The organism is Streptomyces sp. NPDC037290, from assembly GCF_055603245.1.
The window spans coordinates 183,661-238,039 of sequence record NZ_JBVJVZ010000009.1; the positions used below are offsets into that span (position 1 = coordinate 183,661).

The 54,379-nt window shown below is 72.3% G+C and carries 54 protein-coding genes (1 of these 54 cut by a window edge); 32 read left to right on the forward strand and 22 right to left on the reverse strand.

Annotated features, from left to right (window positions below):
* Window positions 1–181 precede the first annotated feature (181 nt).
* From ACZ7HQ_RS28805 to polX, 5 genes are all read left to right on the forward strand, one after another.
* Window positions 182–856 (forward strand): SGNH/GDSL hydrolase family protein, encoded by a 675-nt coding sequence (locus ACZ7HQ_RS28805; protein ID WP_470995780.1) that lies wholly within the window; start codon window positions 182–184, stop codon window positions 854–856.
* A gap of 47 nt (window positions 857–903) precedes the next feature.
* A complete protein-coding gene (locus ACZ7HQ_RS28810) occupies window positions 904–1,545 on the forward strand; it encodes a TetR/AcrR family transcriptional regulator (protein WP_470995783.1) in 642 nt (213 codons plus the stop codon).
* A gap of 206 nt (window positions 1,546–1,751) precedes the next feature.
* On the forward strand, window positions 1,752–5,612 hold the full coding sequence (locus ACZ7HQ_RS28815; protein ID WP_470995786.1) for a Pls/PosA family non-ribosomal peptide synthetase: 3,861 nt from the start codon (window positions 1,752–1,754) through the stop codon (window positions 5,610–5,612).
* A gap of 74 nt (window positions 5,613–5,686) precedes the next feature.
* The gene (locus ACZ7HQ_RS28820) at window positions 5,687–7,024 is read left to right on the forward strand and encodes a M1 family metallopeptidase (protein ID WP_470995789.1); all 1,338 of its coding nucleotides are present in this window, start codon (window positions 5,687–5,689) and stop codon (window positions 7,022–7,024) included.
* 9 nt (window positions 7,025–7,033) lie between these two features.
* Window positions 7,034–8,755 (forward strand): DNA polymerase/3'-5' exonuclease PolX, encoded by a 1,722-nt coding sequence (gene polX, locus ACZ7HQ_RS28825; RefSeq protein ID WP_470995792.1) that lies wholly within the window; start codon window positions 7,034–7,036, stop codon window positions 8,753–8,755.
* 6 nt (window positions 8,756–8,761) lie between these two features.
* Here polX and ACZ7HQ_RS28830 read toward each other — a convergent pair whose 3' ends face one another.
* Window positions 8,762–9,073: a dsRBD fold-containing protein gene (locus ACZ7HQ_RS28830; protein WP_470996173.1), complete on the reverse strand. Its 312-nt coding sequence runs from the start codon at window positions 9,071–9,073 to the stop codon at window positions 8,762–8,764.
* An 86-nt stretch (window positions 9,074–9,159) separates the two neighbouring features.
* Here ACZ7HQ_RS28830 and ACZ7HQ_RS28835 point away from each other — a divergent pair, with 86 nt between their 5' ends.
* A complete protein-coding gene (locus tag ACZ7HQ_RS28835) occupies window positions 9,160–9,534 on the forward strand; it encodes a YchJ family protein (protein WP_470995795.1) in 375 nt (124 codons plus the stop codon).
* 10 nt (window positions 9,535–9,544) lie between these two features.
* On the opposite strand, the gene ACZ7HQ_RS28840 is transcribed toward ACZ7HQ_RS28835, so the two are convergent.
* On the reverse strand, window positions 9,545–10,246 hold the full coding sequence (locus tag ACZ7HQ_RS28840; RefSeq protein WP_470995798.1) for a FadR/GntR family transcriptional regulator: 702 nt from the start codon (window positions 10,244–10,246) through the stop codon (window positions 9,545–9,547).
* A gap of 141 nt (window positions 10,247–10,387) precedes the next feature.
* Here ACZ7HQ_RS28840 and ACZ7HQ_RS28845 point away from each other — a divergent pair, with 141 nt between their 5' ends.
* The 4 genes from ACZ7HQ_RS28845 to ACZ7HQ_RS28860 are packed head-to-tail and all read left to right on the forward strand — an operon-like array spanning window position 10,388 to window position 14,146.
* Window positions 10,388–10,906, forward strand: a complete 519-nt coding sequence (locus tag ACZ7HQ_RS28845; protein WP_470995801.1) for a gluconokinase — start codon at window positions 10,388–10,390, stop codon at window positions 10,904–10,906.
* Between the two features lie 39 nt (window positions 10,907–10,945).
* Window positions 10,946–12,343 carry a GntP family permease gene (locus ACZ7HQ_RS28850; protein ID WP_470995804.1) on the forward strand — a complete coding sequence of 466 codons (1,398 nt, stop codon included), beginning with the start codon at window positions 10,946–10,948 and terminating at the stop codon, window positions 12,341–12,343.
* 10 nt (window positions 12,344–12,353) lie between these two features.
* Window positions 12,354–13,112 (forward strand): SDR family oxidoreductase, encoded by a 759-nt coding sequence (locus ACZ7HQ_RS28855; RefSeq protein WP_470995807.1) that lies wholly within the window; start codon window positions 12,354–12,356, stop codon window positions 13,110–13,112.
* Window positions 13,113–13,126: 14 nt separating this feature from the next.
* Complete coding sequence (locus ACZ7HQ_RS28860) at window positions 13,127–14,146, forward strand: L-idonate 5-dehydrogenase (protein WP_470995810.1); 1,020 nt, start codon at window positions 13,127–13,129, stop codon at window positions 14,144–14,146.
* Between the two features lie 4 nt (window positions 14,147–14,150).
* Here the strand turns inward: ACZ7HQ_RS28860 and ACZ7HQ_RS28865 are convergent, their stop codons facing one another.
* The 3 genes from ACZ7HQ_RS28865 to ACZ7HQ_RS28875 all read right to left on the reverse strand — a co-directional run bounded on the left by ACZ7HQ_RS28865 (window position 14,151) and on the right by ACZ7HQ_RS28875 (window position 16,566).
* Window positions 14,151–14,777, reverse strand: coding sequence for a cytochrome b/b6 domain-containing protein (locus ACZ7HQ_RS28865; RefSeq protein WP_470995813.1), 627 nt, complete (start codon window positions 14,775–14,777; stop codon window positions 14,151–14,153).
* Window positions 14,761–15,489 carry a molybdopterin-dependent oxidoreductase gene (locus ACZ7HQ_RS28870; RefSeq protein WP_470995816.1) on the reverse strand — a complete coding sequence of 243 codons (729 nt, stop codon included), beginning with the start codon at window positions 15,487–15,489 and terminating at the stop codon, window positions 14,761–14,763. The genes ACZ7HQ_RS28865 and ACZ7HQ_RS28870 overlap by 17 nt, the downstream gene beginning before the upstream one ends.
* Window positions 15,490–15,597: 108 nt before the next feature.
* Window positions 15,598–16,566 carry a hypothetical protein gene (locus ACZ7HQ_RS28875; protein ID WP_470995819.1) on the reverse strand — a complete coding sequence of 323 codons (969 nt, stop codon included), beginning with the start codon at window positions 16,564–16,566 and terminating at the stop codon, window positions 15,598–15,600.
* A gap of 325 nt (window positions 16,567–16,891) precedes the next feature.
* Between ACZ7HQ_RS28875 and ACZ7HQ_RS28880 the strand changes: the two genes are divergently transcribed.
* Genes ACZ7HQ_RS28880 through ACZ7HQ_RS28895 form a run of 4 tightly spaced genes read left to right on the forward strand, consistent with a single transcriptional unit; the run spans window position 16,892 to window position 19,065 of the window.
* Entirely contained in the window at window positions 16,892–17,788 is an 897-nt protein-coding gene (locus ACZ7HQ_RS28880) for a DMT family transporter (RefSeq protein WP_470995822.1), read from the forward strand.
* 24 nt (window positions 17,789–17,812) lie between these two features.
* A complete protein-coding gene (locus ACZ7HQ_RS28885; RefSeq protein WP_470995825.1) occupies window positions 17,813–18,328 on the forward strand; it encodes an NUDIX hydrolase in 516 nt (171 codons plus the stop codon).
* A gap of 21 nt (window positions 18,329–18,349) precedes the next feature.
* Window positions 18,350–18,742, forward strand: coding sequence for a YidH family protein (locus ACZ7HQ_RS28890; RefSeq protein ID WP_470995828.1), 393 nt, complete (start codon window positions 18,350–18,352; stop codon window positions 18,740–18,742).
* Window positions 18,730–19,065 carry a DUF202 domain-containing protein gene (locus tag ACZ7HQ_RS28895; protein WP_470995832.1) on the forward strand — a complete coding sequence of 112 codons (336 nt, stop codon included), beginning with the start codon at window positions 18,730–18,732 and terminating at the stop codon, window positions 19,063–19,065. Before ACZ7HQ_RS28890 ends, ACZ7HQ_RS28895 begins: the two co-directional genes overlap by 13 nt.
* 187 nt (window positions 19,066–19,252) lie before the next feature.
* Here ACZ7HQ_RS28895 and ACZ7HQ_RS28900 read toward each other — a convergent pair whose 3' ends face one another.
* Window positions 19,253–20,206, reverse strand: coding sequence for an NADP-dependent oxidoreductase (locus ACZ7HQ_RS28900; RefSeq protein WP_470995835.1), 954 nt, complete (start codon window positions 20,204–20,206; stop codon window positions 19,253–19,255).
* A gap of 114 nt (window positions 20,207–20,320) precedes the next feature.
* Between ACZ7HQ_RS28900 and ACZ7HQ_RS28905 the strand changes: the two genes are divergently transcribed.
* The 3 genes from ACZ7HQ_RS28905 to ACZ7HQ_RS28915 all read left to right on the forward strand — a co-directional run bounded on the left by ACZ7HQ_RS28905 (window position 20,321) and on the right by ACZ7HQ_RS28915 (window position 23,032).
* Window positions 20,321–20,620, forward strand: coding sequence for a hypothetical protein (locus ACZ7HQ_RS28905; RefSeq protein ID WP_470995838.1), 300 nt, complete (start codon window positions 20,321–20,323; stop codon window positions 20,618–20,620).
* A 168-nt stretch (window positions 20,621–20,788) separates the two neighbouring features.
* Window positions 20,789–21,811 carry a phosphotransferase family protein gene (locus tag ACZ7HQ_RS28910; protein WP_470995841.1) on the forward strand — a complete coding sequence of 341 codons (1,023 nt, stop codon included), beginning with the start codon at window positions 20,789–20,791 and terminating at the stop codon, window positions 21,809–21,811.
* A 6-nt stretch (window positions 21,812–21,817) separates the two neighbouring features.
* Window positions 21,818–23,032: an acyl-CoA dehydrogenase family protein gene (locus ACZ7HQ_RS28915; RefSeq protein WP_470995844.1), complete on the forward strand. Its 1,215-nt coding sequence runs from the start codon at window positions 21,818–21,820 to the stop codon at window positions 23,030–23,032.
* A 55-nt stretch (window positions 23,033–23,087) separates the two neighbouring features.
* On the opposite strand, the gene ACZ7HQ_RS28920 is transcribed toward ACZ7HQ_RS28915, so the two are convergent.
* Genes ACZ7HQ_RS28920 through ACZ7HQ_RS28930 form a run of 3 tightly spaced genes read right to left on the reverse strand, consistent with a single transcriptional unit; the run spans window position 23,088 to window position 26,157 of the window.
* Window positions 23,088–23,681: a TetR/AcrR family transcriptional regulator gene (locus ACZ7HQ_RS28920; RefSeq protein ID WP_470995847.1), complete on the reverse strand. Its 594-nt coding sequence runs from the start codon at window positions 23,679–23,681 to the stop codon at window positions 23,088–23,090.
* A 26-nt stretch (window positions 23,682–23,707) separates the two neighbouring features.
* Window positions 23,708–25,387: a class I adenylate-forming enzyme family protein gene (locus tag ACZ7HQ_RS28925; protein ID WP_470995850.1), complete on the reverse strand. Its 1,680-nt coding sequence runs from the start codon at window positions 25,385–25,387 to the stop codon at window positions 23,708–23,710.
* A complete protein-coding gene (locus tag ACZ7HQ_RS28930) occupies window positions 25,384–26,157 on the reverse strand; it encodes an SDR family oxidoreductase (RefSeq protein ID WP_470995853.1) in 774 nt (257 codons plus the stop codon). Before ACZ7HQ_RS28930 ends, ACZ7HQ_RS28925 begins: the two co-directional genes overlap by 4 nt.
* A gap of 105 nt (window positions 26,158–26,262) precedes the next feature.
* Here ACZ7HQ_RS28930 and ACZ7HQ_RS28935 point away from each other — a divergent pair, with 105 nt between their 5' ends.
* Entirely contained in the window at window positions 26,263–27,483 is a 1,221-nt protein-coding gene (locus ACZ7HQ_RS28935) for an exo-beta-N-acetylmuramidase NamZ family protein (RefSeq protein WP_470995856.1), read from the forward strand.
* Between the two features lie 83 nt (window positions 27,484–27,566).
* Entirely contained in the window at window positions 27,567–28,865 is a 1,299-nt protein-coding gene (locus ACZ7HQ_RS28940; protein ID WP_470995859.1) for an alpha/beta hydrolase family protein, read from the forward strand.
* A gap of 37 nt (window positions 28,866–28,902) precedes the next feature.
* Here ACZ7HQ_RS28940 and ACZ7HQ_RS28945 read toward each other — a convergent pair whose 3' ends face one another.
* Window positions 28,903–31,689 (reverse strand): penicillin acylase family protein, encoded by a 2,787-nt coding sequence (locus ACZ7HQ_RS28945; protein WP_470995863.1) that lies wholly within the window; start codon window positions 31,687–31,689, stop codon window positions 28,903–28,905.
* A gap of 240 nt (window positions 31,690–31,929) precedes the next feature.
* On the opposite strand from ACZ7HQ_RS28945, the gene ACZ7HQ_RS28950 reads away from it, so the two are divergent.
* From ACZ7HQ_RS28950 to ACZ7HQ_RS28960, 3 genes are all read left to right on the forward strand, one after another.
* A complete protein-coding gene (locus tag ACZ7HQ_RS28950) occupies window positions 31,930–32,532 on the forward strand; it encodes a hypothetical protein (protein WP_470995866.1) in 603 nt (200 codons plus the stop codon).
* 110 nt (window positions 32,533–32,642) lie between these two features.
* The gene (locus ACZ7HQ_RS28955; protein ID WP_470995869.1) at window positions 32,643–33,371 is read left to right on the forward strand and encodes a 3-keto-5-aminohexanoate cleavage protein; all 729 of its coding nucleotides are present in this window, start codon (window positions 32,643–32,645) and stop codon (window positions 33,369–33,371) included.
* A 111-nt stretch (window positions 33,372–33,482) separates the two neighbouring features.
* The gene (locus ACZ7HQ_RS28960) at window positions 33,483–34,550 is read left to right on the forward strand and encodes an RNA ligase (ATP) (protein WP_470995872.1); all 1,068 of its coding nucleotides are present in this window, start codon (window positions 33,483–33,485) and stop codon (window positions 34,548–34,550) included.
* Window positions 34,551–34,570: 20 nt separating this feature from the next.
* Here ACZ7HQ_RS28960 and soxR read toward each other — a convergent pair whose 3' ends face one another.
* Window positions 34,571–35,029 carry a redox-sensitive transcriptional activator SoxR gene (soxR, locus tag ACZ7HQ_RS28965; protein ID WP_470995875.1) on the reverse strand — a complete coding sequence of 153 codons (459 nt, stop codon included), beginning with the start codon at window positions 35,027–35,029 and terminating at the stop codon, window positions 34,571–34,573.
* 95 nt (window positions 35,030–35,124) lie between these two features.
* On the opposite strand from soxR, the gene ACZ7HQ_RS28970 reads away from it, so the two are divergent.
* Window positions 35,125–35,586, forward strand: coding sequence for a MaoC family dehydratase (locus tag ACZ7HQ_RS28970; protein WP_470995879.1), 462 nt, complete (start codon window positions 35,125–35,127; stop codon window positions 35,584–35,586).
* Window positions 35,587–35,598: 12 nt separating this feature from the next.
* Here the strand turns inward: ACZ7HQ_RS28970 and ACZ7HQ_RS28975 are convergent, their stop codons facing one another.
* From ACZ7HQ_RS28975 to ACZ7HQ_RS28985, 3 genes are all read right to left on the reverse strand, one after another.
* Window positions 35,599–36,222: a TetR/AcrR family transcriptional regulator gene (locus tag ACZ7HQ_RS28975; RefSeq protein ID WP_470995882.1), complete on the reverse strand. Its 624-nt coding sequence runs from the start codon at window positions 36,220–36,222 to the stop codon at window positions 35,599–35,601.
* A 73-nt stretch (window positions 36,223–36,295) separates the two neighbouring features.
* The gene (locus ACZ7HQ_RS28980; RefSeq protein ID WP_470995885.1) at window positions 36,296–36,583 is read right to left on the reverse strand and encodes a YiaA/YiaB family inner membrane protein; all 288 of its coding nucleotides are present in this window, start codon (window positions 36,581–36,583) and stop codon (window positions 36,296–36,298) included.
* A 60-nt stretch (window positions 36,584–36,643) separates the two neighbouring features.
* Complete coding sequence (locus tag ACZ7HQ_RS28985; RefSeq protein WP_470996176.1) at window positions 36,644–37,795, reverse strand: acyl-CoA dehydrogenase family protein; 1,152 nt, start codon at window positions 37,793–37,795, stop codon at window positions 36,644–36,646.
* A gap of 102 nt (window positions 37,796–37,897) precedes the next feature.
* On the opposite strand from ACZ7HQ_RS28985, the gene ACZ7HQ_RS28990 reads away from it, so the two are divergent.
* Genes ACZ7HQ_RS28990 through ACZ7HQ_RS29000 form a run of 3 tightly spaced genes read left to right on the forward strand, consistent with a single transcriptional unit; the run spans window position 37,898 to window position 40,263 of the window.
* The gene (locus ACZ7HQ_RS28990) at window positions 37,898–38,539 is read left to right on the forward strand and encodes a TetR/AcrR family transcriptional regulator (RefSeq protein WP_470995888.1); all 642 of its coding nucleotides are present in this window, start codon (window positions 37,898–37,900) and stop codon (window positions 38,537–38,539) included.
* Between the two features lie 46 nt (window positions 38,540–38,585).
* Window positions 38,586–39,302 carry an ArsR/SmtB family transcription factor gene (locus tag ACZ7HQ_RS28995; RefSeq protein ID WP_470995891.1) on the forward strand — a complete coding sequence of 239 codons (717 nt, stop codon included), beginning with the start codon at window positions 38,586–38,588 and terminating at the stop codon, window positions 39,300–39,302.
* Window positions 39,303–39,324: 22 nt separating this feature from the next.
* Complete coding sequence (locus tag ACZ7HQ_RS29000; RefSeq protein WP_470995894.1) at window positions 39,325–40,263, forward strand: DMT family transporter; 939 nt, start codon at window positions 39,325–39,327, stop codon at window positions 40,261–40,263.
* Between the two features lie 24 nt (window positions 40,264–40,287).
* Here ACZ7HQ_RS29000 and ACZ7HQ_RS29005 read toward each other — a convergent pair whose 3' ends face one another.
* From ACZ7HQ_RS29005 to ACZ7HQ_RS29035, 7 genes are all read right to left on the reverse strand, one after another.
* On the reverse strand, window positions 40,288–41,370 hold the full coding sequence (locus tag ACZ7HQ_RS29005) for a Zn-dependent alcohol dehydrogenase (protein ID WP_470995897.1): 1,083 nt from the start codon (window positions 41,368–41,370) through the stop codon (window positions 40,288–40,290).
* A gap of 15 nt (window positions 41,371–41,385) precedes the next feature.
* Window positions 41,386–42,774, reverse strand: a complete 1,389-nt coding sequence (locus ACZ7HQ_RS29010; RefSeq protein ID WP_470995901.1) for an aldehyde dehydrogenase family protein — start codon at window positions 42,772–42,774, stop codon at window positions 41,386–41,388.
* A gap of 179 nt (window positions 42,775–42,953) precedes the next feature.
* Window positions 42,954–43,640, reverse strand: coding sequence for a class F sortase (locus tag ACZ7HQ_RS29015; protein WP_470995904.1), 687 nt, complete (start codon window positions 43,638–43,640; stop codon window positions 42,954–42,956).
* Window positions 43,627–44,334 carry a hypothetical protein gene (locus ACZ7HQ_RS29020; protein ID WP_470995907.1) on the reverse strand — a complete coding sequence of 236 codons (708 nt, stop codon included), beginning with the start codon at window positions 44,332–44,334 and terminating at the stop codon, window positions 43,627–43,629. The genes ACZ7HQ_RS29015 and ACZ7HQ_RS29020 overlap by 14 nt, the downstream gene beginning before the upstream one ends.
* Window positions 44,335–44,559: 225 nt before the next feature.
* Window positions 44,560–46,791: a molybdopterin oxidoreductase family protein gene (locus tag ACZ7HQ_RS29025; protein ID WP_470995910.1), complete on the reverse strand. Its 2,232-nt coding sequence runs from the start codon at window positions 46,789–46,791 to the stop codon at window positions 44,560–44,562.
* Between the two features lie 136 nt (window positions 46,792–46,927).
* Entirely contained in the window at window positions 46,928–47,545 is a 618-nt protein-coding gene (locus ACZ7HQ_RS29030; RefSeq protein WP_470995913.1) for a TetR/AcrR family transcriptional regulator, read from the reverse strand.
* 64 nt (window positions 47,546–47,609) lie between these two features.
* Entirely contained in the window at window positions 47,610–48,149 is a 540-nt protein-coding gene (locus ACZ7HQ_RS29035; RefSeq protein ID WP_470995916.1) for a hypothetical protein, read from the reverse strand.
* Between the two features lie 163 nt (window positions 48,150–48,312).
* On the opposite strand from ACZ7HQ_RS29035, the gene hmgA reads away from it, so the two are divergent.
* Genes hmgA through ACZ7HQ_RS29050 form a run of 3 tightly spaced genes read left to right on the forward strand, consistent with a single transcriptional unit; the run spans window position 48,313 to window position 51,604 of the window.
* A complete protein-coding gene (hmgA, locus tag ACZ7HQ_RS29040; RefSeq protein ID WP_470995920.1) occupies window positions 48,313–49,623 on the forward strand; it encodes a homogentisate 1,2-dioxygenase in 1,311 nt (436 codons plus the stop codon).
* 45 nt (window positions 49,624–49,668) lie between these two features.
* Window positions 49,669–50,418, forward strand: a complete 750-nt coding sequence (locus ACZ7HQ_RS29045) for a GntR family transcriptional regulator (RefSeq protein ID WP_470995923.1) — start codon at window positions 49,669–49,671, stop codon at window positions 50,416–50,418.
* Between the two features lie 25 nt (window positions 50,419–50,443).
* Window positions 50,444–51,604, forward strand: a complete 1,161-nt coding sequence (locus ACZ7HQ_RS29050; protein ID WP_470995926.1) for a type ISP restriction/modification enzyme — start codon at window positions 50,444–50,446, stop codon at window positions 51,602–51,604.
* Here ACZ7HQ_RS29050 and ACZ7HQ_RS29055 read toward each other — a convergent pair.
* Window positions 51,601–52,305, reverse strand: a complete 705-nt coding sequence (locus tag ACZ7HQ_RS29055; RefSeq protein ID WP_470995927.1) for a TetR/AcrR family transcriptional regulator — start codon at window positions 52,303–52,305, stop codon at window positions 51,601–51,603. The genes ACZ7HQ_RS29050 and ACZ7HQ_RS29055 overlap by 4 nt on opposite strands.
* A gap of 63 nt (window positions 52,306–52,368) precedes the next feature.
* Between ACZ7HQ_RS29055 and ACZ7HQ_RS29060 the strand changes: the two genes are divergently transcribed.
* The 3 genes in view from ACZ7HQ_RS29060 to ACZ7HQ_RS29070 are tightly spaced (at most 54 nt apart) and all read left to right on the forward strand, a layout consistent with a single transcriptional unit that may run on beyond the window.
* Window positions 52,369–53,409, forward strand: a complete 1,041-nt coding sequence (locus ACZ7HQ_RS29060; RefSeq protein ID WP_470995929.1) for an ATP-binding cassette domain-containing protein — start codon at window positions 52,369–52,371, stop codon at window positions 53,407–53,409.
* Window positions 53,406–54,188, forward strand: a complete 783-nt coding sequence (locus tag ACZ7HQ_RS29065) for an ABC transporter permease (protein ID WP_470995931.1) — start codon at window positions 53,406–53,408, stop codon at window positions 54,186–54,188. The genes ACZ7HQ_RS29060 and ACZ7HQ_RS29065 overlap by 4 nt, the downstream gene beginning before the upstream one ends.
* 54 nt (window positions 54,189–54,242) lie before the next feature.
* Window positions 54,243–54,379, forward strand: partial view of a CaiB/BaiF CoA transferase family protein gene (locus tag ACZ7HQ_RS29070; RefSeq protein ID WP_470995934.1) — the 5' portion only. Its footprint extends 1,096 nt past the window's final position; only the first 137 of its 1,233 coding nucleotides appear in the window; it begins with the start codon at window positions 54,243–54,245; its stop codon lies off the right edge, out of view.

Here is a 54,379-nt window from a genome sequence, read left to right on the forward strand (position 1 = left end):
GAAGCAGTCGCGCAGGTGGTCTGGGTCTTCTTTTTTTGTTTCGGCCCCCCCCCCCCCCCCCCCCCCCCCCCCCCCCCCCCCCCCCCCCCCCCCCCCCCCCCCCCCCCCCCCCCCCCGCTGCGTTGTCGCGCGCCCAGGCGGCACCTTGACACTACATACGACCGACCGCATTCTTTGTTCCATGCCTTCGACACCCCTCACCGAGGAGACCGACCCGTTCTGCCTGGCCACGGTCGACGCCGCGGCGATGCTCTTCGACGCCCCCTGGCGGCGCTACGGCGTGATCGGAGACAGCCTTTCCGCGGGCACGGGAGACAGGACCGCCGGCTACGGCGACCAGGGCTGGGCCGATCGGTTCGCGCACATCCTGCGGCAGGTGAGGCCCGATCTGGCCTACCTGAACGCGGCGGTGATCGGCGCCACCACGGCCGACACCCTCCACCACCAGCTCGACGGCATGCGGGACTTCGCCCCGGACCTGCTGCACATCCCCTGCGGCGCCAACGACCTCGTGCGCCGCGCACCGGACTTCGGCGAGATCGAGCAGAACATGCGCAGGATGTACGACCTGGCGGCCCGGACGGGCGCCCGGCTCACGACGTTCACCCTCGGCCGCTCCTACGTCGTGCCGGTCTTCCCCGACTGGACCGAGCGCGTCCTCAGGCTGAACGACATCACGCGCGCCCTCGCGGGCGAGTACGGCGCCGTCGTCGTCGACATGTGGGACCACCCGGTCAACGCGCGGGAGAACCTGCTGAGCGGGGACCGCATCCACTTCTCCACGTCGGGCCAGGCCGTCATGGCGAGCGAGATGGTCAAGGCACTGGCCGCCACCCTCGCGCACCGCACCCCCTGAGCGCCGGGCCGGCGGGGCGGAACACACAAAAAGGTACGCTCGGCCGTATGGGCACTGAGGAGCGGGCCTTCGCCACGCGTGCGGACAGGGCCTCGATCACCGACAAGCGCCTGCTCAGAGGTGCGCGGGCGCGCGAGATCGTACTGCGGCGCGCCGTCGACATCGCCTCACTCGACGGGCTGGACGACGTGAGTTTCGGCCGTCTCGCGACCGACACGGGCATGAGCAAGGCGGGCATCCAGACGCTCTTCAGGTCCAAGGAAGTGCTCCAGCTCGGGACCATCGACTACGCACGCGACCTGTTCATCGACACGGTCGTCCGTCCGGCGAGGTCAGCGGCTCCCGGGGCCGAACGGCTGCGTTCCCTGGTCGAGCACTGGATCGACTACGCCACAGCCCCGCTGTTCGAAGGCGGTTGCTTCCGCGTCGCCAACATCGCCCGTTTCGACAGCAGGCCGGGAGCGGTCCGCGACGCCCTGCTCCGCCATCAGCGGGAATGGCTCGACACCATCGAGAGGGAGCTGCGCAGCGCCGTCGAGGCCCGTGAAGTCGCGGACGTCGACATCGACCTCGCGGTCTTCCAGATCGACTCCGTCCTCTGCGCGGCCAACACGGCGCTGCGCCTCGGGGACGAGGACGTCGTCTCCAAGGTGCGCCGCACCGTCGCAGCTCTCCTGAAGGCACCCTGAACAGCTTGTGTCCGGCCCCTGACGGTGTGTGTGGGGCATGTCTCGTGCGCTCAGAAGATCCGCAGGTCAGCGGGCAGGGGTCGGCGCGCTTCCGTCACCCGGACGGTCCTCCCGGGCGGCTGGAGGAAGGAGCGGCCCCTAACGTCGTACTAATATTTCCGGCTTGTTACTCATTGTTACCCAGCCGGACCCACCGTGAGGACCCGATGGCAGCCATAGACGAGAGCAGTGCTCTCGGCCTGCTCGACGAAGAGATCCGCACGCAGTTCGGCGACAGCGCACGCTTCTCCGCCGGGCCCGCGGCCTCGCCGCGCACGCTGGTCGATGTCTTCGACGCGACCGTGCGGTCCCATCCGGACGAGCCCGCCCTGGACGACGGTACGACGAGTCTCAGCTACCGTGCGCTGGCCGGCGAGGTGGAGCGGCTGCGGCGGCGGCTCGCGGCCGCCGGTGTGGGGCTCGGGGACCGCGTCGGGGTGCGGGTGCCCTCCGGGACCAATGAGCTGTACGTCGCGATCCTCGCCGTGCTCGCCGTCGGCGCCGCCTACGTCCCGGTGGACGCCGAGGACCCGGACGAGCGGGCCGAGCTGGTGTTCGGGGAGGCGGAGGTGCGGGCCGTCATCGGGGCCGGGCACTCGCTCACCGTCCAGGGCACTCCCGGCGCCCCCGCCGCCCGTCCCGGCACCGGGCACGACGCCTGGATCATCTTCACCTCCGGGTCCACCGGGAAGCCCAAGGGTGTCGCCGTCACGCACCGCAGCGCCGCCGCGTTCGTGGACGCCGAGGCGGCCCTGTTCCTCACGGAGGAGCCGATCGGGCCCGGCGACCGGGTCATGGCGGGTCTGTCCGTGGCCTTCGACGCGTCCTGCGAGGAGATGTGGCTGGCCTGGCGGTACGGCGCCTGTCTGGTGCCCGTGCCCCGCTCGCAGGTCAGGAGCGGTGCCGATCTCGGGCCCTGGCTGGTCGAGCAGGAGATCACCGTCGTCTCGACCGTGCCCACGCTGGCCGCGCTCTGGGAGCCCGAGACGCTCAACGACGTACGGCTGCTGATCTTCGGTGGCGAGGCGTGTCCGCCCGAGCTGGCGCAGCGGCTGGTCACCGAGGGGCGCGAGGTGTGGAACACCTACGGGCCGACCGAGGCGACCGTCGTGGCCTGTGCCGCGCTGATGACCGGTGAGGAGCCCGTCAGGATCGGGCTGCCGCTGAACGGCTGGGAGCTGGCCGTGGTCGACGAGGCCGGGGAGCCGGTGCCGATGGGTGGCAGCGGGCAGCTGGTGATCGGCGGGGTCGGGCTCGCGCGGTATCTCGACGCCGGGAAGGACGCGGAGAAGTACGCGCCGCTCGAGTCGCTGGGCTGGGAGCGGGCCTATCGCAGCGGTGACCTCGTCAGGGCGGATCCGGAGGGGCTGGTCTTCCTCGGGCGGGCCGACGAGCAGATCAAACTGGGCGGGCGGCGGATCGAGCTGGGTGAGGTGGATGCCGCGCTGCAGGCCCTGCCCGGGGTCGCCGGAGCCGCGGCCGCCGTGCGCACCGCCCGCAGCGGCAATCAGCTCCTCGTCGGTTACGTCGTCACCCAGGACGGCTGGGACCGGGCGGCCGCCGTCGAGAAGCTGCGCGCCGCGCTGCCCGCCGCGCTGGTGCCGCTGCTCGCGCCCGTCGCCGAGCTGCCGACCCGTACGTCGGGGAAGGTGGACCGGAACGCGCTGCCCTGGCCCCTGGAGGGCGTCGAGGCCCCGAGGGCCGAGCTGTACGGCACCGAGGCCTGGCTCGCCGAGCAGTGGGCGGAGGTGCTGGGCGTGGCGGTGACCGGTGCCGGCGACGACTTCTTCGCGATCGGCGGCAGCAGCCTTGCCGCCGCCCAGCTGACCACGCGGCTGCGCACCCGCTACCCGAGCGCCGCCGTCCTCGACATCTACCAGCACCCCACGCTGCGCAAGCTGGCCCGGCGGCTGGAGGCCTCGGCGCAGGACGACGGCGCGCGGCGGACGGTCGCGCGGGTGCCGCTGCGCGCCCAGGTCCTGCAGCTCTTCCTGCTCGTCCCGCTGACCACGCTGCTCGGGCTGCGCTGGACGCTGGTCCTGGCCGCCCTCGGCAACCTGCTGCCCGCCCACGCCTGGCTGCCGACCGCGCCCTGGTGGCTGGTGGCGGCCGGTGCGCTGCTGTTCTTCACCCCGCCCGGCCGGATCGCGCTCGCGGCGGGCGGGGCACGGCTGTTGCTGCGGGGCCTGGCACCCGGACGGTATCCGCGCGGCGGGAGCGTGCATCTGCGGCTGTGGACCGCCGAACGGCTGGCCGAGGTCAGCGGGGCCACCGCCCTCACCGGATCCTGGCTGGAGCGGTATGCGCGGGCGCTGGGCGCCAAGGTCGGCCAGGACGTGGACCTGCACTCGCTGCCGCCGGTCACTGGCATGCTCAGACTGGGCCGGGGCGCGGCCGTCGAGTCCGAGGTGGACCTGTGCGGGTACTGGCTGGACGGCGACCGGCTGGAGATCGGCCCGGTGAAGGTCGGCGCGCACGCCACCGTCGGCACCCGCAGCGTGCTCTTCCCGGGCGCCCGCGTCGGCAAGCGCGCCGAGGTGGCACCCGGCTCGGCGGTCGGCGGGCAGGTGCCGACCGGTCAGCGCTGGGTGGGCGCGCCCGCGGTCAAGCTCGGCAAGGCGAAGCGCAACTGGCCCAAGGAGCGACCGCGGCGGGGCACGTACTGGCGGGTGATGTACGGCGTGGCGGGCCTCGGGCTCGGCGCCCTGCCGCTGCTCGCGGGGGTCGCCGCGCTGCTGGTCGCCGGGGTCTTCGTGGCGCCCGGCAGCTCACTGGTCCAGGCCCTGCGCGGGGCGGCGCTGGGGCTGGTCCCGGCCACGCTCGCCTACGGGCTGGCGTACGCCCTGCTGATCCTCGTCGGCGTACGGCTGTTCAGCCTGGGGCTGCGGGAGGGCACGCATCCGACGCACAGCCGGGTCGGCTGGCAGGCGTGGACCGTGACGCAGCTGATGGACCGGTCCCGCGAGACGCTGTTCCCGCTGTACGCGGGGCTGGTCACGCCGGTGTGGCTGCGGCTGCTGGGCATGCGGATCGGGCGGGGCGCCGAGGTGTCCACCGTGCTCGCGCTGCCGAGCCTGACCACCGTCGGCGACGGGGCGTTCCTCGCCGACGACACCCTGACGGCGCCGTACGAGCTGGGCGGCGGCTGGGTGCGGATCGGGCGTGCTCAGATCGGGCGGCGGGCCTTCCTCGGGAACTCCGGGATGACCGCGCCGGGCCGGAGCGTGCCGGACGGCGGCCTGGTCGGTGTGCTGTCGGCGACGCCGAAGAAGGCGAAGAAGGGCACCTCGTACCTGGGGCTGCCGCCGGTGAAGCTGCCGCGCAGTGCCGCGGGCGGGGATCAGAGCCGTACCTATGAGCCGCCCGCCCGGCTGCTGTGGGCGCGCGGACTGGTGGAGCTGTGCCGGATCGTGCCGGTGCTGTGCAGTGCGGCGCTGGCCGCGGCGACGGTGGCGGCGCTGTGCGCGCTGGGCCCGTGGGCGTGGGCGCTGTCGGGTGGGGTGCTGCTCGGGGCGGGGTGCGTCGCGGCGGTCGTCTCCGTCGTCGCGAAGTGGCTGCTGGTGGGCCGGCACCGGGCCGGGGAGCATCCGCTGTGGAGTTCGTTCGTGTGGCGGGACGAGCTGGCGGACACGTTCGTCGAGGTGCTGGCGGTGCCGTGGCTGGCCGGGGCCGTGCCGGGGACGCCGGTGATGACGGCGTGGCTGCGCGGGCTCGGCGCGCGCATCGGCAGAGGCGTGTGGGTGGAGAGCTACTGGCTGCCCGAGGCGGATCTGGTGACCCTGGAGGACGCCGCCACCGTCAACCGGGGCTGCGTGCTGCAGACACACCTCTTCCACGACCGGATCTTGCGGACGGATACTGTGGTCCTCCGTGCGGGCGCCACGCTGGGGCCCGGCGGGATCGTGCTGCCCGGCAGCACGGTCGGGGCCCGTACGACCCTGGGTCCCGCGTCGCTGGTGATGGCCGCGGAGTCCGTCCCGGACGACACCCGCTGGCTCGGCAACCCGATCGAGGCATGGCGTTCCTGAGCGCGGGCCGCGAGGGGCCGGTGCGCGGGGCACCGGCACGCAGTGGTGGCACAGCGCAGGGAGCAGACACAGCAGTGGCAGTTCAGCAGTCGGCCGGTCCGGACCCGTACTTCCCGGACAACGGTGACGCCCGGTACCGGGTGCACCGCTACGAACTCGCGCTGGACTACCGCCCGGGCCCGAACCGGCTGTCCGGCACGGCCCGGATCAACGCCATCGCCGGCCCGGCGCCGCTCGCCGAGTTCCAGCTCAACCTGGCGGACTTCAGGATCGGCCGGATACGGGTGGACGGCCGGCAGCCGCACTACACGCACCGGGGCGGCAGGCTGCGGGTGAAACCGGTCAAGCCGCTGCGGGCCGGGGCCGCCTTCACCGTGGAGGTGCACTGGTCCGGCAATCCCCGGCCGGTGCCCAGCCCCTGGGGCGGGCTCGGCTTCGAGGAGCTGGCGGACGGGGCGCTGGTGGCGAGCCAGCCGGTGGGGGCGCCGTCCTGGTACCCGTGCAACGACCGGCCCGCCGACAAGGCGTCGTACCTGATCTCGGTCACCACACCGTCCGCGTACGCGGTGGTCTCGGGCGGGCGTCTGCTGACCCGTACGACGAAGGCCTCGACGACCACGTGGGTGTACGAGCAGTCCGCGCCCACGTCCAGCTATCTCGTCGGCCTGGCGATCGGCAGGTTCCAGACGGTCCTGCTGGGCGACCCGGGGCCGGGCGGTGTGCCGCAGCACGGGCACATCCCGGCCCATCTGCTGCCGCGGTTCTCCCGGGACTTCGCACGGCAGCCCGCGATGATGGAGCTGTTCCAGGAGCTGTTCGGGCCGTACCCGTTCGACGAGTACGCGGTCGCGGTGACCGAGGAGGAACTCGATGTGCCGGTCGAGGCACAGGGGTTGTCGCTGTTCGGCTCCAACCACGTGGACGGGGCGCGGGGTTCGGAGCGGCTGGTGGCGCACGAGCTGGCGCACCAGTGGTTCGGCAACAGCGTGTCCATCGCCGACTGGCGGCACATCTGGCTGAACGAGGGCTTCGCCAAGTACGCGGAGTGGCTGTGGTCCGAGCGCTCGGGCGGCCGCGGCGCTCAGCAGCTGGCCGCCGCCGCGCACCGGCTGCTGTCCACGCTGCCGCAGGACCTCAGGCTGTCCGATCCGGGCCGCAGGGCGATGTTCGACGACCGGCTCTACGAGCGGGGTGGTCTGGCCCTGCACGCGGTGCGCTGCGCGCTGGGCGACGACGCGTTCTTCCGCATGCTGCGCGCCTGGGTGCGGCTGCACCGGAACGGGTCGGTGACGACGGCGGCGTTCACCGAGCACGTGGCCCGGTTCGCGGACGAGCCGGTGGACGGGCTGTTCGAGACGTGGGTGCACGGGACGCAGCTGCCGCCGCTGCCGGTGCTCCGCGAGGTTCCCTAGACTTGAGGGGTGGCCCGGCCCAATGAGGAGGTCGAGGCGCTCCTCCAGGAGTACGCGGACCTCATCGCGATCACGGGAGGCGACGCCTTCAAGGCGCGCGCCTACGAGAAGGCGGCCCGTGCCATCGGCGGGTATCCGGCCGACATCGCGCAACTGGACGCGGACGGGCTGAAGGAGATCCCGAACGTTGGCCGGTCGATCGCCGACAAGGTGATCGAGTACCTGCGCACCGGGAAGATGGCGGTGGTCGAGGAGCGCCGGGCGAGGATCCCCGCGGGGGTCCGGGAGCTGATCACGATTCCCACGCTGGGCCCGAAGAAGGCGCTGCGGCTCTACGAGGACCTGCACATCTCGTCGGTGAGCGAGCTGGCCGCGGCGATCGAGGCGGACGCGCTGGCCGATCTGAAGGGCTTCGGCGAGAAGACGCAGGACAACATCCGGCACGGCATCGAACTGCTCCAGCGGGCGGGCGCCCGGGTGCCGCTGTCGCTAGCCCTGGACACCGCCGAGGCGATCGTCGCCGAGCTGTCCGGGGTGACCGGCTGCAGGCGCTGTGACCACGCCGGTTCGCTGCGCCGCATGCGGGAGACCGTGGGCGACCTGGACGTGCTGGTCGCGGCGAAGCGGTCGGAGCCGTTCATGGCGGCGCTGTGCGAGCTGCCGGCCACCGCGGAGGTCATCGCGCGGGGCTCGAAGAAGACCTCGATCCGCACCGCGAAGGGGCTCCAGGTGGACCTGAGGGTGGTTCCGCCGGAGTCGTGGGGTGCCGCGATGCAGTACTTCACCGGCTCCAAGGCGCACAACATCCGTACCCGCACCATCGCCGTGCACCAGGGACTGAAGCTCTCCGAGTACGGCCTGTTCGACGCCGAGAGCGGTGACTCGCTGGCCTCCCGCACCGAGGAGGAGGTGTACGCCCGGCTCGGGCTGCCGTGGATCCCGCCTGCGCTGAGGGAGGACCGCGGGGAGATCGAGGCGGCCCTGCACGGCGAGCTGCCCGAGGTGCTGACCGAGAAGGACATCCGCGGTGACCTGCACACCCACACCGACCTCACGGACGGGCTCGCCCCGCTGGAGGAGATGGTCGCGGCCGCCGCCGAACGCGGTTACGCGTACTACGCGGTCACCGACCACGCTCCCCGCCTGTACATGCAGCGCATGACCGACGAGAAGATCCTCGCCCAGCGCGAGCGGCTGCGGGAGCTGGACGGCTCCCACCACCGGATGCGGCTGCTGCACGGCACGGAGCTCAACATCGATCCGGACGGCGAGGTGGACTGGCCCGCGGAGTTCCTGGCCGGCTTCGACCTGTGTGTGGCCTCGCTGCACTCGCACTTCGACCTGGACCGCACGGCCATGACCCGGCGGCTGGTGCGGGCCTGCGAGAACCCGTACGTCAACGTCATCGGGCATCCGACGACCCGGCTGCTCGGCAAGCGGCCGGGCGTCGACGCCGACTGGGACGAGGTGTTCGCCGCGTGCGCGCGCACCGGCACCGCGCTGGAGGTCAACGCCCAGCCGGACCGTCTGGACCTGCGCGACGAGGACATCCTGCGCGCGAAGGAGCACGGGGCGAAGTTCGCCGTGAACACCGACGCGCACTCCGTCCCGCACCTCGCGCAGCTGCGCTACGGCGTGGGCACCGCGCAGCGCGGCTGGCTCACCCGGGACGACGTCGTCAACACCTGGCCGCTGACCCGGCTGCGCCGGTTCCTGCGCAAGGGCCGGTGAGGGTGGTCATTCCCGGGTCAGCCACAGCGGCGTGGCGTTCTCGGTGTCGGCCGCTCCCACCGCCTTGATGTCCCCGTTCGCGGCCCGCAGCAGGATCCGGCCCATCGCGATGAGCGCCCGTCCGGCTGCGAGTTCGTCGCCGATCTCCGGTACGTCCGGGTCGTACGGGTTGCGTCGGGCCTCCGCATGGCTCTCCAGGACGTTGTCGCCGGTGTCCAGGACGATCCGGGCGGTGGTGTCCGGGTCGTGCTCGGAGAGATACAGGTTCAGCCGCCATTCCTTGATGGCCGGGGGATGGCTGGACATGGGTCGGGTCATCATGCACCTCCCTGGGCTGGGCTGCCCTTCCACTGTGCACCTGGCCCCCCGCGGACGCCTCCCCTGGTACGGGCACAATGTCAGGCATGACCTCGCGCACCTGCCCCTGTGGGCTGTCCCAGCCCTACGACGCCTGCTGCGGCCGTTTCCACGCGGGATCCGCGAGCGCGCCGACCGCCGAACTGCTCATGCGGTCGCGGTACAGCGCGTTCGTGACGGGGAACGCGGGGTATCTGCTGCGCACCTGGCATCCGCGGACCCGGCCCGAGCGGCTGGAGCTCGACCCCCGGATGAAGTGGACGGGCCTGGAGATCCTGGACACCGCCGACGGGTCCGCCTTCCACAGCGCGGGCTCGGTGACCTTCCGTGCCTCCTACCGGGGTGGTTCGCTGCACGAGCGGAGCCGGTTCGAGCGGGTGGACGGGGCGTGGGTGTACGTGGACGGGGAGTTCCTGGACTGACGGGCGCCGACTAGGGCGCCAGGATGTCCAGTTCCTGGAGGGCGCCCGCGGTGATCTCCCTGGTCAGCTGTTCGGCGCGGGCCGCGTCGCCCGCGCGGACCGCCTCGGCGACCTGCACGTGCAGGGTGACCGCCGCCGGGTCGGGGTCCTCGAACATGACCTCGTGATGGGTGCGGCCGGCCAGGACCTCCGCGACGACGTCGCCGAGCCGGGCGAACATCTCGTTGCCGGAGGCGTTCAGGATGGCCCGGTGGAAGGCGATGTCGTGGACCAGGTACTGCTCCAGCTTGTGGCCCCGTGAGTTGGCCACCATGCCGAGTGCGCACTCGGTGAGTGAGGCGCACTGCTCCGCCGTGGCATGCCTGGCGGCGAGGCCGGCCGCGACGGGTTCGACGGCCGAGCGCAGCACGGTCAGCGAGCGCAGCTGGTGCGGGCGGTCGGCGCCCGCGAGGCGCCAGCGGATGACCTGCGGGTCGTAGACGTTCCACTCCGACTTGGGGCGGACGGTCACGCCGACCCGGCGGCGGGACTCGACCAGGTGCATGGACTCGAGCACGCGGACCGCCTCGCGCATCACGGAGCGTGACACCTCGAAGTGCTGTGCGAGTTCGTCCGTGCGCAGAACGCTGCCCGGCGGGTACTCGCCCGCGGTGATCGCGGGGCCGAGGGTGTCCAGTACATGGCCGTGCAGCCCCCGGCCCGGTGTGGTCATGCACTCAGCGTACGGCGTGGATCACAGAGTCAAAAAGTCAGACTTAAACGTCACAGAGTCTTGAATTCGTCGTACCTAATGGGTTTCAGTGTGGCGACGCCGCCGTGGCGTCGGATGTCGAGGAAGACAGCGAGGCAGTACATGCGAACCCCCCAGGTCGTCGTCGTGATGGGCGTCGCGGGGACGGGCAAGACCACGATCGGTCCCCTGCTCGCCGCGCGGCTGGGCGTCCCGTACGCCGAGGGCGACGACTTCCACCCGCAGGCCAACATCGACAAGATGTCGGCCGGCTCCCCGCTCGACGACGCCGACCGGTGGCCCTGGCTGGACGCCATCGGTCACTGGGCGCACGGACGGGCCGGGCTGGGCGGGGTGGTCAGCAGCTCGGCCCTGAAGCGGTCGTACCGCGACCGGCTCAGGGCCGCCGCTCCCGGAGTCGTGTTCGTGCACCTCACGGGCGACCGGAAGCTGATCCAGGAGCGAATGACGCAGCGCCAGGGGCACTTCATGCCGACCGCGCTGCTGGACTCCCAGTTCGCCGCGCTGCAGCCCCTGCAGCCGGACGAGGCGGGAGTGGCCGTGGACGTCAGCGGCAGCCCGCAGGAGATCACCGAACGTGCCGTGCGGGCACTGGACGCGCTTCCCCTCGCATCCGAGTAACACCTCACCCCCGTCCCCCGTAACCGCAAGGGAACCCCCGTGACCAGACTCAGCGTCGAGGTGCTGGCAGCGGACGCACCTCCGCCGATCACCTCCGCCGGACACGCCCAGCTGGGCATAGCCGTCCTGGTGGGCATCGCCGTGATCGTCCTGCTCATCACCAAGTTCAAACTGCACGCCTTCCTGGCCCTGACCATCGGGTCACTGGTGCTCGGGGCGGTCGCCGGAGCACCGCTCGACAAGACCATCACCAGCTTCACCACCGGGCTCGGCTCCACCGTCGCCGGCGTGGGTGTCCTGATCGCGCTCGGGGCGATCCTGGGCAAGCTGCTCGCCGACTCCGGTGGTGCCGACCAGATCGTCGACACGATCCTCGCCAAGGCCGGGGGCCGTGCGATGCCGTGGGCGATGGTCCTGATCGCCTCCGTGATCGGCCTGCCGCTGTTCTTCGAGGTCGGCATCGTGCTGCTGATCCCGGTCGTTTTGATGGTCGCCAAGCGCGGCAACTACTCCCTGATGCGCATCGGCGTCCCGGCCCTCGCCGGCCTGTCCGTGATGCACGGTCTGATCCCGCCGCACCCCGGGCCGCTGGTCGCGATCGACGCGGTCAAGGCCAACCTGGGCGTGACCCTGGCGCTCGGCATCCTGGTCGCCGTTCCGACGGTGATCGTCGCCGGTCCGCTGTTCTCGAAGGTCGCGGCCCGCTGGGTGGACGTCCCGGCGCCCGACCGGATGCTGCCGCAGCGCGCCTCGGACGAGCTGGAGCGCCGCCCCGGCTTCGGCGCGACCCTGGCGACCGTCCTGCTGCCGGTGGTGCTGATGCTGGCGAAGGCCCTGGTGGACATCGTCGTCGACGACCCCGCGAACCGGACCCAGCGGGTCTTCGACGTCATCGGCTCCCCGCTGATCGCGCTGCTCGCCGCCGTGATCGTCGGCTTCTTCACGCTGGGCCGGCCCGCCGGGTTCAGCAAGGAGCGGCTGCAGCAGACCGTCGAGAAGGGCCTGGTGCCCATCGCCGGCATCCTGCTGATCGTCGGCGCGGGCGGCGGCTTCAAGCAGACGCTGATCGACTCCGGCGTGGGCCAGATGATTCTGGACGTCTCCAAGGACTGGTCGATCCCGGCGCTGCTGCTGGCCTGGCTGATCGCGGTGGCGATCCGGCTGGCGACCGGCTCGGCGACGGTGGCGACGGTCTCGGCCGCGGGCCTGGTCGCACCGCTCGCGGCGGACATGTCGACCACGCACGCCGCCCTGCTGGTCCTCGCGATCGGCGCCGGCTCGCTCTTCTTCAGCCATGTCAACGACGCCGGATTCTGGCTGGTGAAGGAGTACTTCGGGCTGAGTGTCGGGCAGACGATCAAGACCTGGTCGGTCATGGAGACGATCATCTCGGTGGTCGCCGGCGGCCTGGTCCTGCTCCTCTCACTGATCATCTAGGGGTACCGGGATGAGCCACCCGCTCTTCGACATCGGCGGCCGTACGGCCCTGGTCACCGGATCCAGCCGGGGCATCGGCCACGCGCTGGCCCGGGGCCTGGCCGAGGCCGGCTGCACGGTGGTCCTCAACGGGCGCGACCCGGGCCGGCTGGCCGAGGCCGCGGCAAAGCTGCCCGGCGTCACGCACACGGCGGTGTTCGACGTGACCGACGGCGCCTCGGTGGCCGCCGGGATCGCGGACGTCGAGGAGCGGGTGGGCCCGCTCGACATCCTGGTGAACAACGCGGGCATGCAACTGCGCGCCCCGCTGCTCCGGTTCACGGACTCCGACTGGCACCGGATCCTGGACACCAACCTCACCAGCGCGTTCCTGGTCGGCCGGGAGGCGGCCGGGCGCATGACCGAGCGCGGCCACGGCAAGATCGTCAACATCTGCTCGCTGCAGAGCGAGGTCGTACGGCCCGGCATCGCGCCGTACGCGGCGGCCAAGGGCGCGCTGAAGATGCTCACCAAGGGCATGTGCGCGGACTGGGCGCCGTACGGCGTCCAGGTCAACGGCCTCGGCCCCGGCTACGTCGAGACCGAGCTGACCCGGCCGCTGGTGGCGGACGAGGAGTTCAGCGCGTGGGTGCGCCGGCGCACCCCGGCCGGCCGCTGGGGCCGTACCGAGGACCTGGTGGGCGGCCTGCTCTTCCTCGTCTCGCCGGCCTCGGACTTCGTGAACGGCCAGATCCTGTACGTCGACGGCGGCATGACGAGCGTGCTCTGAAAGGGGCTGCGGCGATGCTGGGTTGTGTGATCCACGGCGCGGGCGAGCTGCGCGTGACGGAGCTGCCGGTGCCCCGGCCCGGGCCCGGTGAGACCCTGGTGGCCGTCCGCTACGGCGGAATCTGCGGGTCCGACCTGCACTACTGGCGGGACGGCGGGGTCGGTGACTTCCGGCTTGGGGAACCGATGGTGCTCGGGCACGAGGTGGTGGGCACGGTGGTGGCCCACGGCGCCGGGCCCACGGGTCCCGCGCCGGGTACGGCGGTCGCCGTGCACCCCGCCACCCCGTGCGGAGGCTGCCCGGAGTGCGCCGACGGGCGGGCGAACGTGTGCCGGGACACCCGGTATCTGGGCAGTGCGGCCCGCTTTCCGCATGTCCAGGGTGCCTTCGCGGCGCGGATCGCCGTACCGGCCGGGCAGGTGAGGGCGCTGCCGGACGGGCTCGGCCTGCGGCGGGCGGCGCTCGCCGAGCCGCTGTCGGTGGCGCTGCACGCGGTGCGGCGGGCCGGGGACGTGTCCGGCAGACACGTGCTGGTGACCGGGGCGGGGCCGATCGGGTGCCTGGTGACCGCGGCGGCGAAGGCGGCCGGCGCGGCACGGGTGACGGTGACGGACCTGGTGCCCGAGGCGCTCGCCTACGCGGCCGTGGCGGGTGCCGACGCGCTCGTACGGGCCGGCGAGCCGGGCGACGCCGGGTGGCCCGAGGAGGTGGACGTGGCCGTCGAGGCGTCCGGGGCAGCGGCTGGACTCGGCACGTGTCTGCGGCTCGTGCGGCGCGGCGGTGTGGTCGTACAGCTCGGGATGCTGCCGCCGGGGCACAGTCCGTTCGCCGGGAACCTGCTGGTGAGCCGGGAGATCGAGCTGCGCGGCGCGTTCCGCTTCGACGCCGAGTTCGACGACGCGCTGGAACTGCTGGCCGCGAGGGACGAGTTCGACGGTCTGATCAGTGCCGTGGTCCCCGTGGAGGACGCGGAGTCCGCCTTCGCGCTGGCCGCGGACCGGGGGCGGTCCTGCAAGGTGGTGCTGGAGTTCTGAGGAATCACCCACGCCACAAGGGGTGTTCCCGCTCCGCCCACTGTCTGCTCACCGTCCCCGTCCGCAGGCCGCGCCTTGCCTCCGGATCGCCGAGGGCCATGCCGATGTGGCCGGCCAGGACCACGGCGATGGTCAGGGCGAGCCAGTCGTGGACGAAGGTCGCCGAGGTGCGCCACACCAGCGGGGCGAGGTGGGTGAACCACATCATCAGGCCGGTGCCGAGCATGACCAGCGTGGCGCCGGAGATCCACGCGGCGTAGATCTTCTGGCCGGCGTTGAACTTGCCCGCCGGGCGGGAGGAGCGGCGCTTGTCCCGGCTCAGCGCCGCCCACAGCCACGTGCGGTCGTGGGGGCCGAAGCGGTTGAGGAAGCGCAGGTCGGCGCGGAAGGCCCGGGAAGCGAGGCCCAGCAGGACCGGGACGGGCAGGGCGAGCCCGGCGCACTCGTGGATGCGGACGACCAGTTCGCGGCGGCCGACCATGACCGCCAGCTGGGGGATGTAGAGGGCGGCCGCGGTGACCACACAGACGCCCATCAGCGCGGCCGTCGTGCGGTGCACCCAGCGTTCGGTCCGGCTGAAGCGGCGGATGCGGGCGCTGGGCGGGGCCGGGGTGTCAGCTCGTAGGGACATCGGTGCGTCCGTTCGACCGGCCGACCCAGGCGTCGACGTCGTAGCCGAGGTTCTCCCAGTAGCCGGGTTCGACCCGGTCGGTGACCGTGATGCCGGAGAGCCACTTGGCCGACTTGTAGAAGTACATGGGGGCGACGTAGAGGCGGACCGGGCCGCCGTGGTCGTGGGAGATGTCCTTGTCCTGCATGCGCAGGGCGACCAGGATGTCGGGCCGGCGGGCCTGGGCCAGGGTGAGGCTCTCGGTGTAGGTGCCGTCGAAGCAGGTGAAGCGGATCGCCTTCGCGGTGGGGCGGACCCCGGCCGCGTCCAGGAGGTGGGAGAGGCGTACGCCCTGGAAGGGGGTGCCGGGGACCCGCCAGCCCGTGACGCACTGGACGTCCTTGACCAGCCGGGTCTGCGGCAGGGCACGCAGGTCGGCGAGGGAGTAGGCGCGCGGCCGGTCGACGAGTCCGCCGATCTTCAGCTGGTAGTCGGTGGCGTCCAGGTCCGGCACCGACGCGGCGACGGAGTAGTAGCGGAAGCCGCCGCCGTTGGGCAGCAGGCCGGTCAGCCCCGTGGGGTCGTTCCCGGCGACGGCGCCGAGGAAGCCCTCCAGGCCGCGCTGCAGCGTGGGCGCGGCGACGACACCGAGCGCGCCGAGTCCGAGGGTGCCGAGGAAGACACGGCGGCCGACGGGTTTGCCGTGCTGTTCCTCGGGTTGTTCAGCGTTCACGTGTTCATTCGAGCACTCGGGGCCTTTCGGGGCCAGGGAGCCGGGTCACTGGTCAGACTTCCGTAATCTGTCTTACGTACGTCCCTCAAGGCCGGGTGTCTCAGTTCCTCAGTGCCCCAGCGCGCGGGCGCGGGCCGTCCGGAAGGCCGCCAGGGGGTCGGGGTGCGTGTAGGACCAGGGGTCCGGGGTGGCGTGCCGGCCGATGCGCTGGAACAGGGCTGCCGCCTCGGCCGGGCGGCCGGCGCAGGACAGGGCGAAGGCGAGGTGGTTGAGGTCGATGTGCCGGCGGGGGTGTTCGTCGTGCTCCCACTCCAGCCACCAGTCGAAGGCGGCCCGCAGGATCCGGCGGGCCCGCGGCCCTGACCAGTGTCCGCGGTCGGCGGGGGCCAGGCCGGTGGCGGCGAGGACCCGGTGGCGTTCGGCGTGGGCGACGACCGGCAGGACGGCGAGCGGGGAGTCGGCCGGGGCCTCGGCGGCGGCCAGCTCGGCCAGGTCGTACGCCTCGTGGTCCTCGGCCACCCGGCCGCCGGAGGGCCGCTCGGCCAGCCGGGCGAGGAGCAGATGGTGGGCGTGGTGGTGTTCGGGGTGGCGGCGGCGCAGCTCGGCGAAGACGCCGAGCACCTCGCGCTCGGGGCCCAGGGTGCGGGCCAGCTGGAGTAAGCCCAGCCAGGGGGTGGGGTCGGCGGGGGCCCGCGCGGCGGCTTCGGCGCAGGCCTCGCGGGCCCGGTCGGGGTCCTCCTCGCCGCGCAGGGCGCGCTGGACCTGGGCCAGGGCGTACAGGGTGGCGGCGTCGGCGGAGCCGGGTTCGGCCTGCCGCCAGTCGCCGGCCCAGGCCGCGGCGTACGGTTCCCGGGCGAGCACGGTGATGCGGTGACCGCGGCGGTCCCAGTCGTCGCCGGTGTGCCGCAGCAGGGCGCGGGCGGCCTGGCGTCGGCCCTGGGCCAACGCGGCACGCGCGGTGCGCAGTTCGGCGTCGTCGAGGGCGTCGTCGAAGGCTCCGGAGTCGTCCGGGGCGGTGTCGCCGGACGGGTCCGTGGGGGCCCGGGGAGCGCCGAGCACGGGTGGGAGAGGGGGCACCGCGGGACTTCCTGTTCGGGCTGCCATCGACCGATCACGCACAGCAAACCCTCAGCCATGGGTTGCGTCAAGCGGAACAAGGCTGTTGGTGGGTTCAACCAACGCTGTCCACAAGGAACTTGGGGAACTTCACGCAGGTGGGCGAGTGCCTCGCGGGGGTTCTCGGCGCATCGCTGTGGCGTACGCCATGGCGCCGGGCCGCCCGGCCACGGACCATGGCGAGTCAACCGCCCGGTTCCGGGTACTTCCGGGTACATGCAGTCCCGGGAGCGCTACAGTCGGCCACTACACACCCGTGGTTCGGCCGGATGATCGAGGTACGCGCGTGTCCGTTCTGGTTCTCCTTCTCGCCGTGAGTGCTGCCTGCTGCCTGGGGTTCGGATTCGTCCTCCAGCAGAACGCCGCCGAGAAGGCACCACTGAGCGACTTCCTGTCCTTCCGGCTCCTGCTCGACCTGATGCGGGTGCCGCGCTGGCTGGGGGGTCTCGGCCTGATGGTGGCCGGCATGGTGCTCGGTGCCGTCGCCCTCGGCAAGGGCGAGATCTCGCTGGTCGAACCGCTGCTCGCGACCAACCTGCTGTTCGCCCTCGCCCTCTCCCGGCACCAGACCAAGCAGCCCCTGGGCCGCCAGGGGTGGACGGGACTGCTGCTGCTCGCGGGCGGGGTGAGCGCGTTCATCATGGCGGGCCAGCCGCGCGGCGGCAGCGCGATCGCCGATCCGCTGCGGCACTGGCTGATCATCGGCGCGATGGTGGGCGCGGCACTGGTGCTCACGACGTACGGCAAGCGCTCCCGGCTGAGCTGGGGCCCGGTGCTGCTGGCCACCGCCGCCGGGCTGCTGTACGGCGTGCAGGACGCGCTGACCCGGGTGAGCGGCATCCGCTTCTCCGAGGGCGGCTTCACCGAGCTGTTCACCGGCTGGCAGCCCTACGGCGTGCTGGCGTGCGGGGTCACCGGGCTGGTCCTGGTGCAGAGCGCGTTCGAGACGGCCCCGCTGCGCATGTCCCTGCCCGCGCTGACGGCCGCCGAGCCGCTCGCCGGGATCCTGTGCGGGGTCGGCTTCCTCGGCGACCGGCTGCGCACCGACACCGGGGCGCTGGCCTGGGAGGCGGCGGGGCTCGCGGCGGTGGTCGCGGGCATCATGCTGCTCGGGCTGCACCCGGCGATGCCGTGCGGCACGGCGGAGACGGAACCGTCGGCCCGGGACCTGGAGCGGCGCTGAGCGGTGCCCTGCTTGGATGGGGCCATGAACCCCGCAGACGAAATCCTCGACGTCGTCGACGAGAACGACCAGGTCATCGGGCAGTACCCGCGCGGCGAGGTGTACGCGCGCGGCCTGCGCCACCGCTGTGTGTTCATCCAGGCCCGGGACGCGGCGGGCCGGCTCTTCGTGCACCGGCGCACGGCCACCAAGCTGGTCTTCCCGGCCCTCTACGACATGTTCGTCGGCGGGGTCGTCGGGGCGGGCGAGTCGTACGACGAGGCGGCACTGCGGGAGGCCGAGGAGGAGCTGGGGGTGAGCGGGCTGCCGCAGCCGGCCTTCCTCTTCAAGTTCCTGTACGACGACGGGGCCGGAAACGGCTGGTGGTCGGCGGTGTACGAGGTGCGGTGCGAGCTTCCCGTGGATCCCCAGGCGGAGGAGGTCGACTGGCATGACTTCCTGCCCGAGGAGGAGGTCGAGCGACGGCTCGGCGCATGGGAGTGGGTGCCGGACGGGCTCGCGGCGTACGAGCGGCTGAGGGCGTTCCGGAACGGCGGGTGAGGCGCCGGTAGGGTCGGCGGCGTGAGCGAATTCGTACGGAACATCCGGCTGTGGTTCGCGCCCGAGCAGGTGCGCGCCGAGGGCGGCACGCCCGACTACCGGTTCTCGCTGGCCAACGAGCGCACGTTCCTGGCCTGGCTGCGCACGGCGCTCGCGCTGATCGGCGGCGGATTCGCGGTGGACCAGTTCCTGCCGGACCTGCGCTGGGCGTGGCGGGTCGGTCTCGCGCTCGCACTGCTCGGCGCCGGTGTGCTCTGCTCACTGCGCGCCGTGAACCACTGGGTGCGCTGTGAGCGGGCCATCCGGCGTGGCGAGGACCTGCCCGCGTCCCGGTTCCCGGTGCTGCTGAGCCTGGTCGTCGCGGTGGTGGCGGTGGCGATGGTCGTGGTGGTGCTGGTCGGATGGGAGGGGTGAGCCGCACGGTGAGCCCCGGGGACCGGGATCCCGGGCTGCAGCCCGAGCGGACCCGGCTGGCCTGGCGGCGTACGACCCTGTCCGCCGCCGTGGCCGCCGTACTCGCCGTGAAGACCGCGCTGCACGGGCCGGTCTCGGCCGGCCGGGCCGTGGTGTGCGCGGTGTGCTGTGCGCTGTGGCTGGGGTTCCTGTGGGTGGCCCACCGCCGGATCCGCACTCTGGCCTCCGGGGCACGGCCCCCAGCGCTCGCTCCCCGGCACGCGACGGCGGCGGCGCTGTGCGCGGTGGCGCTGGCGGCGTGCGCCGCCGTGCTGGTCGTCTAGCCAGGGCCTGCCCTGGGGCCTGTCGTCAAATTCCCGTCTGCCCCACGACGCCTGGCACGCACTCTCGCCGCACCGGGCGAAAGCCCGAGTACGTCCAGTACGAGGACTTCCGCCCGGCACGCCGAGAGCACGCACCAGACGCCGCGAGGCTGCCCTTCGGGCGACGACGGGAATTTGACGACAGGCCCTAGCCTGCCGCGCCTTCCTCGGTTTCCCAGTCGACGGTGACCACGATCTTCCCCCGGGTACGGCCCTCCTGGTTCAGCCGGTGTGCGTCCGCCGTGCGCTCCAGCGGGAAGGTTTCCTGGACGTGCACGGAGACGGCCCCGGCCTCGGCCAGCCGGGCCAGCTCGGTGAGGTCCTGGGCGTCCGGGCGGACGAAGCAGTAGCGGCCGCCGTAGGCCACCACCTCCGGGTCGGCGATCGACGCCAGCCGGCCCTCCGGGGCGAGCAGGTTGGCCGAGGTCTTCAGCGTGTCGCCGCCGACGGTGTCGAAGACCGCGTCCACGCCCTCCGGGGCGAGCCCGCGCACCCGTTCGGCCAGGCCCTCGCCGTAGCTGACCGGCTCGCCGCCGAGGCCGCGTACGAAGTCGTGGTTGTGCTCGCTCGCCGTGCCGATGACGCGGGCGCCGAGGTGGGCGGCGATCTGGACGGCGAGGGAGCCGACGCCGCCGGCCGCCGCGTGCACCAGCACGGTCTCCCCGCGCCCGGCGTCGAGCGCCTTGACGAGGACCTGGTAGGCGGTGAGCCCGGCGAGCGGGAGTCCGGCGGCCTGCTCGTAGGACAGGTTGCGCGGTTTGCGGGCCAGTGTGCGCACGGGCGCGGCGACGTACTCGGCGAAGGTGCCCCGCGAGAGGAAGTCCTCGCGGCAGTAGCCGATGACCTCGTCACCGACGGCGAACTCCGTGACCGCGGCGCCGGGCCGGACGACGACCCCGCTGACGTCCCAGCCGGGGATCACCGGGAAGACGGCGTCGAGGGCCGCGTCGAGGTACCCCTCGCGGCACTTCCAGTCGACCGGGTTGACGGCCGCCGCACGGACCTTGACCAGCACCTGGTCGGGGCCGACCTTCGGGTCGCGCAGCTCGCCGTACTCCAGTACCTCGGGTCCGCCGTAGCGGCTGTAGCTGATGCCCTTCATGCCCTAGACCCTCCGGGGTACTCGTGCGCCACGCAACCGGTATGTACGGATATATGCCGTTTGCGCGCGTAGCCTGGCCGTCGCCAGAAACCCGTACCCCCGAAGGTGAGCACCATGACCACCCTTCACCAGGAACACACCCGACACGACACGCACAGGCACGGTCCGGGCTGCGGGCACGACGCGGTGCCGCACGGCGACCACCTGGACTACGCGCACGACGGACATCTGCACCGCGAGCACGAGGGCCACTGGGACGAGTGCGAGCCGGCCGGGCACACGGTCCACGAGGGCCACGAGCACGTGCACTACGACGAGTGCGGGCACGCCCAGGTGCCGCACGGTGACCACGTCGACTACCTGCACGACGGGCACCGGCACGCCGAGCACGACGGCCACTGGGACGATCACTGAGCGGTTGCACAGCAGGGCCGACGGCTCCCCGGGCAGCAGACCGGGGAGCCGTCGATCCATCGTGGCACCGGTCACGTTCGGCCTGATGTCGGTCCCATCCACTGGACTACATACCGACCGGTCGGCATCATGAGTCGGGTCCTGTTCACCCGTTCGTAGGAGTGATGTATGAGCGCCGACCACCCGCCCGGACTCGACCTGGACCGGCTGCGCGCCCTGTTCGACCGCGAGCGCCCCGGTCTGGTGACCGGCCCCCTGACCGGCCGGCTGATCGAGGGCGGACGGTCGAACCTCACCTACGCGGTCTCCGACGGCACCTCGAAGTGGGTCGTCCGCCGGCCCCCGCTCGGCCATGTCCTCGCCACCGCGCACGACATGAAGCGCGAGCACCGGGTGATCAGCGCCCTGCACCCGACCTCCGTACCGGTCCCGCGTCCGGTGCTGCTGTGCGAGGACGAGGAGGTGCTCGGGGCGCCCTTCTACGTCATGGAGTTCGTCGGGGGCACCCCGTACCGCACCGCCGGGCAGCTCGCCCCGCTGGGTGCCGAGCGCACCCGGAACGCGGTGCTGTCCCTGGTGGACACGCTGGTCGAACTGCACGCGGTGGACCCCGCCGAGGTGGGCCTCGCGGACTTCGGCCGGCCCGAGGGCTTCCTGGACCGGCAGCTGCGCCGCTGGGGCAAGCAGCTGGACGCGTCCCGCAACCGCGAGCTGGCCGGCATCGACGAACTGCACGCGGCGCTCGGCCGGTCCCTGCCCGCCTCCCCCGCCCCCGCCGTCGTCCATGGCGACTACCGCCTCGACAACGTCCTGATCGGGGACGACGACGAGATCAAGGCGATCCTCGACTGGGAGATGTCGACGCTCGGGGACCCGCTCACCGACCTGGGTCTGCTGGTGATGTACAGCCAGCCGCTGGGCATGGCCGACTCCCCCGTCTCCACCACCGCCGAGGCGCCCGGACACCCCTCCCCGCGGGAGCTGGTCGAGCGCTACGCCGAGCGCTCGGGGCGGGACGTGTCGGCCGTCTCCTGGTACACGGCGTTCGCCTGGTTCAAGCTCGCCGTGATCCTTGAGGGCATCCACTACCGGTACACGCTGGGCCAGACGGTCGGACGCGGCTTCGACCGGATCGGCGACCTCGTGCCCGTCTTCATCGACCACGGACTGACCACTCTTCAGGAAGGCTGACCGGACATGGACTTCGCGTTCGACGCGCGCACCGAGGAGCTCCGGGCCAGACTGCTGGCCTTCATGGACGAGCACGTGTACCCGGCGGAGGCGGTGGCCGAGGAGCAGCGGGCCGCGCTGGCCTCCCCGTGGGACACGCCGGCCGTGGTCGGGGAGCTGAAGGCCGAGGCGCGCCGGCAGGGCCTGTGGAACCTCTTCCTCCCCGACACCGAGTACGGCGCCGGCCTGACGAACCTCCAGTACGCGCCGCTGGCCGAGATCACCGGCCGTTCCCCGCACCTCGCGCCCACCGCGACGAACTGCGCCGCGCCCGACACCGGGAACATGGAGGTGCTGGCCCAGTTCGGCGACGAGCAGCAGAAGAAGCAGTGGCTGGAGCCGCTGCTGGCCGGTGAGATCCGCTCCGCGTTCGCGATGACCGAGCCGGACGTGGCCTCCTCGGACGCCACCAACATCACCACGCACATCGAGCGGGACGGCGACGAGTACGTCATCACCGGACGCAAGTGGTACATCTCCGGGGCGATGAACCCGGACTGCAGGATCTTCATCGTGATGGGCAAGACGGACCCGGGCGGCGCCGACATCCGCCGTCAGCAGTCCATGGTGCTGGTGCCGCGCGACACGCCGGGTGTCACCGTCAGGCGCGCGATGCAGGTCTTCGGCTACGAGGACCACTCCCACGGCGGTCACGCCGAGGTGGTCTTCGACCACGCGCGCGTGCCGGTCACGAACCTGATCGGTGAGGAGGGCGGCGGCTTCGCCATCGCCCAGGCCCGGCTCGGTCCGGGCCGGATCCACCACTGCATGCGGCTGATCGGCATGGCCGAGCGGGCGATCGAGCTGATGTGCCGGCGGGCGGTCTCCCGCACGGCCTTCGGCAAGGCGCTGGCCCAGCAGGGAGTGGTCCAGAACTGGATCGCCGACGCCCGGGTCACCGTCGAGCAGCTGCGCCTGCTGGTGCTGAAGACGGCCTGGCTGATGGACACCGTCGGCAACAAGGGCGCCCACACCGAGATCCAGGCCATCAAGATCGCCACTCCGCGCGCGGTGGTCGGCATCCTGGACCGCGCCATCCAGCTGCACGGCGCGGGCGGGGTGAGCCAGGACTTTCCGCTGGCAGAACTGTACGCGAGCGCCCGTACGTTGATGCTCGCCGACGGCCCGGACGAGGTCCACCAGCGGTCGCTGGCGCGGCGGGAGCTGAAGAAGTACCTGTGAGGGAACGCGGGTGAGGGGCGGTCGCTCTGGGCGCCCGCCCCTCACCCGGTTGCCGTCACGGCCGCAGCGCCCGCAGCAGCAGGTCGGCGAGGTGGTCGGCGACCTGCTGGGGGGTGAGGGGGCCGTCGGGGCGGTACCAGGTGGACAGGTGGTGGACGGAGCCGAAGTGGTAGTCCACCACCAGGTCGGCCGGCGTCGCCGCGGAGAAGACACCCTCCTTCTGGCCCTCCTCGATGAGCGCGCGGAACTGTTCGTGGTAACGCCGGCGCTCGGCGCGGACCTGCTTGTTCTTCTCCGGGCTGAGGTGGTGCATGGACCGGAAGAAGATCATCGCGTCGTCGAGGTTCTCGATCGTCGTGACGACCACGTCCGCCGCGGCGCCTCTGAGCCGCTGCTCCACCGGCGCGTCCATGCCGGCGAAGCGGTCGAGCCGCTCCTGCTGGATGCGCAGCACGCGCGCATACACCTCGTGCAGGAGGTCGTCCTTGGAACCGAAGTAGTGGTACAGCGCCCCCTTGGTGACGCCGGCCGCCTCCACGATCTCCTGCACGGAGGTGCGGTCGTACCCCTGCTCCGCGAAGAGCCGGGTGGCGGCGGCGAGGAGCCGCTGCGGAACGGGCGTCCCGTCTCCGTCCGTCGTCCTGGGCACTGCCGCCACCTGCCTTTCCTCGTCGCCTACTGACCGGCGTTGCTGTTGTCGTGCGCCCGGGAACGCAGTTCCCGACGGAGGATCTTGCCACTCGCCGTTTTGGGCAGGTCGGGCAGGATCTCCACCTGGCGCGGGTATTTGTACGCGGCCAGTCTCTCCTTGCAGTACACCGCGAGTTCATCCGGGGCCGCCTCGGCGCCCGGACGCAGGCTGATGAAGGCCTTGACGGTCTCGCCACGATAGCCGTCGGGGACGCCGACGACGGCCGCCTCGCGCACCGCCGGGTGGGTGTACAGCACGTCCTCGACCTCGCGGGGCCACACCTTGAAGCCGGACGCGTTGATCATGTCCTTCTTGCGGTCGACGACGTACAGCCAGCCCTGTGCGTCCATGAAACCGATGTCACCGGTGCGCAGCTCACCGTCCGGGAAGCTCTCGGCGGTGGCTTCCGGGCGCCGCCAGTAGCCGGGGATCACCTGGGGCCCTTGGACGACGATCTCGCCCTGCTCCCCGAAGGGCACCTCCGCGCCCTGCTCGTCCACGATCCGGACGAGCGTGTCGGCGCCGGGTACGCCCACCGACAGCGTCCCGGAGACGGGATCCACGGGGGCCTCCAGGCCGGGCGGGACGGCGGCGCACGGGCCGGAGCACTCGGTGAGGCCGTAGCCGACGCGGATGTAGGGCCCGAAGCGCTCGCGGAACCTCTCCACCAGGGCCGGCGGCACGGGCGCGCCGCCGGAGGACAGGTTCACGAACGAGGCGAAGTGCCCGGGGCCCGCGTCCGGGTGGGCGGCGAGCGCCATGTAGGCGGTGGAGGGGCCGACCGTGTAGTGCGGGTGGTGCTCGGCGAAGGCCTCCAGGACGAGGCCTGGCTCGAAGCGGTACGTGAGCACCAGGGTGCCCGCGCTGTTCAGACAGGCCGCGAACTGGCACACCATGCCGGTGATGTGGAACAGCGGCGCGAGCCCGTAGTAGACGGGCGCCTCGGGCAGCGCGAGCCCCGTCCGCTGCCGCTCGGCGTTGTGCATGATGTTGCCGTGCGTGTTGGTGGCGCCCTTGGGGGAGCCGCTGGTGCCGGAGGTGTAGCTGATCAGCGCGATGTCGTCCGGGCCCGGAGCCAGGCCCTCGGGCGCCTTGCCGCCCTGCCGGGCGACGGCCACGAGGTCGTCGGCGTCCGGCGCCTTGGGCAGCCGCTCGAAACCGAGCACGCGCGCGTCGTCGCGCGTCTGGAAGTCCAGCTCGCAGGCGGTGAGCACGACCCGCACGGGCGAGTCGGCGGCCGTGGTGCGCAGATACGATTCCCAGGCCCGGTCGGAGCAGACCAGCGCGGCCACCTCGCCGTCCCGCAGGACGTGCCCGACCTCGCCCGACTTGTACATGGGGTTGACCGGGACGACGGTCGCGCCGGCCTTCCAGGCGCCGAGGACCGCGAGCACGAAGTGCGGCGAGTTCTGCAGCAGGACGGCCACCCGGTCGCCCGGCTCCAGCCCGCGCGCGGCCAGGTGGGCGGCGACGGAGTCGGTCAGCTCGTCCACCTCGCGGTAGCTGAGCCGGGCGTCGAAGTATGCGAGGAAGGTGCGGTCGGGCGCCGCGGCGACGGCGGCCCGCAGAGCGTGCACGAGGGAGTCGGCGGGGTCGACCGGGGCGCGCTGGGCGTCGTCGAGCAGGGCCAGCCAGGGCCGGTCCGCGTACCGGGGAGCGGTCACCGTGCCTCCTCCCACTTGCGCTGGAGGTGGTTCATCCCGCTCAGCCAGCGATCGGGCTCGGCGGCCCGCGCCTGGTAGTACTCGGCCACCTCGGGGTGCGGCAGGATCAGGAAGCGGTCCTCCTCGATGCCCCGGAACAGGGCATCGGCGACGGCCTGCGGCTCGATCGCGGTCGGCTGCAGCACCAGGTCCCCGGCGCTGCCGGTCGCGGCGAGCATGTCCGTCCGCACGCCCTGCGGACAGATCGCGTGCACCTTCAGGCCCCGGTGGCGGTACGTCAGCGACAGCCACTCGGCGAAGGCGTGGGCGCCGTGCTTGGTGACGCTGTAGGAAGGTGCGCCGATCATGGTGAGGAGCCCGGCGGCCGACACGGTGGACACGAACCGCCCGGCGCCCCGCTCCAGCCACCCGGGCAGCAGCTCGTGCGCCGCACGGACGTGCGCCATGACGTTCACGTCCCAGGACACCGCCCAGGACCTCTCGTCGAGCGGCCCGCCCGCGTCGCCGTCCTCGAAGGCGACACCGGCGTTGGCGCAGTAGACGTCGACCGTGCCGCCGAGCGCGTCCCGGGCGTCACCGACGATCGCGGAGGCGTCACCCGGCACCGCGATCCCGCCGATCTCCTCGGCGACCGCCTTTGCCTTCTCGGCATCCAGGTCGTTCACGACGACCCGGGCCCCCTCGGCGGCGAACCGCCGGGCCAACGCGGCCCCGATCCCGCCGCCGGCCCCGGTGACGACCACTCCCGCATCCTGCACGGCTTCCACCATCGGTCTCCTTCGACACGACTTCGCGCGGCGCGCATCGGCTCTGACCGGCCCAGACTAACCGGTCGGTATGTGTGAAGGAAGGGTCATCGCACCAAACCTCCAGCCATGGACCTGTCCCGACGGAACCTCCTCGCATCGGCAACGGTGGCCGCACTTCCGGCCCCGCCCCACCACCGTGAAGAACTGCGCACCGGCTTCGAAAGACTCGCAGCCGACGGTTACTCCCTGCTGAAGGGCCGCCGTGTCGGCATCGTCACCAACCCCACCGGCATCACCAGAGACACCGCCCACATCGTCGACGTCATGCACAAGGACCCCCGCGTCAGGCTGACGGCGGTCTTCGGCCCGGAACACGGCTTCCGCGGCACCGCGCAGGCGGGCGGGTCCGAGGGCCGCTACAACGACCCGGCGACGGGGCTTCCCGTCTACGACACGTACCTGAAGAGCGGCCGCCCGCTGGCGGACGTCTTCACCACCGCCGGGGTCGACACGGTCGTCTTCGACATCCAGGACGTCGGCGCCCGCTTCTACACCTACATCTGGACGCTCTACGACTGCATGGAGGCCGCCCAGCTGGCGGGCAGACGCTTCGTCGTCCTGGACCGCCCGAACCCGGTCACCGGACGGGACGCCCGGGGCCCGGTCCTGCACAAGGAGTTCGCCACCTTCGTCGGCCGGCAGCCGGTCGCGCAGGCGCACGGGATGACCGTCGCCGAGCTGGCGAGGCTGTTCAACGGGGAGTTCCTGAGCCGGCCGGTCGCGCTGGACACCGTCCTGATGACCGGGTGGAAGCGGTCGGACTGGTACGACGCCTCCGTGCTTCCGTGGGTGCCGCCGAGCCCGAACATGCCGACCCCGGACACGGCCCTCGTCTACTCCGGCACCTGCATGTTCGAGGGCACCAACGTCTCGGAGGGCCGGGGCACGACCAGACCCTTCGAACTGCTCGGTGCCGAGGGCGTGGACGGCCACTGGGCCGCCGCCGCGAACGAACTCGCCCTGCCCGGCGTGCGGTTCAGGGAGGCGTACTTCACGCCCACCTTCTCCAAGTTCCAGGGCAGGACGGTCGGCGGGGTGCAGATCCATGTGCACGACCGGGCCGCCTTCGACCCGGTACGCACAGGGATCGCGCTGCTGGTGACCGTCAGGAAGGTGTGGCCGGGCTTCGCCTGGCGCCCGGACAACTGGATCGACAAGCTCACCGGCTCCACCCGGGTGCGCACGATGATCGACGCGGGGGCGGGCACCGACGAGGTGACCGGCGCCTGGCAGGAGGAGCTGGCCGCCTTCCGGCGGATCCGAAAGGAATATCTCCTGTACAAGTGAGGCGTGGTGTATGGCCAACTCTGCCCCGGAGCAGGACGATACGTCCGCGACGCATCGTTTCAGGGGGGACGAGGGAGCCTGACATGGCGGATCCTGGGATGAGCGTGACTCCCTACTGGGAGCTGACCTTCGACACGGACGGGGACGTGGACGGCCCCGAACGCGACCGGCTGCTCGGGCAGGTCACCGAGCACGGCGTCCGTGACCTGCTCGTCTTCGCACACGGCTGGAACGACGACCGCTCGGGCGCGACCGCGCTGTACCGCCGTTTCTACGCACCGTTCCCGGCGCTCGCGCCACGGGCCCGCCTCGGGTACGTGGGGGTGATCTGGCCGTCGATGCGGTTCAGCGACGAGCCGATCCCGGACTTCCCGAAGTCGGCGGCGGCCCGGGCGGCGGAGGCGCAACCGGGCCCGGCGCTGGACAAGGTCACCCGGCGCGGACTGCTGGAGACCTTCCCGGGCCGGGCGCCCGTGATCGACCAGCTGGCCCGCATGCTGGACGAACCGCCGGCCGGCGCCGAGGGGCTGGCGGAGTTCGGGCGGCTGGTGCGGCTGCTCGTGGACGCGGAGCCGCCCGGGGTGGCCGACACCGCGGAGGAGGGCGAGCCGGCCGTGTTCACCGAGGACCCGGCGACGGCCTGCGCCGCGTTCGCCGACGCGCTCGCCGCGGTCCGGTCACCCGGCACACCGGCCGGGTTCAGCATCCCGAACCCCTGGGAAGGCGCCAAGGAACTGCTGCGGCAGGCGACGTACTACACGATGAAACGGCGTGCCGGGACGATCGGCGAGCAGGGACTCGGGCCGGTGATCGGGCAGTTGGCGCACGCGGCACCCGGGGTGCGGGTGCATCTGCTCGGCCACAGCTTCGGCGGGCGGCTGGTGTCGTTCGCGCTGCGCGGGCTGCCCGACGCGGTGCGCGCGGTGAAGTCCGTGACCCTTCTGCAGGGCGCCTTCTCGCACTACGCGTTCGCGGACGGGCTGCCGCAGGACCCGCAGAAGACGGGCACGCTCAAGGACCGGCAACGGCGGATCGACGGCCCGCTGGTGTGCTGCTACTCGCACTTCGACACGGCCCTCGGCACGTTCTATCCGCTGGCCTCCCGGCTGTCCGGCGACGACCGCTCGTATGCGGGCGGTGAGATCGCGGCCCTGCTGGGCCCGCGGTGGGGCGCGCTGGGCCACGACGGGGTGCAGGCGGTGCCGGGGACCGCCCGGCTGGACCTGGCCGCCGCCCTCACCGGACCGCTGCCGGCGTCGGGGTGCGTGAACGTCGACGCGGCGGCCGTCGTCCGGCGCGGGGGTCCGCCGACCGGGGCGCACAGCGATATCGCGCACCCCGAGCTGGCCCGGCTGGTGCTGGCGGCGGGCCGCATCACCTGACCCGCCGCCAATAACCTGTTCAGCCGGTGCGGTTGGCCTACCGGTGCGAGGTGTACTCGACCACCTGCTGGAAGGTCGGCCGGTTCTGCCAGCTGATGTTGCCGTGCTTGATGCCGCCCAGGGTGCGCTGGACGATGGAGTCGGCGCACCACTGGTCGCCGGCCGAGCACAGGCTGTCGCCCGGGTAGACCTGGGCGGCGGTCGTCCCGGCCGCCTGCTTCAGGGTGCTGAGCAGGATGTCCCTGCAAGCGCCGAGGCTGCCGCCGCCGCAGTACTTCTCGGCGAAGCCCCCCTGCACGTTCTCACCGAGCACCGCCCGGATGTCCTTGTCGACATAGCTCCACCAGCCGTACTGGAAGGAGCTTCCGGCGTGCGAGCCGGTCGGGCCGTGTCCGGCGGACGGGGCCTCGTCCACGGGGATGTCGCCGGTGAACGCGGTGTACAGGTCGCTTCCGAGGCCGGGCTCGAACTCGGCCTTGACCAGCAGCGGCCACCAGGCGTCCAGGATGCGGATCGCGTCGGCGCCGGCATAGGTCTTCGAACCGGCGGACGTCTCCGTGCGCTTGGCGCCCGCGGTCAGCCAGGTCTGCAGCTTGTTCACCGCGTCGGCGGCCGTGGGATCGGACACCGCCGAGGAGTTGATCACCTTGAGCAGCTTGGGCAGCACGTCCTCGGCGCGCAGATCGGCGAGGGCCGCGTCCGCCATGGCCTGCACCAGCCTGGTGCGGGTCACCCCGCCGGCCGCGACCAGCTTCTTCACCCGGTCGTCCAGCAGATTGCCGCGATGCACCGAGCCGTCGCCCCAGGAGGCGGTCGTGTAGTCCTTGGCCTGCTTGTTGTTCCAGGAGACGTAGTAGTCCTGGTCGATGGAGCGGGGGTGGGCGGAGGCCGGGGTGTAGTCGGCGGTGTTGGTGGCCGGGTCCCAGTTCCGCCACTCGTACGCCGGCTGCGCCCAGACCGGGAACTCGGCGTCGACACCGGCCGCCCGGACGGGGTTGTCACCGCTGTTGTAGTACGCGGTGTGCTGGGAGTCGGCGTAGAACCAGTTGAAGGTGTAGTTGATGTGCTGGGCCGCGCTCTGGAAGTCCTGCGGGCCCTTGACGTAGCCGGGGTCGTTCAGCATCTGGAAGCCGATGATCGAGTCGGCCTCGTGCAGGTAGGAGGAGCGCAGCGTGGTGTAGGCGACCTTCTTGCCGCCGACGGTCGCGCGGTACTCCACCGGGCCGTACTTCGTGCGCCACACCCTCATGGTGTACGACCCCGCCGGCGTGCTGTCGGCCGTGGTCGGCGACCAGGCGTTCTTCTGCTCGACCTCGTCCATGGCCGTACAGGTGCCGTGGTAGAGGTAGTGGTGGTCGTCCTGGCACAGCTCGACGGCGTAACTGTCGATGATGTCCTGGCCGGAGGTGGTCGCGCTCCAGGAGTAGTCCTGGCCGCGGCCCAGTTCGACGTACATGCTCAGCCCCGCGAAGGAGGCGCCGCGCGCGCTGATGCCCGGGCCCTGGATCTCCTGGAGCATGAGCAGCTGCGGTGCGAAGTAGCCGGTCTGCGGTCCGAAGACGGCGATCGGATGCCCGCTCGCGGTGTACTTGCCGCTGACGACGAGCGCGTTGGACATGCCCCGGTGCGCCGAGCTGAGCGTCGTCCTCGCGGCGGCGGCGGAGGTGTTCCTGGCGGCCGCGGTGGCCGCGCTGCCCGTGCGGTCGTAGACGAGCGGTTCCTGGGTGACGGTGCCGGGGTCGGGCAGGGCCTGGCCCTGGGCATCGGCGGGCTTGGTGCCGTACGGGAAGCTCTCGCCGTTGTGCACGGTCAGGACGGCCTCGGGGTCGTTGCGCTCGCGGAAGGACTCCCAGACCTTGGTGCCCTCCTCGACGCCGTACTTGGACTGGGCGGCGATCAGCGAGAGGGCGTTGCTCACCTCGCCGCCTCCGCCGGAGCCGAACAGCGAGCCGATGACGGAGGCCAGCGCCACCAGGTCGGTGATCTTGAAGTGGTCGATGGTGCCGGCGTTGGTGATCGGGTCCTTGTGACCGGTCAGGTCGTACTCGCCGGGGAAGTAACGGCCGCTGTCGGAGGCGTCGATGTAGGCGTTGACGCCTGCGAGGTAGGCATTGGCGTCGGCGAGGGCCTGCTGGCCACGGGCGCCGTTCCTGGCCACCGCGTTGTCGATCTGCGCCTGCAGGTCGGCCTCGGTGTACGGCGCGTTGCGGTAGAACTCCTGCTCCAGGCCCTGGTTGGCTGCGGCACCGCCGGCGAACGAGGTCAGCTGGCCACGGCCGACGTGCCGGAAGACGTCCATCAGCCACAGCCGGTCCTCGGCCGCGGCGTAGCCCGCCCCGTACTCGGTGCCGTACCGGGTGGTGCCCGTGATGTGCGGCACCCCGGTCTTCTTGTCCCGGACGATCGTCACGTCACCGCGCCCGCCGGGCTTCTCGGTGGAGGCGACCTGGTCGGACGGGACACCGAACGAGGCGTCGTCGAAGAAGGAGTTGATCTTCGCGTCGGTCAGGCCCGGGTAACCGGTGGCGAGGCCGGCGTACGGGCCGAGCTGGTCCTCGGCGTGCGAGGGCTGGGTGCCGAAGGCCTGGTTGAGCAGGATCTGCGCGAGCGTGGCGTTGCCGTTCTCGCCGGGCGGCAGGATGTCCGAGCACTGGCCGCCGCAGTAGTCGTTCGACGCGGTGGCGTCGGCGGCGGCCGGCGTCTGGGTGAGGGGGGAAAGAAGTCCGGCGACGAGCACGCATATCGACGCGGTCTTCAGGAACCCGGTGAAGCGGCGGGACGTTCTCAGTCTGTCAAGCGCGGTACGTGGGGTTCGCCGTGGCATGGCGGCTCCTAGCGACAGGGGTGGCCGAACGTTACCGCCGGTATCCCCACGTTCAAAGATGAACATGCGTCACTTTCCGGAGTCCACAAGCAGACACACGAGAAGAGCACGCGAAGACCACGAGAAGAGATGGAGCCGAATCGCCTGTCGATACGTCTATTCGTCGACGTCGCGCGAAGTCCGTGCGACAACGCCGAAGTGGCCGAAGTACAGGTGCAGGTGTGACGGAGGTGCAGGGCGATGGCCGGTTTCCGGAGTCTGGCGAGACAGGTACGCGATCCGGGCTGCGATCTGGCACTACGGCGGTACTCACTGCGCAAGTGCCTTGAGAAGTTCGCCCCTTACGGGCATCGGGCGACCTGGGACCATCTGTGCTCCCGGGCGGGCTTCGGCCCCGAGGACCGCTCCCCCGACCCGGCGCGGCTCGTGGCCGCACTGGAGGAACTGGAGGAGGCCCGGTCCGTCTGGCTCGGCTACGAGACCGACTTCACCGAACGGCGCAGGAAGGAGAAGCACGACGGGCTGCGCAGGCCGGGCAGCGTGGACGACTGGCACCGCCTGACCTGGGGCGGATTCGGGGTCGCCTGGTGCGACGACCCGCGGATCCACCCCAACGAGCCGCTGGCGGAGGTGCTGCGCCGGCTGATCGCCGCGCTGGAGCGGGATCCGGGCACGGGCTGCCCGGTGTGCGGCGGGGACCGTCTGATCTGGCGCTACGGCCTGGACCACGAGCCGTCGTCCGGCCCGGTCTGCACGGAGTGCGGGATACTCGTGCCGCGCCCGGTGCTCACCGCCCGGGCGCTGGAGTACGCGAGGCGGGGACGGCTGCTGATGTCGGCCTGAGCGGTGGTGTGTCAACGGGGGGTTGATCCGGGGGGTGCGTAGGGGATGCCGCGCCCCCTGTTGTGCGGCAACGGGGGGCTGTTGTCCGTGGGGGCGGGCACCATCGAGCCATGGTGCAGGTGTGTCTCAACGGATCTCGTACGGCGGCCGACGGCACCGCGGTGCCACTGTCACCGGAGGACCTGGCCCGGTCCGCGGCGGATGCCGTGGCGGCCGGCGCCACCTCGGTCCATGTCCATCCCAGGACGCCGTGCGGCCGTGACAGTCTCTCCCCACGCGTCCTTGCTCCGGTACTGGAAGCGATCAGGGCGCGGGTGAAGGTACCGGTCGGAGTGACCACCGGCGCCTGGGCGGAGCCCGATCCGGCGGCCCGGCTCGCGCGGGTGCGTTCCTGGTCGGTGCTGCCCGACTTCGCCTCGGTCAACTGGCATGAGGCGGGCGCCGAAGCGGTCGCCGGGCAGCTGCTGGGCATGGGCGTGGGCGTCGAGGCGGGCATCTGGTCCGGCACCGACGCGACGGCCCGGTTCGCGGCCTCACCGCTCGGTCCGAGTGTCCTGCGTGTGCTGGCGGAGGTGACCGACCCGGACCCGGCCACCGCCGAGGCCTCGGCGCGGGCGCTGCTGGCCGGCCTGGGCGAAGCGTTCGGCCGGCCGGTGCTGCTGCACGGCGAGGAGGGCGGCACCTGGCCGGTGCTGCGGCTGGCCGGCCGGCTGGGCCTCGCCACGCGGATCGGCCTGGAGGACACGCTGTTCCTCCCGGACGGCCACCGGGCCCGGTCCAACGCCGAGTTGGTCGCCGAGGGGCTGGTGCAGTACGGGTGGTTCCGGCGCCCGGCGTAGGGACGCCGGGTGAAGAGGCCGACGCTACCAGCCACAAATCCGCTCGCTCCAGCCGATTCCGGTCCGGACAGTGGAGGCGATGAAACCGAACCGATGAACACGGGGAGTCCCATGTCCACCCTGCGGGTCACCGCCGAAGTGCTGACCGTCCACGAGCATCCGAACGCCGACGCGCTCGAACTGGCCCAGGTGGGCCTGTACCGCGCCGTCGTCGCCAAGGGCGCGTACCGCACCGGCGAGGCCGCCGTCTACATCCCGGAGCAGTCCCTGCTCCCGCCCGGCCTGGTCGAGGAGCTGGGCCTGACCGGACGGCTCGCGGGCGGCGAGGCCAACCGGGTCAAGGCGGTACGGCTGCGCGGCGAGCTGTCGCAGGGCATCGTCTGCCGGCCGAAGGCGCTCGCGGACGTCGACCTGGTCCGTGCGGCGGCCGAGGGGACGGACTTCGCCGAGCGGCTGGGCATCACCAAGTGGGTGCCGCCGATCCCGCCGACCATGAACGGCGAGGTGGAGTCGGCGCCGGATCTGCTGCCCTGGGTCGACATCGAGAACATCCAGCGCTACCCGGACATCTTCACACCGGGCGAGCCGGTCGTGCTGACGGAGAAACTGCACGGTTCGGCGTGCCTGCTGACCTACGTCGCCGACGAGGGACGGGTGTACGTGTCGTCCAAGGGCTTCGGCGCCAAGTCCCTCGCGCTGAAGGAGGATCCGCGGAACCTGTACTGGCGCGCGGTGCGCGGGCACGGGGTCGACGAGGCGGCGGCGCGGCTGTGCGAGCGGCTGGGCGCACGGCGGGTCGGGATCTTCGGCGAGGTGTACGGCGCGGGGGTGCAGGACCTGTCGTACGGCGCGGACGGGCGGCGGGACACGCTGGGGTACGCGGCGTTCGACGTCTCGGCGGAGGTGGACGGCACGCTGCGCTGGCTGGACGTGGCGGAACTGCTGGAGGGGGAACTGCCGGTGGTGCCCCGGCTGTACGCGGGGCCGTACGACATCGAGCGGGTGCTGGAGTTCGCGAGGGGGCGGGAGACCGTGTCGGGGCGGGGGCTGCACCTGCGGGAGGGTGTGGTGATACGGGCCGCGGTGGAGCGGTACAGCGGGGTGACGGGGGGCCGGGCCATCGCCAAGGCGGTCAGTCCGGCGTACCTGACGCGCAAGGGGGGCACCGAGTACGAGTGACCGGTGCCGGCGGGGGCCGCTCAGCCGCCCTCGGCCAACAGCCGGGATCCCGTCAGCCGCTCGCCGAACACGTCGTCCGGGTTGGACAGGACACAGTTCTCCAGGGACAGGCACCCGCACCCGATGCAGTCGGTCAGGTGATCGCGCAAACGGTTCAGCTGGTTGATGCGTTCGTCGAGCTCCGAGCGCCACTTCTCCGACAGCCGCGCCCAGTCCTCACGTGTCGGCGTCCGCTCCTCCGGCAGCTCCGCCAGGGCGTTCCGGATCGTGGCCAGCGGAATCCCGACCCGCTGCGCGGCGCGGACGAAGGCGACCCGGCGCAGGGTGTCGCGGCTGTAGCGGCGCTGGTTGCCGGACGTGCGGCGGCTGCTGATCAGGCCCTTGGACTCGTAGAAGTGCAGCGCGGAGACGGCGGCGCCGCTGCGCGCGGACAACTGGCCGACGGTCAGCTCATGGATCTTCTCGGGAATCTGCGGCACTCCTCAGAGCCTAGCGGGCCGTGATTTGTTGACAGGCGCCCCGCACCCGACCATGCTAAGCAGTTGCTTAGAGATGCGAGCGAGAGGCCGGGAACATGGCAGAACCGAGGACCTTCACCTCCCCCGACGAGCTGAAGGCGGCGGTCGGCGAGCAGCTGGGGTACACCGACTGGCTGGAGGTCGACCAGAAGCGCATCGACCTGTTCGCCGAGGCCACGGGCGACCACCAGTGGATCCACGTGGACCCGGAGAAGGCCGCCGCGGGCCCCTTCGGTACCACCATCGCCCACGGCTACCTCACGCTCTCCCTGCTCCCGCTCTTCGGCCCGCAGCTGATCCGGGTCGAGGGCGTGAAGATGGGCGTGAACTACGGCACCAACAAGGTCCGCTTCCCCTCCCCCGTCCCCGTCGGCTCCCGGGTGCGCGCCACCGCGCGGATCACCGGGGTCGAGGACGTCACCGGCGGTGTCCAGGTGGCCGTCGCCTTCACCGTGGAGCGCGAGGGCGGCGACAAGCCGGTGTGCGTCGCGGAGTCGGTCGCCCGGTACTACCTGTAGGCCGGACGGGCGCTACCGCACGCCCACCATCCGGAGCACGAGGTCGGCGTAGAGCGCGCCGACCTCCTCCGGGGTGCGCGGGCCGTTCACGGTGAACCAGCGGGCCACGTCGATGCACAGCGACAGCACGGCGAGCGTGGTGCCCTGGACGTCCAGCACGTCGAACTCGCCCGAGGCGACGCCGTCCTCGATGATCCCTCGTACCTCGGCGTCCACCTGGCGGCGCAGCGCGACGATCTCGGCGCGGGCCTCGGGGCCGAGCGCGTCGAGTTCGTACTGCACGACCCGCGCGGTGGTGCGGCGGCCCGCGTGCCAGCGGACGAACGAGCTGACCGCGTCGGCCAGCCGCTCGGCCGCGGTGCCCTCCCGCCGCGAGGCCGTGCGCAGGATGCCGAGGGCCTTGTCGTGGCCGATCCGGCTGATCCGGTGGAGCAGCTCTTCCTTGGTCTTGTAGTGGATGTAGAGCGCGGCCGGGCTCATGCCGGCCCGGCCGGCAATGTCACGGGTCGTCGTCGCGTGGTAGCCGCGCTCGGCGAAGGCCTCCACGGCGGCGACGAGCAGCCGCCGGGCCGCGTCAGGGGTGACCTGTTCCCACGGCTCCACTTCGCCGCCGGTCGTCTCCTCCGCCGTACTCATCGCTCGCTCGCCCCTCTCGATGACAGGAACACCACCATACCGCCGACGGTGAGCGAGCGCTTAGTGCAGCCGCTCAGAGCTTTTCGAAGGGGTCGTGTTCCGCGAGCAGCTTCTCCAGGCGCGCCTGGTCGACGCGGCTGACGATCTGCCCCGCCTCCTGGCGGTCCCGGATCACCTTGGCGAGGGTGAAGGCGGAGGTGACGAGGTAGAGGACCGCGATGCCGAGGAAGCCGCGCACCCAGGCGTCCGCGTTCAGCTGGAAGATCCCGATGGCGGTGGCCGCCATGGCGACCGCGAAGGACGCGACGGCCTGGCCGTGGAAGGCGGCCGTGCTCTGCTGCTTGACGGGTGTGTCACTCATGGAGCGAGCATCGCCCGGACGTGGCCCGCGCCACATCCGCCGGGATACTCAAAGACGTACTCAGAAGGCCGAAACCCCGGTCAGGGAACGGCCGATGAGCAGCTTCTGGATCTGGCTGGTGCCCTCGTAGAGGGTCATCACCCGGGCGTCGCGCAGGAGTTTGCCCGCCGGGTACTCGTCGATGTAGCCGTAACCGCCGAAGACCTGCAGGCCGTTGTTGGCGGCGCGGACGGCGGCCTCGGAGGCGAACAGCTTGGCCTTGGAGGACTCGACGGCGAACGGCTGCCCGCGGTCGATCAGGTCGGCGACCCGCCAGGTGAGCAGCCGGGCGGCGTCCACGTCGACGGCGATGTCGCTGATCAGCTCCTGGACGAGCTGGTGGCGGGCGATGGGCTTGCCGAACTGCTCGCGCTCGCCGGCGTACCGGACCGCCGCGTCCAGCGCGGCCTGGGCTATGCCCACGCAGCCCGCCGCGACCGACATCCGGCCCTTGGCCAGGGCGGACATGGCCACCGAGAAGCCCTTGCCCTCCTCGCCGAGCATCGCGGAGGCGGGCACCCGCACGTCCTGGAGGACGAGTTCGGCGGTGGCCTGGCCGCGCAGACCGAGCTTGCCGTGGATGGTGCGGCGGCTCAGTCCAGGGGTGTCCGTGGACACGAGGAAGGCGGAGACGCCCTTGTGGCCCGGGGCGTCGGTGGAGCGGGCGAAGAGCAGGACGACGTCCGCCCACGTCCCGTTGGTGATGAACATCTTGGTGCCGTTGATGACGTAGTCGTCGCCGTCGCGTACGGCGCGGGTGGTGAGGCTGCCCGCGTCGGAGCCGGTGCCGGGCTCGGTGAGACCGAAGCAGCCCACGTACTCGCCCGCGGTCAGCCCCGGCAGCCAGCGCCGCTTCTGCTCCTCGGTCCCGCGGGCGGCGATCGTCTTGGCGACGAGCCCCAGGGACACGGAGACGATGCCGCGCACCGACGAGTCCCCTCGGCCCAGTTCCTCGGTGACCAGGCAGTACGCGAGGTGGTCGCCGCCCGAGCCGCCGTACTCCTCGTCGACGGTGAGCCCGAGGAATCCGACGTCGCCGAGCTTCTTCACGATGCCCCGGTCGACCTCCTCGGCGCGGTCCCACGCCACGACGTGCGGGGCGATCTCGCGCTCCACGAAGTCCCGGGCGAGCTGCCGTACGGCGGCCTGCTCCTCGCTCAGCTCCAGGTTCACCACGCGATCACCCCACAGAAGACGACACCCACGGCAGATCTTGAAAGCCGTACATTTAAATTAGCACTGCTAGTTTCTGTTCGCAGCCCTACTATGTGCGCCATGGCCCGACCGCGCAAGCCCCTCCTCAGCACCGACCGGATCATCGAGACGGCCCGGGAACTCGTGGACCGCGAGGGCCTCGCGGCCGTCTCCACCCGCCGGCTCGCCGCCGAACTAGGGGTGAGCGGACCCTCGCTCTACAACCACTTCCGCACCAAGGACGAGATCCTGGAGGCGGTCGCCGACTCGGTGAGCGGCCTGGTGGACCTGTCGATGTTCGAGGACGGCCGTGACTGGCGCACCGCGCTGCACGACTGGGCCGTCTCCTACCGGGCCGCCCTGCGCGACCACCCGAACATCGTCCCGGTCCTCGCCCGGGGCCCCGGGCGCCGCCCCGCCGCCCTCCGGCTGGCGGACGCGGTGTACGGCGCGATGGTCGGCGCGGGCTGGCCACCGGCCCAGGCGACCTCGATCGGCGCGCTGATGCGGTACTTCATCATGGGCTCGGCCCTCGGTTCGTTCGCCGGTGGCTTCGTGGACGACGAGAGCGCGTACGACCCCTGCGACTATCCGCACCTGGGCCAGGCCCACCTGCTCGCCGAGCAGCAGGAGAAGATCGACGAGCGCGCCTTCGAGACGGGGCTGTCGGCGCTGCTGGACGGGCTCGCGCAGCAGTACGAGCAGGTGCGGCAGAGCGTGTGACGACAATTCGGTGGGCGCCGAACGGTCGGTGCCGCATGCTGGGCGCATGACCCCCAGGGATCCCCGGGCGGCCGGGCTCGCCTCGCTGGCGGCACTGGTCGCCGACGAGACGCGGGCCGCGTGCCTGCTGGCGCTGCTCGACGGGCGGGCCTGGACCGCGGGCGAGCTGGCCCGGCACGCCGGGGTCGCCGCGTCGACGCTCAGCGAGCACCTGGGCAAGCTGGTGGCCGGCGGTCTGCTCACGGAGGAACGGCAGGGGCGGCACCGGTACGTGCGGCTGGCCGACGCGCGGGCGGCGGGTCTCGTCGAGGATCTCGCCGCGCAGGTGCGGGTGCCCGCGGCGGCCGTACGGCCACGCTCGCTGCGGGAGTCGAGCGTCGCGTCCGCGATGGCGCGGGGCCGTACCTGTTACGACCATCTCGCCGGGCGGCTCGGGATCGCGCTCACGGACGCGCTGACCCTTAGGGGGCTGCTGCGGCAGGACACCGGGTTCGCGCTCACGGACGCGGGGGTGGAGTGGTTCGCCGCTGCGGGTATTGCGCTCGACGTCTCGAGTCGGCGCCCGCTGGCCCGTGCGTGCCTCGACTGGACCGAGCGGCGTCCGCATCTCGCCGGGGCTGCGGGGGCCGCGCTGTGCCGGCATGCGCTGGACGCGGGGTGGTGCGTGCGGGTCGGCTCCGCGCGGGCCGTGAGAGTGACCCCGTCGGGAGAGCGGCAGCTGTCGGCGTTGCTCGGTGTCCGATTTCCGCCGGACCGGGCTTGAACCGGTACCTAACCTCGGGAGCATGATGAACGTCGCCCCACGCCACCACCTGCTGCCCGCCTGCGCGGCCATCGTCACCGTCGTCCTGTGGGCCTCGGCCTTCGTGGCGATCCGGAGTGCCGGGCAGGAGTACTCCCCCGGTGCGCTGGCCCTGGGCCGGCTCGCGTCGGGGACCCTCGCCCTGGGAGTCCTGTGGGCGATACGCCGGGAAGGACTGCCCCCGAGGGCCGCCTGGCGCGGGATCCTGCTGTCCGGGGTGCTGTGGTTCGGGTTCTACATGGTCGTGCTGAACTGGGGCGAGCAGCAGGTGGACGCCGGCACCGCGGCCCTCGTGGTGAACGTCGGCCCGCTGCTGATCGCCCTGCTCGGCGCCCGCCTGCTCGGTGATCCGATGCCGCCGCGGCTGCTGGCCGGGATGGCCGTGTCGTTCGCGGGCGCGGTGACCGTGGGCCTGTCGATGTCGGGCGGGGGCGGGTCCTCCGTGCTCGGTGTGGTGCTGTGTCTGCTCGCCGCGGTGGCGTACGCCGCCGGTGTCGTCGCGCAGAAGCCGGCCTTGGGGCACGCGAGTGCGCTGCAGGTGACGACGTTCGGGTGTCTGGTCGGTGCCCTGGGCTGTCTGCCGTTCACCGGGCAGTTGGCGCACGAGGTCGCCCACGCGCCCGTGCCGGCCACCCTGAACATGGTCTACCTGGGCGTCTTCCCGACCGCGCTCGCCTTCACGACCTGGGCCTACGCCCTCGCCCGCACCACCGCGAGCCGGATGGGCGCGACGACGTACGCCGTGCCCGCGCTGGTGGTGCTGATGTCGTGGCTGGTGCTCGGGGAGGTACCGGGCGTGCTGACGCTGGGCGGCGGGGTGCTGTGTCTCGCGGGCGTGGCGGTGTCGCGGTCCCGGGCGCGCGGGGGCCGCACCGTCCGGGTCGCGGCCGGACAAGAGCCGCGACCCGAGAAGGTCACCTGAGCCACCGGAGGCCGGCGCCCGGCGTCAGAACACCACCAGCGCCCGGCCGCCCTTGCCCGCGAGCATGTTCTCGAAGGCGGCCGGGATGCCCTCCAGGGCGATCCGCTCGGTCACCAGCGCGGAGAGGTCGAAGCGGCCCTCCCGTACGTGCTCGGCGAGCACCGGGACGTCGCGGGCCGGGTCGGTGTTGCCGTAGACGCAGCCGGACAGGGTGCGGCCCCAGTGGAAGATCTCCAGGGCGTTGAAGGTGACCTCCTGGTCCTTGCCGCCGATGCCCACGACCGTCGTACGGCCGCCGCGGCGGGTGGAGTCCCAGGCCGTGCGGATCGACACCGCGCGGCCCACGCACTCCACCGAGACGTCCACGCCCTGTCTGCCGGTGAGGGCGCGGATCTCCCTCGGGGTGTTCTCGGAGGCGAGGACGTAGTCCGTGGCGCCGGCCGCCCGGGCCAGTTCCTCCTTCCCGGGGGAGACGTCGACGGCGATGATCCGCGACGCGCCCGCGATGCGCGCCGACTGGAGGGTGGCGAGGCCCACGCCGCCCGCGCCGAAGACGGCCACCGTCTCGCCCTCGCGGACCTTCGCCGAGTGGTGGACGGCGCCGTAGCCGGTGAGGACGGCGCAGCCGAGGAGGGCGGCGTCCACCAGCGGCACCCCCTCGGGCAGGGGCAGCACACAGGACGCGGAGACGACCGTCTCCTCGGCGAAGGCGGCCACGTTCAGGCCGGGGTGCAGCTCGGTGCCGTCGGTGGTGCGGGCGTAGACGTCCGCAGCGCCGTTCAGCGCGTTGGCGCACAGCCAGACCTCGCCGAGCGCACAGGCGTGGCAACTGCCGCAGGCGGGAGCCCAGTTGAGGACGACGGGGTCTCCTTCGGTGACGTGTGTGACGCCCTCGCCCACGGCCACGACCGTGCCGGCGCCCTCGTGGCCGAGGACGGCCGGGACCGGGACGCGCATGGTGCCGTTGGACAGGGACAGGTCGGAGTGGCAGACACCGGCGGCGGCGAGGCGGACCCGGACCTGTCCGGGGCCCGGGTCGGGCAGGTCGATGCCGGTGATCTCCAGCGGGGCGCCGATGGCGGGCAGGACGGCGGCTCGTACGGCCATGACTCGCGTACTCCCTTAGAACTGGAGGGACTTGGTCTGGAGGTACTCGGTGAGCCCGTGCGCGCCGAGTTCCCGGCCGACTCCGGACTGCTTGTAACCGCCGAAGGGGGCGAGGGGGTTGAACCGGCCGCCGTTGATGTCCACCTGTCCGGTGTCCATACGCCGGGCGAAGGCGACGGCCTCGGCCTCGTCACCGGCCCAGACGGCGCCCGCGAGGCCGTACACCGTGCCGTTGGCGATGCGCAGGGCGTCCTCCTCGTCCTCGTAGCGGAGGATGGACAGCACCGGGCCGAAGATCTCCTCCTGGGCGATGGTCATCTCGGGTGTCACGTCGGCGAACACGGTCGGGCTGATGAAGTAGCCCGTCTCCCGGGGGGACTCGGGGCCGCCGGCCACGAGGCGGGCTCCCTCGGCGATGCCCTTCTCGATGTAACCGCGCACCCGTTCCTGCTGCTTGGCGCTGACGACCGGACCGATGCGGTCGCCATACCTGGCGGCGGCGGTGGCGGCCAGTTCGACGGCCTCGTCGTACTGGTCGCGGTGGACCAGCATGCGGGTCCAGGCGCTGCAGGTCTGGCCGGAGTTGGACATCACGTTGGCCACCCCGACGTTCACCGCCTTGGCGAGGTCGGCGCTCGGCAGGATGACGTTGGCGGACTTGCCGCCGAGTTCGAGGGCCACCTTCTTGACGGCCGCGCCCGCCACCGCGCCGATCCGCCGGCCGACCGCGGTGGAGCCGGTGAAGGAGACCAGATCCACGCCCGGGTGCTCGGCGAGCGCCTGGCCGGCCACCGGGCCGAGGCCGGTGACCAGGTTGAACACACCGGCCGGCACGCCCGCCTCGTGCACCGCCTCGGCGAACAGCTGGGCGGTGAGCGGGGTGTCCTCGGCGGGCTTGAGGACGACGGTGCAGCCCGCGGCGAGCGCCGGGGCGACCTTGGCGACGATCTGGTGGAGGGGGTAGTTCCAGGGGGTGATCGCGCCGACCACACCGATCGGCTCGTGCAGGACGGTCGAGTTGCCGACCTTCTCCTCGAAGGGGAGGGAGGCGGCCAGCTCGGCGTAGGAACCGGCGACCGCGATCGGCACGGCCGCGTGCACGGCCTGGGAGAACTGCGGCGGGGAGCCCAGTTCCCCGGTGACCGTCTCGGCGATCTCGTCCTTGCGGGCCACGAGGACGTCCCGGAGGGCGGTCAGGCGCGCGGCGCGCTCGGCCGGGGGCGTGGCCGCCCAGGCGGGCAGGGCGGCGCGGGCCGCACGGACGGCGGTGTCGACGTCCAGGGCACCGGCCGCCGGGACCCGGGCGATGACCTGCTCGTCGGCCGGGTTCACGACCTCGATGACTTCCGTGCTCTCGGCGGGGCGCCAGGCGCCGTCGATGTACAGGCCGTCGTGTGCCTTCATACTGCTTCCTCCCGGCGGGTCCGCGTCGTCCGGGCACACAAACTAGCGGCGTTAGTTTTTTGGCGCCAGACGTACCAGGACATCATCGCCGGGGCGGCCGCGGCCCACGCACCGGGCCGGGCACCGAACCGGGTCACTCCGTGACGGACAGTCGGGCCATCCGGTGGCGGACAGAACGGTCACCTGGTGGCGGACAGATGGGCGAAGACCACCACGTTGCTGGTGTAGCCGGTCCGCCGGCTGTAGAGGCCACCGCAGGTCAGGACCCGGAGTTCCGGTCGCCCGACCGGGCCGTAGACCTCCTTGTCGGGGAAGCCCGCCTTGTCGAAGACCTTCACGCGGTCCACGGCGTACACGGCGGTACGGCCGTCGGCGCGCTTGACCTCGATGAGCTTGCAGGGTTTGACCTGGGCGAGCGCGGCGAAGACGGCCGGACCGGTCATGGTGTCCCGGTGGCCGACGGCGATCGCGGTGCCGGGCTCGCCCGGCGTGGGGCCGCCCTCGTACCAGCCGACCAGCTTGGGCCTGGCCACGGGGGGAGTCTCCAACTGCCGTTCCGCGTCGAGCCGGAGAGCGGTGACCGGGGCGTCGACGCCGAGGGAGGGGATGCGGAGGGACGTCGGGCGGGACCGGGGCAGTGGCCGGGGCGGGGGCCCGGAAGGCGGCGCGCAGGATTCCTCCCCGCTCGCGCTCCCTGCGCCGGCGGCCGCCACGGCGTCCGGGTCATCCCCACGGCCGGGCCCGTCATGCCCGCCCAGGCACCGGTTCGCCCCCGTCACCAGGACGGTCACCAGCAGAGCCGTCCTGGTGAGGCGGTAGGCGCGGGTCCGGTACCAGGGCCTGCGTCTGCGCCTACGCGGCACCATGGGGCCGCCGGCGGATCAGCCGGACGTACGCGACACCGCTGACCGCGACCAGGCCGACCGCCGCCGCGGCGGCCACCGGCGAGTATCCCGCGGCCGTGTCGATGAGACCGCCGCCGCCCGCGTGCACACCGCCCTTCGGCGGGTCGTGGTCACCGCCCTGGCCCCAGCCCGGACCGTCCTGCTGGTGGTCCTGGTGATCCTGGTCGTCCTGGTTGTCCTGGTGGTTCTGGTGGTCCTCGATCTGCCCGTTCGGACCGTGCGCCCCGTCGTTGTGGTTGTCGTGGCAGTTGACGCGGAAGAGCTTCTCCTTGGGGGCGCCCGCCGCGACCCAGGTGAGCTTGTACTGCCCGTCGGTCAGGCTGATCGGGTCGGTGTGTCCGGCGCCGCCGGCGAGCTGGATGATGCCGGTGATCGTCGCGGCGGTGGGCAGCGGGGGCTGCGCCTGGATGATGTAGGCGATGTTGGGCAGGATGTCGAAGTTGACGGCGTCGAGGTAGAACCTGCAGACCGCCGGGTCGTCCTTCGAGACACCGTAGGGCACGCCCTCGCGGTGCACCCTGATGTCGCCGTTTTCGCCTTGGGCCACCGCGTTCGGCGCCGCTACCCAAAACGCGCCCGCGGCGGTGAGGGCGGTGAGGACGACCGTGGCGCCCGCGCGGGAGCCGATGGCACGTGGGAGTGTCAGGCTGGGCATGCGCAATCCTCCGCGAGTTCAGACGATTTTCATACAAATCGCTCTTTCGTCTGGACTCTCCGTCATACGCACCGCCCGCCTGGGCAACGACGCCCGGCGCGTCGTCAGATATCGCCCATGCGGCGCAACACCGAGCGCGTCGGGCGCCCGCGCCCCGCACCGCCGGGCCCTTCCAGCCACCCCGGCGAGCGCAGGGTCACCCCGGCGGACAGCGGCAGCGCCAGGTCACAGGATTGCGGCGAGCTGGACGGGGACACCGTTGAGCACCGCGTTGCCGGAGAGCGGGTCGAGCAGGCTGCCGTCGAGGAGCTGGTTGACGTTGACTCCGGGCGCGGTCGCGGCGTGGCCGAGGCGGGCGCCGGGGCGGTCGTGGCCCCAGCCGTGCGGCAGGCTCACCACTCCGGGCCGTACGGCGTCGGTGACCTCGGCCGGCGCCACCACCTCTCCCCCGGCGCCCCGCACGCGTACGTCCGCCCCGTCGCGGACGCCGAGCCGGGCCGCGTCCTCGGGGTGGATGTGCAGGGTGCAGCGGTTGGAGCCGCCGGTGAGGGCGGGCACGTTGTGCATCCAGCTGTTGTTGGAGCGAAGGTGGCGGCGGCCGACGAGGACGAGACCCGCGGGCCGCTCGCGCAGCGCCCGACGGAGCCGGGGCAGGTCGGCGGCGATCGGTTCGGGCAGCAGCTCCACCTTGCCGCTGCGAGTCCTGAGCGGCTGGGGCAGGCGCGGGCGCAGCGGGCCGAGGTCGATGCCGTGCGGGTGGGCGAGGAGCCGCGCCAGGCTCAGTCCGTCGGGCCGGGCGCCGAAGCCGTCGCCGTACGGGCCGAGGCGCAGCATCATGTCCAGCCGCCGCTCGGGGCCGGTCTCGCCGGTGAGTTCGGCGGCGAGTTCGCGTGGGTCGCGGCCGTGCACCGGTGAGTGTTCCTCGGTCACGGCCCTGCCGAGGGTCTGGTCGACGACCATGGCGTCGACGGCGGCCGGGTCGGCGCCGTGCATGCCGGTGGCCGCGAGGATCAGGCGGGCGAGTATCTCGCTCTCGGCCATGCGGCCGGGCTCCAGCGGGATTGCGGGGCGGGTGTAGCGGACCTGGTTGCGCACGGCGAGCGTGTTGAAGGCGAAGTCGTGGTGCGGGCTCTGGGAGGGCGGCGGCGGGGGCAGGACGACGTCGGCGTGGCGCGAGGTCTCGTTCAGGTACGGATCGACGCTGACCATGAAGTCCAGGGAGTCCAGGGCCTTGTCGAGGCGGTCGCCGTCGGGCGCGGACAGCACGGGGTTGGCGGCGACGACGATCAGCGTGCGGATCGGCTCGCCCTCGTCGGTGGCGGTGTCGATCTCCTCGGCGAGCGCCGAGAGCGGCAACTCGCCCTTGGCCTCGGGGAGTCGTCGTACCCGGGAGTGCCAGCGGCCCAGCGCGAAGCCGCGGCCGGGGCCCGCCGGGCGGGGGGTCCGGTCGGTGGCGGCCTGCGGGAAGAGGGCGCCGCCGGGCCGGTCCAGGTTGCCGGTGAGGATGTTGAGGACGTCCACCAGCCAGCTGGCCAGGGTGCCGTGCGGGACGGTGCAGCTGCCGATGCGGGCGTAGACGGCGGCGGTGGGGGCGGCGGCCAGTTCGCGGGCGAGGGTACGGATGACGCCGGCGTCCAGGTCACAGGCCCCGGCGACGGCTTCCGGGGTGAAATCGCGCACGGCGCCCTGGAGTTCGGCGACTGCGTCGACATGCGCGGCGAGGTCCTTCAGGTCGACCAGGTCCTCCGCGAAGAGGGTGTGGACCATCGCCGCGAGCAGCAGGGCGTCGGCGCCGGGGCGGATCGCCAGGTGCCGGTCGGCGAGCCTCGCGGTGCGGGTGCGGCGCGGGTCCACCACGGTCAGGTGTCCACCGCGGGCCTTGAGCGCCTTGAGCCTGCCGGGGAAGTCGGGGGCGGTGCACAGACTGCCGTTGGACTCCAGGGGGTTGGCGCCGATGAGGAGGAGGTGGTCGGTGTGGTCCAGGTCGGGCACGGGGATGGCGTTCGCGTCGCCGAAGAGCAGGCCGCTGGAGACGTGCTTGGGCATCTGGTCGACCGTGGAGGCGGTGAACAGGCTGCGGGTGCGCAGGCCGGCGAGGAGGACCGGCGGGTAGAGGGCGCCGGCCACGGTGTGCACGTTGGGGTTGCCGAGGACCACGCCGACGGAGTCCGGGCCGTGGCCTTCCACGACCGGGCGCAGGCCGGCGGCGACCGCGTCGAAGGCCTCCTCCCAGGTGGCTTCCCGCAGTTCGCCGTCCCGCCGGACGAGCGGTGTGCGCAGCCGGTCGGGGTCGGAGTCGACGGCCCCGAAGGAGGCGCCCTTGGGGCAGATGAAACCCTTACTGAAGACGTCCTCGCGGTCCCCGCGGGCGCCGGTGACACGGGTGCCCTCGATGCTGAGGGTCAGCCCGCAGGTGGCCTCGCACAGGGGGCATATTCGCAGGGCGGTGCGGGACACGGGTCCTCCCGGGGGTCGGCGGCGGTGCCGGGCGAGCACGGGCGGGATCGCGCGGGCTCGGGGCGAGCATACCGACCGGTATGCACGGAGGGGAGGTCTCTCCGGGGTCTCTCCGGGGTCCGATGACCGCCGTACGTCAGTCGAGCACGCGCGCCAGATAGGCCCGCAGCAGTTCCCGTGTCTCCGTGATGATCGCCTCGTCCCCGTCCGGGTCGGTCCGGAAGGCCAGCTGGACGAGGGTGTCCGCGCTCTCCACGGCGACCAGGAAGACGCGGCGCAGATCGTCGTCGGGGGTGCGGCCGAGGTATCCGGAGAGCAGTGCGGTGAGGCGGTCGGCGACGCGGGTGTTGGGCTCGGCGGTGCGGGCGCCGACCGGTATCTGGTTGCCGAAGTCGACCAGCGAGAAGCCGGGCGCCGTGCGCTTCATGGCCAGGTACTCGTCCAGGACGGCGTCCATCGCGGCCCGCCAGTCGCCCTGCTGTGCCTTCTTCAGCCGCTCGGTGACCCGCCCGGTGTACTGCTCCAGGTTGCGCTGGGCGAGGGCGTCGGCCATCTGCCGCTTGTTGCCGAAGAACCGGTAGACGGAGCCGATGGGCACTCCGGCGCGCAGCGCGACCGCGCGGGTGCTCAGGGCGTCGTAGCCGACCTCGTCGAGGAGTTCGGCACAGGCGTCGAGGATCCTGGTCAGCCGTTCGGCGCTGCGCCGCTGGACCGGCGCGCGGCGGAGCGATGTCGCATGGGGCACGGGCTTCATGATGCCTCTCCGCCGCGGTCCGGTGAACCTCGCCCTCCCGTACGGACCAGGGTGGCCGGTGCACTCATGTCCCGGTGCCCGGGGCCGCCGTCCCGGCCGTCCCCGTCTCCGCGTCGGACACCGTGATGTCGGCGGTGCTCTGCACCGGTCTGCCGTGTACGGCCCACACGGTGCCGTCGTCGGCGTACAGGCGCGCGGTGACGTGGTGGGTGCCGTGCGGGAGGAGTCGGGCGGGCAGGCGGTAGCCGGCGGAGCGCAGCCGGGTGACCTGGCGGCCGTCGACGAAGAGGCGGGCGAGGCCGCGCCCGGTGACCGCCGTGGACCGGGCGCCGGACGTGGAGCAGCGGAAGTGGTGGAAGGACAGCCGGACGTCCCAGCCGCCGCCGGAGTGCGGGGTCACCTCGACGCCGACCTGCGGCGCGTTCTTCTGACCGGCCTCGCGCAGATGCCGGCCGGTCACGTCGGTGCCGTCCAGGACCTTGCCGACGGGCGAGGGTGTGCCGGTCCGGGCGTGCCCGGTGGCGCAGCCCGCCACGCCGAGCGGCAGCAGGACGCTCGCCGCGAGCGCGGCGAGCGTCCTGCGGGTCCACGACGTCCTGGGCATGTCCGCGACAGTAGAACACCGCCCGGGGTGGCCGAATCCGTCTCAAGTCTGGTTCCGGCCACCCCGTGGAGTCCCCCTTGCGGAGTACTCGATGCCCCCTTGCGCCCACCCCCTCGCATTCCTACGGTGTTACATAGGAATCAGGGAGCGCAAGGGAGCGATCATGAGCGGGGACGCACGGAAGACCGCCGAGGGACTGTCGTACCTGACCGGGTTCGGCAACGAGCACGCCTCGGAGGCGGTGCCGGGCGCCCTGCCCGAGGGCCGCAACTCGCCTCAGCGGGCACCGCTCGGGCTGTACGCGGAGCAGCTGAGCGGTACGGCGTTCACCGAGCCGCGGGCGCACAACCGCCGCTCCTGGCTCTACCGCGTCCGCCCGTCGGCCGCGCACCCGGCGTTCACCCGCACCGGCAACGGCGCGATCCGCACCGCCCCCTTCACCGAGACAGTGCCCGACCCCAACCGGCTGCGCTGGAACCCGCTGCCCGAGCCGCCCGCCGGCACCGACTTCCTGGCCGGCCTGTGGACGCTCGGCGGCAACGGCGACGCGACCCAGCGCACCGGCATGGCGGTGCACCTGTACCACACCAACGCCTCGATGGAGCGCGTGTTCTCCGACGCCGACGGGGAGCTGCTCATCGTGCCCGAGCGCGGCGGGCTACTGCTGCACACCGAGTTCGGCCGGCTTCATGTGGAGCCCGCATATGTGGCGTTGATCCCGCGTGGGGTGCGTTTCCGTGTGGAGCTACTGGACGACTCCGCCCGAGGCTATGTGTGCGAGAACTATGGGGCGCCGTTCCAGCTGCCCGACCTCGGACCGATCGGCGCCAACGGACTCGCCAACGCACGGGACTTCCGGGCTCCGGTCGCCGCGTACGAGGAGACGGAGGGCCCGGTGGAGGTGGTGAACAAGTTCTGCGGGAACCTCTGGACGGCCACCTACGACCACTCCCCGCTCGACGTGGTCGCCTGGCACGGCAACCATGTGCCGTACATCTATGACCTTCGCCGCTTCAATGTGATCGGCACCATCTCCTACGACCACCCCGACCCGTCCATCTTCACGGTCCTGACCTCCCCCTCGGACACCCCCGGGCTGGCCGGTGTCGACTTCGTCGTCTTCGCGCCGCGCTGGCTGGTGGGCGAGGACACCTTCCGGCCGCCGTACTTCCACCGGAACGTGATGAGCGAGTACATGGGCCTGGTGGAGGGCGCGTACGACGCCAAGGCGGAGGGCTTCGTGCCCGGCGGCGGCTCACTGCACAACATGATGTCGGCGCACGGCCCGGACCGTGAGACGTTCGACCGGGCGAGCGCGGCCGAGCTGAAACCGCAGAAGATCGACGACGGTCTGGCGTTCATGTTCGAGACCCGCTGGCCGGTGACCCTCACCCCGCACGCGGCCGCTGCCGACCACCTCCAGCAGCGCTACGACGACGTGTGGCGGGGCATGGAGCGTCACTTCCGCGCGTGACGCACGCGTTGCGCCGAACGTTCATCGACAGGTACGGATAGCCGCGTGACCTCCTTCGCCCCGGATTCGATCGTCCTGAACCGCAAGCTGCCGCTGTGGTACCAGGTGTCGCAGTCGCTGCGCGCCTCGATACTCGGCCGCTCCCCCGAGGACCCGCTGCGGCTGCCCACGGAGGAGCAGCTGGCGGAGCACTACGGCGTGAGCGTGCTGACCATGCGGCAGGCGCTGAAGGAACTGGAGGACGAGGGGCTGATCAGCCGCCACCGCCGGCGCGGCACGTTCATCGAACCCGGGGTCCGGCGGGGCGCACCGGTCCGCCTGCTCGGCTCGGTCGACGCGATCGTGGCCCAGCAGTCCGGCATGACGACGGAACTGCTGGACCACGGCCCGGTGCCCGTGCCGCCCGGTCTCGCCGAGCACTTCCCCGGCCTCGCGGAAGTGGCGGCGTACCACCGCCTGCGCTGCGACGAGAAGACGGGCGAGCCGACCAACCACGCCGTCAACCACATCCGCCCCGAACTCGCCGAGCGCATCGATCTGGAGGACCTGATCCGCTGGCCGATGACAAAGGTGCTGCGGGACGTCGTGAAGACGGACATCAGCCGGATCACGGACACGGTGGAGGCGAGGCTCGCCGACCCGGAGACGGCCCGGCTGCTCCAGGTGCCGCTGCTCAGCCCGATCCTGCACTACACGGGTGTGACGTACGACACCGCGGGCCGGGTGCTGGACGTGGCGGTCATCCACTACCGGGGCGACCGCTTCTCCTTCACCGTCACCCTGGACGCGACCTGACACCGGGCCCCGGTGAGACCGTACGATGCCCTGCGTGACGCACGACGACGCTCCGCCGCTGGCGGACCTCATGCCGTGGTCCGTCGCACCGCTGCGGCCGGGCCGCGCCTGGCCGACGGCCCCCGACCCCGGCGCGCTGAAGGCCCGGTGGGACGCCTTGCTGCAGGCGAAGGGCCCGGACCGGCAGGCCCTGTTCGAGCCGACGCGCGCCCGCACCCTCGACTCGGCGGTGGGCCAACTGCCCGGCCACCTGACGGGCACCGAGCGGCTGGCCCGCGCCGAGGGCCCCTGTGCGGAGCCGGTCCGCGTCCTCGCGGCGCCCTTCGACGAGCAGTGGCTGATCCCGGACCACCGGCTGATCGACACGGCCCGCCCGGAACTGTGGCGGGTGGCGGACGCGCACCAGGTGTTCACGGTGGAGACCGGTGACCCGGACACACCGCTGCTGGCCACCTCCCTCCTGCCCACGCTCCGCCCCGGCCGCGTCCGCCCCCTCCACCGCCGCCCGGGCGGCACGGAACCGAATCTGACCCCGGGTCTGCTGGACCACCTCGTCGCGCGCCTGTCCGAGCGGCCCACGGCGCCGGACGTGCTGGCCTGGATCCTGGCGACGGTCCGTCCGGACCTCACCGTGCCGCTGACGGACGACAGCGGACTGTGGCGGGAGGGCGTCGAGCTGGGCCACCGCATGCTGTGGCTGATGCGCCGCGACGGCGAACGCCCCAAGCTGCCGGGCGGCCGCCGCCCCTACGTCCGCGCACCCCTGCCGGCCCGGCCCCTCACCCTGCACTACGACGAGGACGAGGAGACCCTCCACCTCGACGAGGGCCGCATCTCCCCCGTCCCGCCACAGGCCTGGGAGTACGAGAGCGCCGGAGTGCGGGTCCTGGAGTCCTGGTTCACGACCCGCACCGCCCCGGCCGCCCCCGGCACGGGCACCCTGGCCGCGATCCGCCCGGCGACCTGGCCGCAGAACTGGACGTCGGAGCTGCTGGAACTGATCACGGTCCTGGCCCTGCTGGCGGAACTCCGGCCGCGGCGGGCCGGCCTGAAGGTGCCGTCGGCGGTCACCGCGGGCGAGCTGCGCGAGGCGGGCATCCTGCCGGTGCCGGCCTCCGCCCGCCGCCCCGCCTCGGTCCTGGACCACCACGAGGAGGGCCCGGAGGGCCAGTTCGCCCTGATCTAGGCGAACGCGTCCAGCACCCGCTGCAACGCCCGCTCGAACACCGCCTCCAGATCGATCGGCCCCGGATCCTCCGCGAAGGCCGCCGCCATCCTGGGATACGCGCCCGAGGCGATCTGACTCCCCAGGTAGGCGATCCGCACCGCCTGCTCCTGCTCCTCGGACCACGGCAGGGCGCGTACACGCTCGGCGGTGTCGAGCTCGTTGCGGACGTAGGTGGTCACCACCCCGTTCAGCATGGCGATCAGCTCCAGCTTCGTGCCGTACGCCGCCTTGAGCGGATCCAGGCAGGCCAGGCAGTGCTCCAGATAGCGCAGAGCGTGCGGGCTGAAGCCGTAGACCGGGGACATCAGCCGCGGCAGCCAGGGGTGCCGGTGCATCAGCGAGCGCGTCTCGCGGGCCTTCCGGAGCAGATCCGCCCGCCAGTCACCGCTCGGCTCCCACCGGACGTGCTCCGCGCTGACCGCGTCCACCATCAGCTCGTACAGGTCCTCCTTGCGGGGGACGTAGTTGTACAGCGACATGGTGCCGCAGCCCAGCTCGGCCGCGACGTGGCGCATCGACACGGCGTCGAGCCCCCGCTCGTCGGCGATCCGCACCGCGGCGGCCGCGATGTCGTCGCGGGTGTACGCCGGCCTGGGACCCCGGCCGGTGCGCTCGGGGCGCGCCCAGATCACCTCGGGGACGGCCCGTCGGACTGCCATCGATCATCACCTCGGCCACCATCCTAGTTACGTACAGCGTACGTAGTGCGGTATGGTCGCCCCATGACTACTACGTACGCTGTACTTAGTGAAGGTCTGGAGAAGCGCTTCGGTGCCGTGCACGCCCTGCGGGGCCTGGACCTGGCCGTCGCCGAGGGGACCGTCTGCGGACTGCTCGGGGCGAACGGGGCCGGGAAGACGACGGCCGTGCGACTGCTGACCACGCTGCTGCGGCCGGACGCGGGCTCGGCCCGGGTCGCCGGGCACGATCTCGTCCGGGAGGCGGCCGCCGTGCGCCGCCGGATCGCCGTCACCGGGCAGTACGCCTCGGTCGACGGCGACCTCACCGGACGGGAGAACCTGCGGCTGTTCGCCCGGCTGCACCGGGTGCGCGGGCCGGCCGCACGAGCGGACGAGCTGCTGGAGCGGTTCGGGCTGGCCGGGGCCGCCGACCGGAAGGCGTCGACCTACTCGGGCGGCATGCGGCGCCGGCTGGACCTCGCGGCCAGCCTCGTCCGCCGGCCCGACGTGCTCTTCCTCGACGAGCCGACCACCGGACTCGACCCGGCCAGCCGCGCCCGCATCTGGCAGGCGGTGCGCGAGCTGCGGGCGGACGGCACGACCGTGCTGCTGACCACGCAGTACCTGGAGGAGGCCGACCAACTCGCCGACGACATCGCCCTGGTGGACCGGGGCCGCGTCGCGCACACCGGCTCACCCGCCGAGCTCAAGGCGCTCATCGGCTCGTACGCGGAGGCCGTCGTCACGGACGGCGGCGCGCTGACGCGGGCGGCGGGCGTGCTCGACCAACTCACCGGCCGCGAACCCGTGTTCGACGCCGAGCGCAGCGCCGTCGGCGCCGTCACCACCGACCCGACCCTGACCCTGCCCCGCCTGGTGCGCGAACTGGACGCCGCAGGTGTGCCGTTGCTGGACGTGAGCCTGCGCCCGCCCACCCTCGACGACGTCTTCCTGCGGCTCACCGGACAGACCACCGACGAGTCCGCCGGCCGGCCCACCGACCGGTCCGGCGACCGGTCCGCCGACCGGTCCGCCGACCGGTCCGCCGACCGGTCCGCCGACAGCAAGGAGACCGCGGCATGAGCATGTTGGCGTACGACGGCCTGGCGATGACGGGCCGGCAGCTGCGCCGGGTCCGCAACAGTCCGGGCCTCGCGATCCTGACCCAGATGATGCCCGTCAACATGCTGCTGTTCTTCGGCTATGTGTTCGGCAGCGCGCTGGCGATGCCCGGCCGTGAGTACCGTTCCTTCCTCGTCCCGGGGCTGCTGGCGGCGACCGCGGCCGGCGGGCTGATGACCGGCATGTTCCAGGCCGCCGCGGACACCCACCGGGGCGTGATGGACCGTTTCCGCACCATGCCGGTGAGCCGGGCCGCCGTACCGCTCGGGCAGGCGGTCGCCGACCTCCTCGTCACGGCCCTCGGGACCGTACCGCTGCTGCTCGTCGGGCTCGCGGTGGGATGGCGGATCAAGGGGTCCGCGCTGGACGCCGCCGGTGCGGTCGGCCTGCTGCTGCTCTTCCGGTTCGCCTGCACCTGCGCCGGGATCTTCCTCGGGCTGCTCACCCGCAGCGAGGAGGCCGCCGGGCAGCTCGGCGCCTCCTCCTTCGTACTGCCGCTGCTGTCGAACGCCTACATCCCGACCGGCAACCTGCCGGGCTGGCTGCGCACCCTCGCCGAGTGGAACCCGATCAGTGCGGTGACGACCGCCCTGCGGGACCTGTTCGGCAACGCCCCCGTCCCGCCGGACTCCGCCTGGCCGGTGGCCCACCCGGTCGCCGGGGCGCTCGCCTGGAGCCTGCTGCTGACCGCGGTGTTCCTGCCGCTCGCCGTGCGCCGGTACGGGCACGGGGAGCGTTGACGGGCTGATGCCGGGCTGCTGACAAACCCGCCGGTCACAGGCCATGATCCGGTCATGGAACAGCCCACGGACCAGCCCATGGACCAGCCCGGCGATCGGCAGCCCCTGCCCCTCGCAGGCATCACCGTCGTCGCCGTCGAACAGGCCGTCTCCGCGCCGTTCGCGACCCGGCAGCTCGCCGACCTGGGCGC

Excerpts from the sequence above, each read along its gene's own strand:
- ACZ7HQ_RS28935 (WP_470995856.1), top strand. The coding sequence starts at position 26,263 with ATGGACCTGTCCCGACGGAACCTCCTCGCATCGGCAACGGTGGCCGCA.
- ACZ7HQ_RS29005 (WP_470995897.1), bottom strand. The coding sequence starts at position 41,370 with ATGGCCGTACGAGCCGCCGTCCTGCCCGCCATCGGCGCCCCGCTGGAG.
- ACZ7HQ_RS28885 (WP_470995825.1), top strand. The coding sequence starts at position 17,813 with ATGAACCCCGCAGACGAAATCCTCGACGTCGTCGACGAGAACGACCAG.
- ACZ7HQ_RS28805 (WP_470995780.1), top strand. The coding sequence starts at position 182 with ATGCCTTCGACACCCCTCACCGAGGAGACCGACCCGTTCTGCCTGGCC.
- ACZ7HQ_RS28995 (WP_470995891.1), top strand. The coding sequence starts at position 38,586 with ATGACCCCCAGGGATCCCCGGGCGGCCGGGCTCGCCTCGCTGGCGGCA.
- ACZ7HQ_RS29035 (WP_470995916.1), bottom strand. The coding sequence starts at position 48,149 with ATGCCCAGGACGTCGTGGACCCGCAGGACGCTCGCCGCGCTCGCGGCG.
- ACZ7HQ_RS29015 (WP_470995904.1), bottom strand. The coding sequence starts at position 43,640 with ATGGTGCCGCGTAGGCGCAGACGCAGGCCCTGGTACCGGACCCGCGCC.
- ACZ7HQ_RS29000 (WP_470995894.1), top strand. The coding sequence starts at position 39,325 with ATGATGAACGTCGCCCCACGCCACCACCTGCTGCCCGCCTGCGCGGCC.
- ACZ7HQ_RS29065 (WP_470995931.1), top strand. The coding sequence starts at position 53,406 with ATGAGCATGTTGGCGTACGACGGCCTGGCGATGACGGGCCGGCAGCTG.
- ACZ7HQ_RS29060 (WP_470995929.1), top strand. The coding sequence starts at position 52,369 with ATGACTACTACGTACGCTGTACTTAGTGAAGGTCTGGAGAAGCGCTTC.
- ACZ7HQ_RS28900 (WP_470995835.1), bottom strand. The coding sequence starts at position 20,206 with ATGAAGGGCATCAGCTACAGCCGCTACGGCGGACCCGAGGTACTGGAG.
- ACZ7HQ_RS28930 (WP_470995853.1), bottom strand. The coding sequence starts at position 26,157 with ATGGTGGAAGCCGTGCAGGATGCGGGAGTGGTCGTCACCGGGGCCGGC.
- ACZ7HQ_RS28835 (WP_470995795.1), top strand. The coding sequence starts at position 9,160 with ATGACCTCGCGCACCTGCCCCTGTGGGCTGTCCCAGCCCTACGACGCC.
- ACZ7HQ_RS29050 (WP_470995926.1), top strand. The coding sequence starts at position 50,444 with ATGCCCTGCGTGACGCACGACGACGCTCCGCCGCTGGCGGACCTCATG.
- ACZ7HQ_RS28855 (WP_470995807.1), top strand. The coding sequence starts at position 12,354 with ATGAGCCACCCGCTCTTCGACATCGGCGGCCGTACGGCCCTGGTCACC.
- ACZ7HQ_RS28860 (WP_470995810.1), top strand. The coding sequence starts at position 13,127 with ATGCTGGGTTGTGTGATCCACGGCGCGGGCGAGCTGCGCGTGACGGAG.
- ACZ7HQ_RS29030 (WP_470995913.1), bottom strand. The coding sequence starts at position 47,545 with ATGAAGCCCGTGCCCCATGCGACATCGCTCCGCCGCGCGCCGGTCCAG.
- ACZ7HQ_RS28810 (WP_470995783.1), top strand. The coding sequence starts at position 904 with ATGGGCACTGAGGAGCGGGCCTTCGCCACGCGTGCGGACAGGGCCTCG.
- ACZ7HQ_RS29055 (WP_470995927.1), bottom strand. The coding sequence starts at position 52,305 with ATGGCAGTCCGACGGGCCGTCCCCGAGGTGATCTGGGCGCGCCCCGAG.
- ACZ7HQ_RS28975 (WP_470995882.1), bottom strand. The coding sequence starts at position 36,222 with ATGAGTACGGCGGAGGAGACGACCGGCGGCGAAGTGGAGCCGTGGGAA.
- ACZ7HQ_RS28960 (WP_470995872.1), top strand. The coding sequence starts at position 33,483 with ATGTCCACCCTGCGGGTCACCGCCGAAGTGCTGACCGTCCACGAGCAT.
- ACZ7HQ_RS28910 (WP_470995841.1), top strand. The coding sequence starts at position 20,789 with ATGAGCGCCGACCACCCGCCCGGACTCGACCTGGACCGGCTGCGCGCC.
- ACZ7HQ_RS28815 (WP_470995786.1), top strand. The coding sequence starts at position 1,752 with ATGGCAGCCATAGACGAGAGCAGTGCTCTCGGCCTGCTCGACGAAGAG.
- ACZ7HQ_RS28830 (WP_470996173.1), bottom strand. The coding sequence starts at position 9,073 with ATGACCCGACCCATGTCCAGCCATCCCCCGGCCATCAAGGAATGGCGG.
- ACZ7HQ_RS28990 (WP_470995888.1), top strand. The coding sequence starts at position 37,898 with ATGGCCCGACCGCGCAAGCCCCTCCTCAGCACCGACCGGATCATCGAG.
- ACZ7HQ_RS28915 (WP_470995844.1), top strand. The coding sequence starts at position 21,818 with ATGGACTTCGCGTTCGACGCGCGCACCGAGGAGCTCCGGGCCAGACTG.
- ACZ7HQ_RS28970 (WP_470995879.1), top strand. The coding sequence starts at position 35,125 with ATGGCAGAACCGAGGACCTTCACCTCCCCCGACGAGCTGAAGGCGGCG.
- ACZ7HQ_RS28940 (WP_470995859.1), top strand. The coding sequence starts at position 27,567 with ATGGCGGATCCTGGGATGAGCGTGACTCCCTACTGGGAGCTGACCTTC.
- ACZ7HQ_RS28980 (WP_470995885.1), bottom strand. The coding sequence starts at position 36,583 with ATGAGTGACACACCCGTCAAGCAGCAGAGCACGGCCGCCTTCCACGGC.
- ACZ7HQ_RS28905 (WP_470995838.1), top strand. The coding sequence starts at position 20,321 with ATGACCACCCTTCACCAGGAACACACCCGACACGACACGCACAGGCAC.
- ACZ7HQ_RS28840 (WP_470995798.1), bottom strand. The coding sequence starts at position 10,246 with ATGACCACACCGGGCCGGGGGCTGCACGGCCATGTACTGGACACCCTC.
- ACZ7HQ_RS28945 (WP_470995863.1), bottom strand. The coding sequence starts at position 31,689 with ATGCCACGGCGAACCCCACGTACCGCGCTTGACAGACTGAGAACGTCC.
- ACZ7HQ_RS29010 (WP_470995901.1), bottom strand. The coding sequence starts at position 42,774 with ATGAAGGCACACGACGGCCTGTACATCGACGGCGCCTGGCGCCCCGCC.
- ACZ7HQ_RS29020 (WP_470995907.1), bottom strand. The coding sequence starts at position 44,334 with ATGCCCAGCCTGACACTCCCACGTGCCATCGGCTCCCGCGCGGGCGCC.
- ACZ7HQ_RS28845 (WP_470995801.1), top strand. The coding sequence starts at position 10,388 with ATGCGAACCCCCCAGGTCGTCGTCGTGATGGGCGTCGCGGGGACGGGC.
- ACZ7HQ_RS28955 (WP_470995869.1), top strand. The coding sequence starts at position 32,643 with ATGGTGCAGGTGTGTCTCAACGGATCTCGTACGGCGGCCGACGGCACC.
- ACZ7HQ_RS28865 (WP_470995813.1), bottom strand. The coding sequence starts at position 14,777 with ATGTCCCTACGAGCTGACACCCCGGCCCCGCCCAGCGCCCGCATCCGC.
- hmgA (WP_470995920.1), top strand. The coding sequence starts at position 48,313 with ATGAGCGGGGACGCACGGAAGACCGCCGAGGGACTGTCGTACCTGACC.
- ACZ7HQ_RS28950 (WP_470995866.1), top strand. The coding sequence starts at position 31,930 with ATGGCCGGTTTCCGGAGTCTGGCGAGACAGGTACGCGATCCGGGCTGC.
- ACZ7HQ_RS28895 (WP_470995832.1), top strand. The coding sequence starts at position 18,730 with ATGGGAGGGGTGAGCCGCACGGTGAGCCCCGGGGACCGGGATCCCGGG.